Here is a 57,066-nt window from a genome sequence, read left to right on the forward strand (position 1 = left end):
GGCGTCCTCGTCCCTGAGATCTCGGGTGACCCGCGCTGGCCGGCGTGGCGGGCCGCCGCGTCTTCCTCCCGGGTCCGCTCGGCGGCGGCTTCTCCCCCCCCCGGCGCCGAGACCCCGCCTCCCGCGCTCAACCCCTACCCCGGCCGCCGCGACCCGCGCGGCCGCCGAGCTGCGCGACGCCGCGCGTGCGCTCGCGGGTACGGCGGGGGCGTCGGAGCCCGTCGACCTGCCGGTCGGGCGCGTGGTCGACGAGCTCGCGACGGCGGTTGGGCTCGACGGGGTCGCTCGTGCAGCAGCCGAGGTGACCGCCGGGCGGGTCGGCGCTCCGGTGGTGGGCCCCGCGCACGCCGACCGGGTCGCGCGCTCGCGCGAGCGCTGGGTCGAGGACGTCGCCCGTGGCCTGCCGTCGTCCTGGGTCGAGCGCCTCGAGACGGACCTGGCGACCGGCGACGAGCTGCGGGTGGCGATCGACGCGCGGCTCGGTGACGTCCAGCTCCCGCGCGTGCCGACGGGGGCGCGCACGGTGCTGCGCGCGCTCGCGGCCGTCGTGGGGCTCGCCGCGCTCGTGGTGATCGGCGTGTGCGTGGGAGCGGTGGTCGGCGCGGGGCGCTGGACCGACACCGCGACGCTGCTGGCCGGGCTCGCCGCAGGAGGCGGTGCGCTCGCCGCGCTGCTGCTCACGGCCGGGCGGGCCGTCACCCGCCGGCGCGGACGACGGCGCGCGGCCGCGGTGGTCACCGAGGTGCGGTCGCGCCTGACCGAGGTGGTCGAGGCACGTCTCGTGGCACCGTCGCGTGAGGTGCTGGCCGCGCACCGCGCGGTGCGGGAGGTCGCCGCCGACGTCCCTACCGACGACGCCTCCGCCGCCGACACGTCCACGGCCCCCGCCGGCACCTGACCGTCCACAGGCCGGCGGGTCCTCCTCGCCACCCCGTCCGGCTCGTCGTCAGGCTCGGCGCGAGCCGGACGGTCCGGCACGGGGAGGGAACCATGAGCAGGGACGGTCTTCAGGTCACGGTGGTCGGCTGGGCCGCGTCCACGCCGCGCGAGGTCGTGGGGCAGGGGGTCGCGTTCACGAGCTTCCGGGTCGCGACGACGCCGCGGTGGTACGACACCAAGCAGGGCGCGTGGGCCGACGGGCGCACCGAGTGGTTCACGGTCAAGGCGTTCCGCGAGGCCGCGTTCAACATCGCGGCCTCGATCCACAAGGGCCAGCCCGTGATCGTGCACGGACGGCTGCGGACCGAGGAGTGGGTGGGGGAGAACGGTCCGCGCACGGCGTCGGTGATCGACGCCTCGGCCGTGGGGCACGACCTGATGCGCGGCACGGCGAAGTTCGCGCGCCGGATCCACGCGGGCGACGGCGAGGGGTCGGTCGAGCGCGAGGAGAGGGCCCCGGTGGACGACCCGTGGAGCACGTCGCCCGCGCCGTCGGTCGACGGGCCGCCCGAGCCGCCCGGGACCGACGAGGTGGGCGAGCCCGTCGGCCCGACCGGCCTGGCGGACGAGGTGGCGGAGGGCGGACGGGCGGAGGAGCCCCGCCCCGTCGGGACGCCGTAGGCTGGCCGCTGGCCCCGGCGCGCCCCGCGCCTCCCGCACGACCGTTGGAGCAGACCCGATCGTGGCTGAGTTCATCTACACCATGTACAAGGCGCGCAAGGCGCACGGCGACAAGGTGATCCTCGACGACGTCACCATGAGCTTCTACCCAGGGGCCAAGATCGGCGTGGTCGGCCCCAACGGCGCGGGGAAGTCGACGATCCTCAAGATCATGGCCGGCCTCGACCAGCCCTCGAACGGCGAGGCGCGGCTGTCGCCCGGCTACACCGTGGGGATCCTGCTCCAGGAGCCGCCGCTCGACGAGTCGAAGACGGTGCTGGGCAACGTCGAGGACGGCGTGCGCGAGATCAAGGACAAGCTCGACCGGTTCAACCAGATCTCCGAGGAGATGGCGCAGCCGGACGCCGACTACGACGCGCTGCTCGAGGAGATGGGCAAGCTCCAGGAGGAGATCGACGCGGCCAACGCGTGGGACCTGGACTCGCAGCTCGAGCAGGCGATGGACGCGCTGCGCTGCCCGCCGCCGGACGCCGACGTGTCGGTGCTCTCCGGCGGTGAGCGGCGTCGCGTCGCGCTGTGCAAGCTGCTGCTCGAGAAGCCCGACCTCCTGCTCCTCGACGAGCCCACGAACCACCTGGACGCCGAGAGCGTGCTGTGGCTCGAGCAGCACCTGTCGCAGTACGAGGGTGCCGTGCTGGCCGTGACCCACGACCGGTACTTCCTCGACCACGTCGCGCAGTGGATCGCCGAGGTGGACCGCGGACGCCTCTACCCCTACGAGGGCAACTACTCGACGTACCTCGAGAAGAAGCAGGCGCGTCTCGACGTGCAGGGCAAGAAGGACGCCAAGCTCGCCAAGCGCCTCAAGGACGAGCTCGAGTGGGTGCGCTCGTCGGCCAAGGGTCGCCAGACCAAGTCCAAGGCCCGTCTCGCGCGGTACGAGGAGATGGCGGCCGAGGCCGACCGTACGCGCAAGCTGGACTTCGAGGAGATCCAGATCCCGCCGGGCCCGCGCCTGGGCAACGTCGTGATCGAGGCCAAGGACCTGAAGAAGGGCTTCGACGACCGTGTGCTCATCGACGGCCTGTCGTTCACGCTCCCGCGCAACGGCATCGTCGGCGTGATCGGCCCCAACGGCGTCGGCAAGACGACGCTCTTCAAGACGATCGTGGGTCTCGAGCCGCTCGACGGCGGCGAGCTCAAGGTCGGCGAGACGGTCTCGCTCTCCTACGTCGACCAGTCGCGCGGCGGGATCGACCCCAAGAAGACGCTGTGGGAGGTCGTCTCGGACGGTCTCGACTTCATCAAGGTCGGCAACGTCGAGATGCCCTCGCGTGCGTACGTGGCCGCGTTCGGGTTCAAGGGTCCGGACCAGCAGAAGCCCGCGGGCGTGCTCTCGGGCGGTGAGCGGAACCGGCTCAACCTCGCACTCACGCTCAAGCAGGGCGGCAACGTGCTGCTGCTCGACGAGCCCACCAACGACCTCGACGTCGAGACCCTGGGCTCGCTCGAGAACGCGCTGCTCGAGTTCCCGGGCTGCGCCGTGGTCGTCTCGCACGACCGGTGGTTCCTCGACCGGGTCGCGACGCACATCCTCGCCTACGAGGGCACCGAGGAGAACCCGTCCGCCTGGTACTGGTTCGAGGGCAACTTCGAGTCCTACGAGGCGAACAAGGTCGAGCGCCTGGGCGCGGACGCCGCTCGCCCGCACCGCGTGACGTACCGCAAGCTCACGCGCGACTGACCGCGCTGGTCGGGACGCGTCCCGTCCTGCCGTGGGACAGACTGGCGGCAGGACGGGAGGTGGCATGGTCGACGACGGACCTGGGACGGACGACGCGGAGCAGGGGCGCGCGCTGGCAGCCGCCCTCGCGGGCCTGCGCGCCGCGCTCGCCGAGCTCAGGCTCCCGCTCGACCTGCCAGGTGCGGACGACGACCGCGCGGCCGTGCGTCGGCTCACGGCGCACCTGGACGACTACCTGCTCCCGCGCGTGCGGCAGATGGGTGCGCCGCTGCTGGCGGTGGTCGGAGGCTCCACGGGGGCGGGCAAGTCGACGCTCGTGAACAGCCTCCTGGGCACCGCTGTCACCCCTGCGGGTGTGCTGCGGCCCACCACGCGCTCACCCGTGCTGGTCCACCACCCGGACGACACCGTGTGGTTCCGCTCCGACCGGATCCTCCCGACGCTGCCCCGCGTGACCGGCCGCGACGCCGAGGGCCGGGCGCTGCGGCTGGTCGCCGACACCGCCGTGCCGCGCGGCCTCGCGCTGCTCGACGCCCCGGACATCGACTCCGTGGTCGAGGAGAACCGGCAGCTCGGTGCGGAGCTGCTCGCGGCCGCCGACCTGTGGGTGTTCGTCACGACGGCGGCGCGCTACGCCGACGCCGTCCCGTGGGACCTGCTCGCCGCCGCCGCCCGCCGCCGCGCCGTGGTCGCGATGGTGCTCAACCGCGTGGACGAGCCCGCTCGCGAGGCCGTGACAGCCGACCTGGGGCGCATGCTGACCGAGCGCGGCCTCGCGCAGGCGCGGCTGCTCGTGGTCCCGGAGTCCCGCACCGACGACGGTCTGCTGCCCGAACGCGCCGTCGCGCAGCTCGGGACCTGGCTCCGCGACGTCGTCGGCGACCCGACCGCCCGTGCCGAGATGGTGCGCGCGACCGTCGCGGGCGCGGTCGACGACCTGCTCGCCCAGGCGCCAGGCCTCGCGTCGGCGGCCGAGGCGCAGACGGCGCACGTCGAGAGCCTGCGCCGCACCGCACGCGAGGCCCACCGTGCCGCGGCGCGCAGCCTCGACGCCGCGACCTCGGACGGCACGCTGCTGCGCGGGGAGGTGCTCGCGCGCTGGCAGGAGTTCGTGGGCACCGGCGAGCTGCTGCGCGCCGTCGAGCAGCGCGTGAGCCGCTCGCGCGACCGGCTCACGGCGTTCCTACGTGGGCGACCGGCCCCCGAGCCTGTCGCCCAGGCGATCACGAGCGGCCTCGTCGACCTGGTCGTCGACGCCGCCGACACCGCAGCCGAGCGCACGACGTCGGCGTGGCGGGCCGACCCTGCCGGCCGTGCCCTGCTGCACGGACCCGACCTCGGGCGGTCCTCGACGGACCTTCGACCGCGCATCGCCGAGGAGGTCCGTGCGTGGCAGAAGCGCGTGCTCGAGCTCGTCGCGACCGAGGGTGCCGACAAGCGGTTCACGGCGCGCGCGCTCTCGTTCGGCGTGAACGGGCTCGGCGCCGCGCTCATGGTCGCGATCTTCGCGTCCACCGGAGGGCTCACCGCGGCCGAGGTCGGCGTCGCCGGCGGCACCGCGGTGCTCGCGCAGCGCCTGCTCGAGGCGGTGTTCGGCGACGACGCCGTGCGCAGGCTCACCAGGACCGCGCAGCAGGACCTCACGGCCCGTCTCGACGCCCTGCTCGACGTCGAGGTCGCACGGTTCACGACGACCCTCGACGCGCTCGACCTCGCGCCCGACCAGGGCGCCCGGCTGCGAGCCGCCGGCCAGGAGCTGAGCCGCGCGGCGCGCGCCCTCGCCCCCGCGGAGGGTGCCGCGGAGCGCGTCGCACCCGCCCGCGGCGCTGCGCCGTCGTCGGCGGACGATGCGACCGCCGAGCCCGGTGAGGGGCGCGTCGCGCGCTGGTGGAGGCGGCTGTGGCAGGGCTGAGCCTCGGTGAGCGCCTCGACGCGCTCACGCACGCGCTCGCCGCGGGCCGCGACGTCCTCCCCGACGACGTCGTCGCCCGGGCGCGGGAGATCGAGGAACGTGCGGGTCACCGGCTCCGGCTCTCGGACGAGCACACCGTCGTCGCGCTCGCGGGCGCGACCGGCTCGGGCAAGTCGTCCCTGCTCAACGCCCTCGTCGGGAGCCCGCTCGCGACCGTCGACGTGCTCCGGCCGACCACCTCCGAGACGCTCGCGGTGGTGCGCGGCACGGGCGCCGGGGAGCTGCTCGACTGGCTCGGCGTGCGCAGCCGGCACCTGGTCGACGAGGCCGACGCGACGGCCGAGGTTCCCGGTGGCCTCGTGCTGCTCGACCTGCCCGACCACGACTCGGTGCGCACCGAGCACCGGCTCGAGGCTGAACGACTCGTGGCGCTGGTCGACCTGATGGTGTGGGTCGTGGACCCCCAGAAGTACGCCGACGCCGCGATCCACGAGCGGTACCTGCGCGGTCTGGCGCGGCACCGCGACGTGCTCCTCGTCGTGCTCAACCAGACCGACCGCCTCGAACCCGGCGAGCGGAGCGCGGTCGAGCGGGACCTCTCCCGGCTGCTGGCCGACGACGGGCTCGCGGGGGTGCCGGTGCTCGGCCTCTCCGCGCGCACCGGGTCAGGGGTCGGCGAGCTGCGTGACCGGCTGGCCGAGGCGGCGCGCCGCCGCAGGGCCGCGCGTGCGCGGACCGAGGCCGACGTCGCCGACGTCGCCGCGCACGTGCTCGCTGCGTGCGGCGAGACGACGTCGGTCCCCGGACGGGCGCGCACCGAGCTGGTCGCCGCACTCGAACGCGCCGCCGGGCTGCCGGTGGTGGTCGACGCCGTCGGTGCGTCCTGGCGACGTCGCGGTCGTGAGGCGACCGGGTGGCCGCCCACGCGATGGCTCGCCCGGATGCGGCCCGACCCCCTGCGCCGCCTTCACCTCGGCGCATCCGCCGACCCCGAGGTCGCGCGGAGCTCGCTGCCGGCCACGGGTGCCGCCGAGCACGCCCGGGCACGCGGTGCGGTGCGGGCCTACACGCAGGCCGCCGCGGCCGGTCTGCCCGAGGACTGGGCCCTCGCCGTCCACGAGGCGGCCGACACGACACCCCTGCCCGACGCGCTCGACCACGCCGTCGCCTCGACGAGTCTCGGGGTCGAGGGCCGTGCGGGGTGGTGGCGCGGCGTGGACCTGCTCCAGTGGCTGCTCGTGCTCGTGATGCTGGCGGGCCTCGCCTGGTGGGCTGTGCTCGCGGTGGCCGAGCGCCTCGCCGTCCCGCTGCCGGCCCCGCCCACGTGGGGGGAGGTCCCGTGGCCCACCGTCGCGCTGCTCGGTGGGGCGTTGCTGGGGCTGCTCATGGCGGGCGTCGCGAGGCTCGCCGTGGCGGCCGGGGCACGCAGGAGGGCCCGGCGTGCGCACGCGCGGCTGCGCACCGCCGTGGGGGAGGTGGCCGACCGCCTGGTGGTCGAGCCCGTCGACGCCGTGCGTGATCGGCACGCCGCGTGTCGCGAGGCTGCACTGCGCGCGGTGGACGGGCGAGGATGACGTCGGGCCCGCTGAGCTCGCAAACCCGAACGACGACGGTTCACGACGACGCAGGAGGACGTGTGCAGATCGACGCCGAGCAGGTCACCGAGGCCCTCACCTACCACGGGGAGGGGCCCGTGTGGTCGCCGTCGTGGGGCGGCCTGCGCTGGGTCGACATGCTCGCGGGCGACCTGCTCACGTTGCGCGACGGTCAGGTCGAGCGGCTGCACGTGGGTGACGTGGCAGCGTTCGTCCGACCCCGCACGGGGGGCGGGTACGTCGTCGGGCTCGAGCGAGGGCTCGGCCTCGCGGCCGACGTCGACGGCGTGCCCGAGCCCTTCATCGAGCTCGTCGGCGAGGGCGTCCGGATGAACGAGGGCGGCTGCGACCCGTGGGGGAACCTCTACGCGGGGTCGATGCGGTACGACACGGCACCCGGGGGTGGTCGCCTGGTGCGCGTGGACCCGGCCGGCGACGTGCGCGTGGTGCTCGACGACGTGACGATCTCCAACGGCATCGCGTTCAGCCCCGACGGCGCGCTCGCCTACTACGACGACACCCCCACCCGCCGCACCGACGTGTTCGACGTCGTGGACCGTGAGCTCGTGCGGCGCCGGACGTTCCACGCGGGTGCCGAGGGCGATCGCCCCGACGGGCTCACCGTGGACTCGGCGGGCAACGTGTGGGTCGCGCTCAACGGCGCGGGCCTGGTGCGCTGCCACGCCCCCGGGGGCGGCGTGCTGGCCGAGGTGCGTGTGCCGGCCCGGCTCACGACGGCGTGCACCCTGGGCGGTCCGGACCTGCGGGACCTGTTCATCACCACCTCGCGCGAGAACCTCGACGACCCCGAGCCCGAGGCGGGCGCGGTGTTCCGCGCGCGCGTCGAGGTCCCGGGTCTGCCCGTGCTGCCCTACGGTGGCTGAGCCCTGCTGCGCAGCCCGGCCGGTGCGCCGTGACCCGAGGAGGACCCGATGACCCGCCTGCGGGTGCCCGTGCCGCTGCGCTGGGCCGACCTCGACGCCTACGGCCACGTCAACAACGTCGAGGTGCTGCGCCTGCTCGAGGAGGCGCGCATCGCGGCCTTCTGGCGGCACCCCGAGGCGCACGAGGCGTGGCCCACGGCCCTGCTCGACGCCGGCCCCGGGGCGCCGACGCACACGCTCGTCGCGCGTCAGGAGATCGAGTACCTGCTCCCGCTCGGCTACCGCCGCGAGCCCGTCGTGGTCGAGATGTGGATCGGCCACCTGGGTGGCGCGAGCATCGACGTCTGCTACGAGGTGACCGCCACCGCGGACGGCGAGCGGGTGGTGTACGTACGTGCGCAGACCACGCTCGTGCTCGTCGACGCCGCCACGGCTCGGCCGCGCCGGATCGCCGAGGCCGAGCGCACCGCGTGGCGGCCGTACCTGGGCGAGCCCGTCGCGATGCGTCGCCGCCCGGCCGGTTGAGCGGCACGGCGCTGCGTCGCGTCCACGTCAGCTGCCGGGCTCTCCACCCGCCTGCCGCCACGCCTCCCAGGTGACCTCGGTCGCGCCCGCCGCCGCTACCCGCTGCAGGTTGCGGCCCCCGCGCGCGAACGCGGTCACCACCTGGCCGGGCGCCTCGTGCGCCGTCAGCCGTCGCGGCGCCCACACCGTGGCGCGCACGTGCACCAGGTCGAGCGCGAACGCCTCGGGTGAGCCGTCGAACAGCCACGCGCCGGCGAGCCTGCCCACGGCGTAGCCGACCTCGTCGCGCGTCCACACGAAGGCGCCGTCGGGCTCGCGCGCGAACCGGTCGAGCCTGCGAGCGGCGCGGTCGCCGTGCGCCTGCCGCACGGCGAGCACCGCGGCGTCGAGAGACGCCGGTGGCGTGTCGAGGCGTCCGCCGACGCCGCACACCCCGCGCGTGAGGGCGCGACGCACGGCACCCGCGGCGTCGACGTCGTCGAGCCGTGACCGCATCGGGGCCCGCAGCACGGGCAGGTCCGCGGAGCGCACGGACAGCGGTCGGGCGTCGGCGCTCACGTCAGCCGGACGCCTCCTCGCGGGCGAGCCGCTCGGCCTCGGCGCGCATGCCGCGCTGCATCCCGCCGAAGACGACGCCGTGGAACGGTGTCACGGCCCACCAGTAGAGCTGGCCGGCGAGGCCGTGCGGGTGGAAGGTCGCGACCTGGCGCAGCGTGGTGCTGCCGTCGGCCTCGGGGCGCACCGCGAGCTCGAGCCACGCGAGCCCGGGCAGCCGCATCTCGGCGCGCAGCCGCAGCACGCGTTCGTGCTCGACGCGCTCGACACGCCAGAAGTCGACCGCGTCGCCGGCCACGAGGCGGGTCGGGTGGCGGCGTCCACGGCGCAGCCCGGGCCCGCCGCTCAACCGGTCGAGCACCCCGCGCACCTCCCAGGCGAGGGGCCACGAGTACCACCCGCGCTCGCCACCCACCGCCTGGAGCACCTCCCACACGGTCGCGAGCGGGGCGTCGACGCGCGTGCGCCGCTCGTCGCGGTACAGCGAGCCCCCCGCCCAGTCCGGGTCCGAGGGCAGCGGGTCGCTCGGTGCGCCGGGTACCGCGGCCGAGGACCACCGCGTCGCGACGTCGGCGTCCTGGATGCGCTGGAGCGCCCAGCGCACGGCGGTGTCGAACGGCACCAGGCCCTCCGGCGGGTCGGGCACGTGCTCGGCGATGTCGTGCTCGTGGCAGACGACCTCGTGCACCAGGGATTCCACGAGGGGTCGTGCGAGCGGTCCGGGGACGGGTGTCACGAGCGAGACCCACAGGCTCGACAGGCGTGGGGTGAGCAGGCCCACCCCCACGATGACGCGGCGCCGCAGGCCCGCGACGGCGGCGTAGCGGTGCATCATCTCGCGGTACGTGAGCACCTCGGGACCGCCGATGTCGAACGCGCGGTTGACCTCGGGCGGCATGGTCGCGCTGCCCACGAGGTAGCGCAGCACGTCCCGGATCGCGATGGGCTGGATGCGGTTGTCGACCCAGCGCGGGGTGGTCATCGCGGGCAGGCGCTCGGTCAGGTAGCGCATCATCTCGAAGGACGCCGAGCCCGAGCCCAGCACCACGGCGGCGCGCAGCACGGTGGTCGGCACGCCCGAGGCGAGCAGGATCTCGCCCACCTCGGTGCGGCTCTCGAGGTGGGGCGACAGGTCCTCGTCGGGCGGGACGAGGCCGCCGAGGTAGACGATGCGGCGCACGCCCGCCTCGCGCGCGGCACGCGCGAACGTGCGCGCGGTCTCCCGGTCGCGTGCCTCGAAGCGTCGCCCGGAGCCGAGCGCGTGGATCAGGTAGTAGGCGACGTCGACGCCCTCGAGCGCGGCGCGGATCTGGTCGAGCTCGGTGGCGTCGGCCTCGGCGACCTCGACGTCGTCGTACCACGGCCGGCCCTCGAGCCGCTCGGGGTTCCGGGCGACCGCGCGCACCCGGTGCCCGGCCTCGAGGAGCTCGGGGACCAGGCGGCCGCCCACGTACCCGGTGACACCGGTGACCGCGCAGACCAAGGATTCCGACATGGGCCGACCCTAGGCGCGCGCGGGGGTGCGGGCGCGTCGAAGTCGGGGGAAGCGCTTGCCTGGATCCGCTCGGACCCGTTGACGGTCACGCCGCGACGTGACTAGCGTCACGGACGACGGGGGGTTGAAACGGTTCAAGCGAACCGTCCGGCGGCGTCGTGCGTGGCCGGCTCACCCCCTCGGGCCTCACCGACCCGAGCGAAGGATTCAACGATGAGTCTGACCGACCACCGTCGGGCACCGCACCACCGGCAGCCCGGCGCCACACCCGACCACCCCGCCCGCGGGTCCCGCGCGCGGCGCGCCGTGCGGCTCGCCGGGACCGGCACGGCCATCCTCGCCCTGACCGCGGCCGGGATCACGACCGCGCAGGCCGGCCCGCACCACGGCCCGCCACGGGGACCCGACCACCCGCACGGGATCGACGCGCCGCAGCTCGAACGCCTCGACCGGGGTCTGGTCGCCGCGAGCACCGACGCAGGTGTGCACCTGTCGTGGCGGCTGCTCGCGCACGAGGCCACGGGCCACTCGACCACCGGCCTCACGGGCACGGACTTCGCCGTCTACCGGGACGGCGAGCGCCTCGCCACGGTCACCGACAGCACCAACCTGCTCGACCCGGACGGCACCGCCGACTCGACCTACCGCGTGGTCGCCGTCGTCGACGGCGTCGAGGTGGACCGGGGGGCCGAGGCGACGCCCTGGGACCAGGCGTGGTTCGACATCCCCCTCACCCGCCCCGCCGACGGCGTCACGCCCGCCGGCGAGGCGTACACCTACAGCGCGAACGACATGAGCGTGGGTGACGTCGACGGCGACGGCGCGCTCGAGTACGTCGTGAAGTGGGACCCGTCCAACTCCAAGGACGTCTCGCAGAAGGGCTGGACCGGACCCGTCTACGTCGACACCTACGAGGCCGACGGCACCCTTCTCAACCGCATCGACCTGGGTGTCAACGTCCGCGCCGGTGCGCACTACACGCAGTTCCTCGTCTACGACTTCGACGGGGACGGTCGTGCCGAGACGATGCTCAAGACGGCGCCCGGCACGCGCAGCACGACCTACCGCGACGGTGAGGCCGTGCGCACCCGGCACGTCACCATGCCGAAGGAGGACCGGCGGGCGGGCTTCTCGCACGACGACGACTTCCGGCTGAGCGCCGAGGACTACGCCGAGCACCTCGCGGGCGTCTTCGAAGGCTGGCACGAGCACCCCGAGGTTGTTGCCGGGCGCTGGCCGGCCACGATCGAGGAGGCCCTCGGCCTCGAGCCGCGGTACGACTACCCGCTCTCCGAGGCCGACGCCGCGGCGCTCGTCGACCACTTCATCGACGTCTACGCCCCGGCGCGGAGCGGGCGCAACGACCTGCGCACGTTCGAGGGCTTCGTGCTCACCGGACCCGAGTACCTCACGGTCTTCGACGGGCTCACCGGCGCCGAGCTCGACACCGTGCGCTACGAGCCCGGACGCCACGACGACGGGCTCATGTGGGGCGACTACGCGATGTCACGCATCGAGCCCGGCAACCGGGTCGACCGCTTCCTGGCCGGCGTGGCCTATCTCGACGGGACGCACCCGTCGGCGGTCTTCGCACGTGGCTACTACACGCGTTCCACGCTGACGACGTACGACTGGGACGGGAAGCACCTGCACAAGCGGTGGCTCGTCGACTCGGGCTGGACGCCGATGGACAACCCGTTCAACGCCTCGCCGCACGGGGTCGACGGGACGGACCCCGAGTTCGGCTCCCTCACCACGCAGGGGTTCCACTCGCTCAGCGCGGCCGACGTGGACGCGGACGGTCGCCACGAGATCGTGTACGGCGCCGCGACGATCGACGACGACGGCTCGCTCCTGTACTCGTCGACGGCCGAGATGCCCGAGGGCAGCGCGGCGCCCGGTGAGGTGCTGCGCCTGGGCCACGGCGACGCGATGCACGTCACGGACATCGACCCGGACAGGCCCGGGCTCGAGGTCTTCACCGTGCACGAGGGTGGCGCCTGGGCGCCCTACGGCATGGCGATGCGTGCAGCGGAGGACGGCGAGGTCCTGTTCGGCACCTACTCCGGGCGCGACACCGGGCGCGGCATGATCGGCGACGTGCTCCCCGGGTCGCGCGGCATCGAGTCGTGGGCCAGCATGCCCGGCGGCTCGGGCGCGCTGGGTCTGCACAGCCCGACGGGCGAGCTGCTCTCGTCCGAGGTGCCGGGCACCAACCAGTCGATCCGCTGGGCCGCCGACGGCACGACCCAGCTGGTCAACGGCGCGGCGACCGAGACGGTCGTGACGCCCACGATCGACGACGTCACGCGCGGCACGCTCCTCACCGCCGAGGGCACGGCGACCAACAACTGGACCAAGGGCAACCCGTCGCTCGTCGCGGACGTGCTGGGTGACTGGCGCGAGGAGCTGCTCGTACGGACGCTCGACAGCAGCGCGATCCGCGTGTACGTCTCGACCGAGGTCACGGAGCACAAGCTCACGACACTGCTGCACGACCTCCAGTACCGGGCCGAGGTCGCCCGTCAGCAGACGGCGTACAACCAGCCGTCCTACCCAGGGTTCTACCTCGCGTCGGACACCGACTGGTCGCAGGTCCCCCTCGTCGACCACTGGGCGCCCGGCAGCGTCACGGCACTCGCGAAGGTGCTGGGGGAGTACGTCGCGTCGGGGGACGTCAGCGCGCGGCACGGTGCGCGGCTCGCGGCCCACCTGGACCGCGCCCGGAGGCACGTCGAGGGTGAGCGGGCGCGGCCCGCGGTCCGCGCGCTCGAGGCGTTCGAGCGGGAGCTCTCGCCGCGTGGGCACCGGGACCGGGTGAGCGAGGAGGCCGCCGCAGTGCTCAGGCACCACTCGGCGACGGTCCGCGCGATGCTCGACTGAACGCACCCGCCCGCGCGGGTCACCGCCCCGCCCGACCACCACGGCGTCGTCGTCGTTCCGGTGGTGGGGCGGGGCGGCCTCACCTAGCGTCGGCTCCACCGACGAGGGGGGTGCCCGATGAGCGAGGCCAGCACGGGGTCCGGGAGCAGCACGGGGACGGCCGAGCGCTACGACACCGGACGAGCGGTGCTGCTCGCCACGGTCGCCGCGCTGGGCGGGTTCCTGTTCGGCTTCGACACGGCCGTCATCAACGGCGCCGTCGTCGCGATCCGCGAGAAGTTTGGGATGGGTGCGGGCCTTACGGGCTTCGCCGTCTCGTCGGCACTGCTGGGCTGTGCGCTCGGTGCGTGGCTCGCGGGGCGCATCGCGGACAAGCAGGGTCGCATCCGCGTCATGCTCATCGCGGCGGTGCTGTTCACCGCGAGCGCGATCGGCTCGGGCCTCGCCGTCGGGCCGTGGGACCTCATCGCCTGGCGCCTCGTGGGCGGCCTGGGCGTGGGTGCCGCCTCGGTGATCGCACCCGCGTACATCGCGGAGATCTCACCCGCCTCCATCCGCGGGCGGCTCGGCTCGCTCCAGCAGCTCGCGATCGTCACGGGCATCTTCGTCGCGCTGCTGTCGGACTACGCCCTCGCGACGGCGGCGGGCGGCGCGGCCGAGCAGCTCTGGCTGGGCCTCGAGGCATGGCGCTGGATGTTCATGACCGAGGCGATCCCCGCGGTCGCCTACGGGGTCATGGCCCTGCAGATCCCCGAGTCGCCGCGCTACCTCGTGGCCCAGGGGGAGGAGAAGACCGCGCGTCAGGTGCTCGGCCAGGTCCTCAAGTCCGGGATCGACGAGCGGCTCCGCGAGATCCGTCGCACGGCGGCCCGGGAGGCGCGCTCGTCGTTCAGCGACCTGCGGGGGCCTGTGCTCGGGCTGCTGCCCATCGTGTGGGTGGGCATCCTGCTGTCGATGTTCCAGCAGTTCGTGGGCATCAACGTGATCTTCTACTACTCCTCGACGCTGTGGCAGCAGGTCGGCTTCTCGGAGGCGGACTCGCTCCAGCAGACGGTCATCACCTCGGTCACCAACATCGTGGTGACCGTCGTGGCGATCTCTCTGGTGGACAAGGTCGGTCGGCGTCCCCTCCTGCTCGTCGGCTCGGCCGGCATGGTCCTGAGCCTCGGTGTGCTCGCGTTCACCTTCGCGTCCGCGCCGATCGTGGACGGCGAGCCCGCGCTCGAGGGTGCAGCCGGGCCCACGGCGCTGGTCGCCGCGAACCTGTTCGTCGTCTTCTTCGGCGTCTCCTGGGGTCCCGTGGTGTGGGTGCTCCTGGGCGAGATGTTCAACAACCGCATCCGGGCCAGCGCCCTCGGCCTCGCCGCCGCGGTGCAGTGGCTCAGCAACTTCGCGATCTCGACGACGTTCCCCGCGCTCGCCTCGGTGGGCCTCGGCCTTGCCTACGGCCTCTACACCGCCTTCGCGCTGCTCTCGTTCCTGTTCGTGCTGAGGTTCGTCAAGGAGACCAAGGGCCGCCAGCTCGAGGACATGGAGTAGCGCCGGTCGCAGCCTCAGCCGAGCAGCTCGCGGACGGCGCGCTCGGCGCCGGTGCGTGTGCGCCGCCGCCCGATGGTCCTGCCGCGCTCCCACAGGTCGAACAGGCGGGGGTCGATGTAGGACGCCCGGCACACCGCGGGGGTGTTCCCGAGCTCCTCGGAGACCTCGCGGGCCACCTGGGCCAGCACGCGTCGTCGTCCGCGCTCGGACCGCGGGGTGTCGTGGTCCGCGAGGGCCGCCGCCGCGAGCACGGTCGCGTGCCACGTGCGGAAGTCCTTGGGCCGGGCCTCGGGGCCGAGCAGCTCCTTGACCACGTCGGCGACGTCGGTCGCCGTGACGTCGTGCCACGCGCCGTCGTCGTCCTGCCACGCGAGCAGCTCGGGGTGGTCGTCGTCGCGGTCGCGGAGCGTGCGGACGAGCGAGCGGATCGCCGGGTCGTCGACGCGGGACTCGCGTTCCTGGCCGGACTTCGCGGGGTAGCGGAACACCACGCCGTCGCGGTCGAGCTGCACGTGCTCGCGCCGCACGGTCGCCAGGCCGTAGCTGCCGTTGTCGCGCGCGTAGGACTCGCCGCCCGCACGGAAGTAGGCGTCGTCGAGCAGACGGAACGCGAGGGCCAGCACCTTGTCCCGGCCCATGCCCGGCTCGGCGAGCCGCTCGGCCACCTTGCGCCTCGCGCGCGGCAGGCGTCGCGCGACCTCGAGCACGTGCTGGTGCTTGGCGCGGTCGCGGCGGGCACGCCACTGCGGGTGGTAGAGGTACTGGCGGCGGCCGGCGTCGTCCGTGCCCATCGCCTGGATGTGGCCGTTCTCGTCGCGGCAGATCCACACGTCGGCCCATGCCGGCGGGATCACCAGGTCGGTGCAGCGGGCGACGAGCAGCGGGTCGGCGATCCGCTCACCGTTCTCGTCGAGGTAGACCCAGCCCTTGCCGGCCCGACGGCGCGTCCAGCCGGGATCGGTCGAGCGCACCCGGCGCAGACGTGGCATGCGCACAGTGTGCGGTCGCTCGTGCGGCCCGGCACGCCGAACGCGGTGGCCCGCGGGACCTTGTCCGGCCGGACCGTGCCTGCCCCGTGCGCGTCAGTCGTCCGGGAAGCGGACCATGCCCTCCTGGGCGATCGTCGCGACGAGCGCGCCGTCGCGCCGGTAGACGCGCGCCGCGCCCAGGCCCCGCCCGCCGTGGGCGCTCGGCGCGGACTGGACGTAGAGCAGCCACTCGTCGACCCGCACGGGCCGGTGCCACCACATGGCGTGGTCGAGGCTCGCGATGGACAGGCCCGGCGAGGCCCAGCTGCGCCCGTGCCGCCGCAGCACGGGCTCGAGCATCACCTGGTCGCACGCGTACGCGAGGAGCGCCCGGTGCAGCACCTCGTCGTCGGGCAGCGGGCCGTGCGCGCGCATCCAGACGAGCTGACGGTCCGTGGGCTCGGTGCCGGGCGACAGGTAGATGGGCTGCCCGACGTGCCGCAGGTCGAACGCGCTCGCCTGGGTCCAGAACGCAGCGAGGGGGTGGTCGACCCCGGCGAGCACCTCACCCGCGCTCGGCACCGTCTCGGGCTCCGGGACGTCGCTCGGTGGCGTGTCCGCGTGCTCGACCCCGGGCTGCTCCGTCTGGAAGGAGGTGATCATCGACAGGATCGGCGCGCCGTCCTGCAGCGCGTGGGTGCGGCGCGCCGTGAACGAGCGCCCGTCACGCAGGCGCTCGACGGCGAATGTGATGGGCTTGTCCACCGCGCCCGGCCGCAGGAAGTACCCGTGCACGGAGTGCGGGAGGCGGTCGTCGGCGACCGTCCTGGCCGCCGCGAGCAGCGACTGGGCGAGCACCTGCCCGCCGAACACCCGCCCGCCGGGCTTGCGCAGGCTCGTGCCCGTGAACGTGTCGGGCGCCGCGGCGTCGTCGAGCTCGAGCACCTCGAGCACGAGCTCGAGCGGGTCGCGGGGCGGGACGTCGGTCATCTCACTCCTCGAAGGTGTTGACCATGGCGTGGGCCGCGCGCTCGAGGTAGTCCCAGAGCGTCGCGTGCTGCAGAGGAGGCAGGTCGAGCGTGTCGAGTGCCGTGCGCATGTGGGCGAGCCACCGGTCCCTCGCGTCGGGGTTGACCTTGTACGGGTGGTGGCGCATCCGCAGGCGCGGGTGGCCGCGCTGCTCCGAGTACGTCGTCGGGCCGCCCCAGTACTGCTCGAGGAAGGTCCGCAGGCGCTCGGCCGCCGGGCCCAGGTCCTCCTCGGGGTACATCGGTCGCAGCACGTCGTCGCGCGCGACCTCGGCGTAGAACGCGTCGACGAGGCGCCGGAACGTCTCGGAGCCGCCGACCGTCGCGTAGAACGACTCAGGGCTCGCGGGACTCACGCGACTCATCATCCCCCACGCGCCGGGGTGCGTGCGTCGACGGCGTCCTCGCGGGTGACGCCAGCAGCGCGGTGAGTGACTACTGTGCTGTCCATCGCAGGCGGGGTCCCGCACCCGCCGCACACTGGAGGAGAACCGATGAGCAAGGCCGAAGAGATCCTCGCGGCCCTCGGCGGCGAGGCGAACGTCGTCGACCTGGAGCCGTGCATCACCCGCCTGCGGGTCGAGCTCGAGGACCCGGCGCTCGTCGACGAGGCGGCGCTCAAGGCGACGGGGGCGTTCGGCGTCGTCCGGTCGGGCCGTGTGGTCCAGGTCGTCGTCGGTCCCGAGGCCGACACGCTCGCCTCGGACATCGAGGACCTGCGCTGACCTGAGTCGCGCGCGGGCGGCCGCTCCGCCCCGGATGCCGGGCGCGACTCAGCCTGCCTAGGGTGGTCGCGCGTCGGGCTGGTGCCTCGTCCGACGCATCCGGTGCCGCGCGACGGGGAGGGTGATCGGTGCCTCGACGTGGTCGGCCCGTGCTCGACGTGGTCGCGCCGATGGCGGGGACCGCCGGGCCGCTCGCCGATGTCGAGGACCCGGTGTTCGCGGGACGCGTGCTCGGCCCTGGCGTCGCGCTCGCGCCCCTCGAGCCGGAAGAGCCCGAGCGCGTCGTCGTCGTGGCCCCGTGCGCGGGACGCGTCGTGAGCGCCTACCCGCACGCCGTCGTCGTGCAGGCGGACGACGAGCGCTCGGTCCTCGTGCACGTCGGCACGCGCACCGCGCCGCTCGTCGACGACGGCTTCGCGCTCGCGGTGCGCGACGGGGAGTGGGTCGCCGCCGGTCACCCCGTGCTCGCCTGGACGCCGGGGCGCGTGCGGGCCGCCCGGGGCTCGACCCTCACGCCCGTCGTGGCGCTCCAGGCGCGACCCGAGGACGTCGCCGTCGTGGTGGCCGACGGCGACATGGTGGGCGAGGGTCAGCTGCTGCTGCGCTGGTCCTGACCGCTCGTGGCAGCGGTACCCGTGGCGGACCCGGTGACCTCGCGCTCGACCAGCACCTCGCGGCGCGGGAGCGCGAGCGGGACGCCCGCGGCCTCGAACCCGCTGCGGATCCGGGCGCGCAGCTCGCGCTGCACCTCCCACTGCGCGGCAGGGGCGGTCTTGACCATCAGGCGCAGCGTGACCGCCTCGGCCGTGAGGTCCTCGTAGGCCGTGACGGAGGCCTCCTCGAGCAGCAGGTCGCCCAGCCGCTCGTCCGCCGCGAGCTCGTCGACGGCCCCGCGCAGGAGCGCCGTCGCCTGGTCGACGTCGCTTCCGGGCGGCACGAGCACCTCGATGAACGCCTTGGACCAGCCCTGCGTCATGTTGCCCACGCGCAGCACCTCGCCGTTGCGCACGTACCAGAGGGTGCCTGACAGGTCGCGCACCTGGGTCACGCGCAGCCCGATCGCCTCGACCGTGCCCGACGCCTCGCCCAGGTCCACCACGTCGCCGACGCCGTACTGGTCCTCGACGAGCATGAAGAGGCCCGACAGGAAGTCCTTGACGAGCGTCTGCGCGCCGAAGCCGAGCGCGACGCCCACCACGCCGGCCGAGGCCAGCACGGGGCCCAGGTCCCAGTCGTTGATGTTGGCGATCGCCGTGATGACGACGATCCCCACCACGAGACCCGCCGCCGACCGCAGCACCGAGCCCATCGTCTCCGCGCGCTGCACGCGACGTGCGATCGCCAGCGCGTCGGAGCCGCCCACGTCGATGCGCGTGCGCATGAGCAGACGCCGTGCGTGGCTGCGCACCTTGGTGCCGCCCTCGACGACCGAGCGCACGGCACGCGAGATCACCCAGCGGGCGATCGCGAGCGCGACGGCGCCGAGGACCACCGCGACGAGCGACTGGAGCGGGGCGCCGACGAGCCACTCGAAGGCCTCGCCGGACTTGTCGGCGACGTCGTCGAGGCCCGGGCCGGTGGTGGGTTCGGGGGACTGCATCCGCATCCCGGCAGGCTAGCCGCCGTGCGGCGGGGCGTCAGATCCGTCCGCCACGCGCCACCGGTCGCCATCCGCCCCGTGCCCACCCGGCCACCCCTCAGCGGGTGTGGAGCGATTCCGTGCCCGACACGCCGGTCGACCCGTCGGGAACGCTCCGCACGCGTCGGGAACGCTCCACACGGGCCCGGGAAGGCTCCACACGGGCCCGGGACGGCTCCGCACGGGCTCGCGGGGGGGCGTCCGACCAGCCAGGTCGGCGTGCCTCTGGCAGGATCGGTGCGTGGCTGAGAACCCGACCGACGCCCTGCCCGCGCCCCTGCTGGCACTGGCCGCTCGGCACGGTGTCGTGCCCGACTTCTGGGACTTCGCGGGGGGCCACCGCGCCGTGCCCGAGCAGACCCTCGTGGCCGTGCTGGGCGCGTTGGGCGTCGACGCGTCGACCCCGGAGCGGGTCGAGGTCGCGCTGGCCGACGCCGACGACGAGCCGTGGCGGCGCATGCTGCCGCCCGTGGTCGTGCTCCGTGCGGGCCAGCGCCCGCACGTCCCGGTGCACGTGGACCACGGCGACCCGGTCGAGGCCCGCCTCGAGCTCGACCCCGAGGCAGGCGGCGGCGAGCGGCACGTCGAGCAGGTGGACGTCTACGTGCCTCCGCGCACGGTGGACGGACGGCTCGTGGGGCGTGCGACGCTCGAGATCCCGGACGACCTGCCGCTCGGCTGGCACACCCTCGTGGTCGAGAGCGCAGGCACGACGGCGCGCTGCACCGTGGTCGTGACCCCGCAGCGGCTCGAGCTGGGGCCGGGCCTCACCGAGCGCCGCGCCTGGGGCTTCATGACCCAGCTCTACTCAGTGCGGTCGCGGCGCTCGTGGGGCGTCGGGGACCTCGCCGACCTTCGCGACATCGCGTGGCTCGCGGGGCGTCGCTGCGGTGCCGACTTCGTGCTGATCAACCCGTTGCATGCCGCCGAGCCCGTACCGCCGCTGACGCCGTCGCCGTACCTGCCGACCACGCGGCGCTTCATGGACCCGCAGTACATCCGCGTCGAGGACGTCCCCGAGGTCGCGTACCTGCCGGTCGCCGAGCGGTCGCTCATCGAGTGGCAGGCCGAGGTCGCGAGGCCGCTGAGCACCGAGCCGGGCCCGATCGAGCGTGATCCTGCCTGGTCGGCGAAGCGGACTGCGCTCGAGATCGTCTTCGCGGCGCCGCGGGCGGCGGCGCGCGAGGCCGCGTTCCGCTCCTTCCGGGCCGAGCAGGGTCAGGGGCTCGAGGAGTTCGCGACCTGGTGCGCGATCACCGAGCACTTCGGCGACGAGGCGTGGCCCGAGGGTGCGGACGACGTCGGCTCCGACGTGGTGCGGCGGCTGCGTGAGCAGCTCGCCGACCGGGTGACCTTCTACTGCTGGCTGCAGTGGGTCGCCGACGAGCAGCTCGCCACGGCGCAGCGCGCCGCACGCGCCGGCGGGATGCGCATCGGCGTGATGCACGACCTCGCCGTCGGCGTGCACCCCGAGGGTGCCGACGCGTGGGCCATGCGCGACGTGCTCGCACAGCGCGTCTCCGTGGGCGCGCCGCCGGACATGTACAACCAGCAGGGCCAGGACTGGTCGCAGCCGCCCTGGCGTCCCGACGCGCTCGCGCGCGCCGCCTACCGTCCCTACCGCGACATGCTGCGCACCGTGCTGCGGCATGCGGGAGCGATCCGCATCGACCACGTCATCGGCCTGTTCCGCCTGTGGTGGATCCCGCAGGGTACGAGCGCGCGGGACGGGGCCTACGTGCGCTACGACCACGAGGCGCTCGTCGGGATCCTGTGCCTCGAGGCCCACCGCGCAGGCGCGCTGGTGATCGGTGAGGACCTGGGCGTCGTCGAGCCCTGGGCGCGCGACTACCTGAACGAGCGCGGCGTGCTCGGCACGTCGGTGCTGTGGTTCGAGCGCGACGGGGACGCGCCGATGGCGCCCGAGCACTACCGGCGGCTCGCCCTCGCGACCGTCACGACGCACGACCTCCCGCCCACGGCGGGCTACCTCGCGGGTGAGCACGTCGACCTGCGCGACCGTCTCGGCCTCCTGACCGAGCCGGTCGAGGAGGTCCGCGCCGCGGCGCGGCACGAGCGCGCGCAGATGGTGGGCCTGGTGGGTGAGCGCGGCTTCATCGGCGCCGACCCGTCCGAGCGGCAGCTCGTCGAGGCCCTGCACCGGCTCGTGATGGACTCGCCGTCGGTGCTCGTGGGTGTCTCGCTCGCGGACGCGGTGGGGGAGCGTCGTGCGCAGAACCAGCCGGGCACGGACCAGGAGTACCCGAACTGGCGCGTGCCGCTGGCCGACTCCGCCCAGCGCCTCGTGCTCGTCGACGACCTGTTCGACAACCCCCGGCTCGGGTCACTCGTCGCCGTCCTCAACGGCAGGTGACCAGCCCGCGGCGGGCTCGGGTGATGGGCACCTCCGGGGCGGGGAAGACGACCTTCGCGCGTGACCTCGCGGGTCGCCTCGGCGTGCCCCACCTCGAGCTCGACGGGCTCTTCCACCAGCCGGGCTGGCGTCCTGCGGACGACGAGACGTTCGCGGCCGACATCGCGCGGTGGGTCGCGGCGGCGCCGCAGGGCTGGGTGGTCGACGGCAACTACCGCTCGCGCACGGCCGCGATCACTGCGCTCGCGGACACCGTCGTCTGGCTCGACCACCCACGGTGGCTGGTGATGTCCAGGGTGGTGCGCCGCACGCTGGCCCGTGTCCTGCTGCGCCGCGCGCTGTGGAACGGCAACCGCGAGCGGGTGGCCAACCTCCTCACCCGTGAGCCCGCCGAGAACATCGTGCTCTGGTCCTGGCGAACGTACGGACCGAACCGCGAGCAGATGGCCGCGGCGGCCGACGACCGCTGGGTGCGGCTGCGCGGGCGGGCGGCGGCGCGGCGCTGGCTCGACCGGTTCCCGGGGGCGCCGACCCCGTAGGTGGCGCCCCCCGGACGGTGTCAGGCGCGGTCGCGCTCCTGCGCCGCGACCGCCCGGCGCACGCCGTCGCGGTTCTCGACCACGAGGCGCCGCAGCGCCGGGTGCCGGTCGCCGATCTGCTCGAGCCACGCGTCGGTGCGCGCCAGCACGTCGACGCTCTCGGGTCCCGTGAGCCCCGCGAGCAGCGTGGGGTAGAGCCCGACGACGACGTTCTGGGCGATCTCGTTGGTGCGCGTGGTCCACACCTGCTCGAGCGCGTCGAAGTACCTGTCCACGAACGGCAGCAGCAGGGCGCGGTCGTGCACACGTCCGAAGCCCGCGATGGTCGAGGTCTGCAGGGCGTTGGCGAGCGTCCCGTCGTCGACGACGGCGGCCCACGCAGCCGCCTTGGCCTCGGGCGTCGCGATCGCGGCGCGCGCCGCCGCGGCGGCGCGCTCGCCGGTCGCGGTGGGGTCGGCCGCGAGCTGCGCGGCGATCTCCGTCTCTCCCATGCGCCCGCCCGCGACGAGGGACGTGAGCAGCTCCCACCGCAGGTCCGTGTCGATGCTCAGGCCCGCGAGCTCGACCGAGCCGCCGTGGAGCTCCGCGACGGCCTCGAGCTGCGGCGGGGTCGCCGCTCTCGCGGCGAACGCCTTGACGAGCTGGAGCTGCAGGTCGCTCCCGGGCTGAGCGGCACGCGCGAGCGCGAGCAGCGTGTCCGCGGCGCGCGTCGCGGTCTCGGCACGGTGCTCGGGTGCGACGTACAGGTCGAGCGTCGTGGCGAGCTGCCGCAGCAGCACGAGCACCACCGTCGAGTCCGTCTCGTACGCGATGTTCGCGAGCACCAGGTCCACGAAGGTCCGCGCGGCGAGCTCGCCGTCGCGCGCCATGTCCCACGCCGCACCCCACACGAGGGTGCGCGGGAGGGACTCGGTGAACGTGTGCAGGTGCTCGGTCGCGACCGCGAGCGACGCCTCGTCGAGGCGCACCTTGGCGTACGCGAGGTCGTCGTCGTTGACGAGCACCAGGTCGGGGCGCGGGCGTCCCACGAGCTCGGGCACCTCGGTGCGGGCACCGTCCACGTCGAGCTCGACGCGTACCACGCGGGCCAGGCGCGGGCGCCCGTCGGGCCCCTCGACCAGATCGTACCCGCCGACGGCGAGCCGGTGCGGGCGCTGCACCGGGTGCGCGTCGGGCACCTCCTGACGCACCGCGAAGGAGGTGATGACGCCGTCGTCGTCCGTCTCGATCTCGGGACGCAGCAGCGTCACGCCGGCCTGCTGGAGCCAGAGCTCGGACCAGCCCGACAGGTCGCGGCCGCTCTCGCGCTCGAGCTCGCGCAGCAGGTCGACGAGCTCGGTGTTGCCCCAGGCGTGGGCGGCGAAGTAGGCCCGGACGCCCGCCATGAACTCGTCCTTGCCCACCCAGGCCACGAGCTGCTTGAGCACGGACGCGCCCTTGGCGTAGGTGATCCCGTCGAAGTTGACCTCGACGTCCTCGAGGTCGCGGATGTCGGCGACGATCGGGTGGGTGCTGGGCAGCTGGTCCTGCCGGTAGGCCCAGGACTTCTCGAGCGAGGAGAACGTGGTCCACGCCTGGGTCCAGCGGGTCGCCTCGGCGGCGGCGAGCGTCGACGCGTACTCGGCGAACGACTCGTTCAGCCACAGGTCGTCCCACCAGCGCATGGTCACGAGGTCGCCGAACCACATGTGCGCGAGCTCGTGCAGGATCGTCACCGCCCGCCGCTCGACCGTGGCCTCGGGCACCTTCGAGCGGAACACGTAGGCCTCGAGGAACGTCACGGCGCCGGCGTTCTCCATCGCGCCCGCGTTGAACTCAGGGACGAACACCTGGTCGTACTTGGCGAACGGGTACGGCATGCCGAACTGGTCCTCGTAGAACGCGAACCCGGCACGCGTGACGTCGAGGATCTCGTCGGCGTCGAGGTGCTGGGCGAGCGAGGCCCGGCACAGCACCGCGAGCGGGATCGTGCGGCCGTCACGGCTCGTGAGCTCCGACGTCTCGCGGTGGTACGGGCCCGCGATGATCGCGGTGATGTAGCTCGAGATGCGCGGCGTCGGCGCGAACGACCAGCGCGCCGACGCGGCCGTCGGGTCCCCGTCGCCCGCCGAGATCAGCAGCGGCTCGGGCGTGGGGGAGTTCGACACGACCGTCCAGTGGGCCGGCGCGGTCACCGCGAACGCGAAGGTGGCCTTCAGGTCGGGCTGCTCGAAGACCGCGAACACCCGCCGGGAGTCGGCGACCTCGAACTGGGAGTAGAGGTAGACCTCGCCGTCCACGGGGTCGACGAAACGGTGCAGACCCTCACCCGTGTTCATGTACGCGCAGTCCGCGACCACGCGCACCTCGTTCTCCTCGGCGAGGCCGTCGAGGGCGATCCGCGAGTCGGCGACCACCGCGGCGACGTCGAGCGTCCGGCCGTTGAGGACGACCTCGTGCACCTGCGGTGCGATGAGGTCGAGGAACGTCGACGCGCCGTCGGCCGCCGTGAACCGCACCACGGTGGTCGAGGTGAAGGTCTCCGGACCCGTCGTGAGGTCGAGTGCGACGTCGTAGGACTGGACGTCGACGAGCGACGCGCGCTCGCGGGCCTCTGCACGGGTCAGGTTCTCTGCGGGCACGGCACGCTCCTCGGCTGCTCAGCATGTGGACGACGGGCCCGATCCTTTCACGGCGTCGCCGTGGGGCGCGCGTCCGTGCGACGGCGGGGCCCGCGGCGGCGACGTACGGTGCTGGTGCGCCACATCGGCCGCCGGGTCGGTGTGGCGCTCGCACGCCGCAGCGGCGTGCGTCCGCGACCGAAGGAGCCCCGTCCGTGAGCAGCACCCCCGCCCCCCGCCGCACGGCGGAGATGTGGTTCGACCCGATGTGCCCCTGGGCATGGATGACGTCGCGATGGCTGACCGAGGTCGAGCGGGTCCGCCCGGTGGACGTGACGTGGAGCGTGATGAGCCTCGCGGTGCTCAACGAGGGGCGTGACCTCCCCGAGGACTACCGGCGCCTGATGGACGCGGCGTGGGGCCCCGTGCGGGTGCTCATGGCCGCGCGGGCCGCGCACGGCGACCAGGTGCTCAAGCCGCTGTACGACGCGATCGGCACGCGCCTGCACCCGCAGGGCCGCAAGGACCGCGACGTCGTCGTGCGCGAGGCCCTCGTCGAGGTCGGCCTGTCCGTCGAGCTCGCGGATGCGGCGACGAGCGACGCGCACGACGACGAGCTGCGGGCCTCGCACGCCCGCGCGATCGACCTCGTCGGCGACGACGTCGGTACGCCCGTGATCGCGATCGACGGCGGCCAGGCCTTCTTCGGCCCCGTCATGACGCCGGCGCCCGCAGGTGAGGACGCCGGCCGACTCTGGGACGGCTTCGCCCTCGTGACGAGCGTCCCGGGCTTCTACGAGCTCAAGCGCACCCGCACCCAGGGCCCGATCTTCACCTGACCCTCCCCACCGCAACCCAAACGTTCGAATGCGAACGTACGCGCGGAGTGGCCCGGTCCGATCCCGCCCATGCGCACACAGGTGCGCATGGGCCTCCCGCACGACGGCGTGCTGTGCCTGGACGCGGGGATGGCGCACGTGCGAGGGGCTGCAGGGCGCGCCAGCGCCACCCATGCAGGTTCCTACGTTTGCGAGCTCTCGTGCGTATGCGCCTGTTCAGTACCGGCCCATACGTGTACCTGTTCGCCTTCGAACGTTTGGAAGGGGCGGGTGGGGTGGGGGTCGTAGCGTGGGGGGATGGAGGGCACCGTGCGCGCGAGGTACGACGTCGTCGTGGTGGGCGGCGGCCACAACGGGCTCACCGCGGCCGCCTACCTCGCACGAGCGGGGCGGACGGTGCTGCTGCTCGAGGCGGCCGACCACCTGGGCGGGGCGACCGTCTCGGACGAGGTGTTCCCGGGGGTGGACGCGCGGCTCTCGCGCTACTCCTACCTCGTCTCGCTGCTGCCTCGCGCGGTGCGCGACGAGCTCGGCCTGCCGCTCCGGCTCGTGCGGCGACGGGTGCAGTCCTACACGCCGGCACCCAGCGACCCGACGTGCGGCCTCCTCGTCGACTCGGGTGACCCGGCCGCGACCGCGAGATCCTTCGACGCCGTGGGCGCGGCGCGCGACCTCGCGGCCTGGGAGGCCTTCGGTGCGCGCACGGCCGCACTCGCCGGCGCGGTCTTCCCGACCATGACGGGCCCCCTGCCCGGAGCGCGCGAGGTGCGTGCGGCCGTGGGGGAGGAGTGGTGGCGGGACCTCCACGCCCCGCTCGGGGAGCTGGTCGAGCGGACCTTCTCCGCCGACCTGGTGCGCGGCGTCGTCCTGACCGATGCGCTCATCGGCACGTTCGCCGACGCGCACGAGCCGACCCTCGTCCAGAACAGGTGCTTCCTCTACCACGTGATCGGAGGAGGGACCGGCGACTGGGACGTTCCCGTCGGCGGCATGGGGGCCGTCAGCCGCGCGCTCGCGGACACCGCACGCGCGGCAGGCGCCGAGATCCGCACCTCGGCCCGCGTGGACGCGCTCGAGAGCACGCGCGCGGGCGTCACCGTCCACTGGAGCGACGACGACGGCGTGCACCGTGCCACCGAGGGGACGCACGTGCTCGCGGGGTGCAGCCCGCACGAGCTCGAGCGTCTGCTCGGGCGCGACGTCGAGGCACCCGAGGGCTCGCAGCTCAAGGTCAACATGCTGCTCCGTCGTCTGCCTCGCCTGCGTGACCGCGGTGTGGACCCCGCGGCGGCGTTCGCGGGGACCTTCCACGTCAACGAGGGCTACGAGCAGCTCGCCACGGCCCACCGAGAGGCCGCGTCGGGCAGCATCCCGACCGTGCCGCCCGCGGAGATCTACTGCCACACACTGACCGACCCGTCGATCCTGGGCGAGCAGCTGCGGGCGAGCGGGCACCACACCCTCACGCTGTTCGGCCTGCACATGCCCGCGCGGCTGTTCCGGGCCGATCCGGACGGTGCACGCGACGCCGCGCTCGCCGCGACTCTCGCGTCCCTCGACAGCGTGCTGGCCGAGCCGCTCGTGGACTGCCTCGCGTCCGACGGCGAGGGACGGCCGTGCCTCGACGTGCGCACCCCGGTCGACCTCGAGCAGGACGTCCACCTGCCCGGAGGGCACATCTTCCACCGCGACCTGCAGTGGCCGTGGGCCGCGGACGACGAACGTGGGACGGACCCCGCGCGTCGGTGGGGCGTCGCGACGCGCGAGCCCCGCGTGCTGCTGTGCGGCGCCGGAGCCGTGCGCGGTGGCGGGGTGAGCGCTGTGCCCGGGCGGTCGGCCGCGATGGCGCTGCTGGAGGCCTGACGCGCGCCTCGCACCCGCGGTGCGGGTCATGACATGCTTCCGTGGCTGCGTGAAGGAGGAGCGGGATGACGACAACCCCGAGCGGTGCCCGGCCCGGGCGCGGTCGGCGGACCCTCGGCCCCGGCCTCACGGCCTTCCTGGTCGTGGACGTGCTGCTGGTGCTCGCCTTCGTGCTCGTGGCGGTCAACGCCCCGCAGCGCGGCGGCCCGGCGCAGGAGCCGACCACCGAGGCGGCCGAGCCCGAGACCACGCCCGAGGCGAGCGCGCCCGAGGATCCCACCGACGCCGAGGCCCTGACGGCCTTCGTCCTGCCGAGCGGGAACATCCACTGCGCGATGGACGAGACGTCGGCCACGTGCACGATCCTGTCGTTCAGCTACGACGCGCCCGAGGCGCCCGAGGACTGTGCGGGCACCGTCGGCAACGTGCTCCGCGTCGACGCCGAGTCCGAGGAGGTCACGTTCCCGTGCGTCGAGGGCGAGCCGCCCGCCGCACCCAAGGACGCACCCGAGCTCGCCTACGGTGAGGCGAGCTCCGTGGGGGACATGACGTGCCAGAGCTCGCGCAACGGCGCCTTCTGCCGACACAACCCGAGCGGTGCGGGCTTCTCCCTCGCGCGCGCCGGCTACACGATCTTCTGACGACCTGCCGGGACGAGGAGCACGACGGTGACGCCCGGGCCCCCTGAGGCGATGCTCGTGGTGCTGCCCACGGCGGCCGACCTCGGGCGCTTCCCGACGGCGTACGTCGACGGCCTCGCGACGCGCGGTGGCCTCCGCCTGCTCTCGGCACGGGGACGGGCGACGCGCACCGGTGCCCGTGCGCTGATGGCCGCGCACGAGCACCGCGAGGCGTACGTCGCGGAGGTCGTGTCACGACCGTTCGCGGACACGAACGTCCTGCGGCTGACCCTCACCGTGGTGCCGGACGACGGTCCCGGGGCGTGGGTGGTCCGCACCCGGTCGTCCGCGACCTTCCTGCCCGAGGCGGGACACCCGTGCGACCTGTGGCTGTCTCCGCGGGACGCCTCGGCCGTGCTCGTCGCGGCACCGCAGACGCGGTGGTACGCGGACGGGACGCCACCCGGTCCCACCGCGCCCCCGCACGCCCCGGCCGGCTGAGGGACGCCCCCTCACCAGATCCGGACGCGTTCCTCCGGGGCGAGGTACAGGGCGTCGTCGGGCGTGACGTCGAACGCGTCGTGGAACTCGTCGAGGTTGCGCACCACGCCGTTGCAGCGGAACTCGTTGGGCGAGTGCGGATCCGTCGCGAGGCGGCGGATCATCTCCTCGTCGCGGCCCTTCGACTGCCACACCTGCGCCCAGCTGAGCAGCACCCGCTGCACACCCGTGAGCCCGTCGACCACGGGCGCCTCGTCGAGCGGGCGGCCGAGGGCGATCCGGTAGGCGGCGAGGGCGATCGAGAGCCCGCCGAGGTCGCCGATGTTCTCGCCGATGGTGAGCTCACCGTTGACCCGGTGCACGTCGTCGAGCTGCGCCGGGGAGAACTGCGCGTACTGGTCCACCAGCGTCTTCGTCCGCCGCTCGAACTCGGTGCGGTCCTGCGCCGTCCACCAGTCCTCGAGGCGCCCCAGGCCGTCGTACTTCGAGCCCTGGTCGTCGAAGCCGTGCCCGATCTCGTGACCGATCACGGCACCGATCCCGCCGTAGTTGACCGCGTCCTCCGCCTGGGGGTCGAAGAACGGCGGCTGGAGGATCGCCGCGGGGAAGACGATCTCGTTGAGCCCGGGGTTGTAGTAGGCGTTCACGGTCTGCGGAGTCATGAACCACTCGTCGCGATCGACCGGCCTGCCGATCTTGCCGAGCTCGCGGTCCTGCTCGTAGGCGTGCGAGCGACGCACGTTGCCCACCAGGTCGTCGGGCCGGATCTCGAGCCCGGCGTAGGTCTTCCACCGCTCCGGGTAGCCGATCTTGGGCGTGAACGCCTCGAGCTTGGCCAGCGCGCGCTCGCGCGTGGCCGGGGTCATCCACTCGAGGTCGGTGATCGACTCGCGGTACGCGGCCACGAGGTTGTCGACGAGCTCGACCATCCGCTCCTTGTGCGCGGGTGGGAAGTGGCGCTCGACGTAGACCTGCCCCACCGCCTCGCCGAGCGCGCCCTCGACGAGGGAGACGCCGCGCTTCCAGCGGTCGCGGATCTGCGTGGCGCCCGTGAGGGTGCGCCCGTAGAAGTCGAAGTTGGCCTGCACGACGGCGTCGTGCAGGTAGGGCGCGCGTGCGGTCACGAGGTGGTACCGGAACCACGCCTGCCACTGCTCGACGGGAGCCTGCTCCCAGAGCCGCGCGAAGCCCTCGGCGAAGTCGGGCTCGCGTACGACCAGCTGGTCGAGCGCACCCTCCGGGGCGCCGAGGGCGGCGGCCCACCCGTGCCAGTCGAAGCCGGGAGCGCGCGCCGCGAGCTCGGCGAGCGTCATCGGGTTGTAGGTGAGGTCCGCGTCGCGGTCGCGGACCACGTCCCAGTGCACGGCGGCGAGCTGCGTCTCGAGGTCCAGCACGAGGCCGGCCGCCTGCTCGGCGGCGGCCGGGTCGAGCCCGCTGAGCCCGAGCATCCGCGCCAGGTGCGTGCGGTAGCCGTCGCGCACGGGCGCGTACTGCTCCTCGCGGTAGTACGCCTCGTCGGGGAGCCCGAGCCCCGACTGCACGAGGTGCACCACATAGCGCTCCGGGTCCTTGGCGTCGTTGTCGACCCAGAAGCCGACCGCCCCCGCGCCGCCGGTGCGCTGCAGCTCGCCGAGCAGGCGGACCAGGGCCGCGCGGTCGGTGGCCGCGTCGATCGCCCCGAGCTCGTCGGACACCGCACCCAGGCCCAGCGCCTCGACGCGGTCGGTGTCCATGAAGCTCGCGTACAACGCACCCACCTGCGCCGCGGGGCCCGAGGGGTCGGTCGCGGCGTCGTCGGCGACGCGTGCGCCCAGCTCCTCGATGATCGCGCGCACGTGTTCCTCGGCCTCGTCGTGCAGCGCGCGGAACGCGCCGTCCATCGCGCGGTCGCCCGGGATCTCGTGGCTGTCGATCCACCGGCCGTTCACGTGGCGGTAGAGGTCGTCCTGGGGGCGTGCGGCGGGGTCGAGGGCCGTCAGGTCGATGCCGCTGCGCAGCGCGTCGTGCGTCGTCATGGCGCCCAGGCTAACGGCGGATGCGGCCGCCCGACGGACCGACGACCGTGGTCCGGGCGCGGCCCCGCGAGATGGGCCCGGGCTGGCAGGATGGCGGCATGCGCATCCACATCGCCGCCGACCACGCCGGGTTCGAGCTCAAGCAGGCCCTCGTCGAGCACCTGCGTGCCGGTGGGCACGACGTGGTGGACCATGGTGCCGAGACCTACGACGCGCTGGACGACTACCCGCCCGTGTGCTTCGCCGCGGGGGAGGCCGTGGTCGCCGAGCCCGGCAGCCTGGGCATCGTGATCGGCGGTTCGGGGAACGGCGAGCAGATCGCCGCGAACAAGGTCGTCGGCGTGCGGGCCGTCCTCGCCTGGAGCGAGGAGACCGCCCGTCTCGGACGTGCGCACAACGACGCGAACGTCGTCGCGATCGGTGCGCGGCAGCACTCGGTCGACGACGCGACCGGGTTGGTCGAGGCGTTCCTCGCCGAGCCGTTCAGCGGGGACGCGCGCCACCAGCGGCGCATCGACCTGCTCGCGGCGTACGAGCAGACCGACCGCCGCTGAGGGTGGCGGGCGCGTCCCGCTAGAACACCCAGCTGCACACGGGCGCGACGGGCCACCCGAACGCCGTCGACGCCGCCGCCAGGGCCCCCGGTCGCACCTCGGTGACCAGACCGGCGCCGGCGAGGGCGGCCAAGGTCACACCGCCGAGGTAGGCCGAACCGAGCGAGCGCACGTCGAGCCGCAGGTCGGGCTCGGCATCCGTCGGGAGGACCTCGGCGCCGTCGGGTCCACCTGCCACGCGCCAGCGTCCCGCGTTCGCGGGTACCAGGGCGTCGGCGACCTCGAGGACGACGTCCACCGGTGCGCTGTAGCGGCGTGCGGCGAGAGCGCGCGGGACGTCGAGCACTCGCAGCCAGACGTTGTCCGCGACGCGCGGCTCGGCCGCGCGCGGGTCGACGAGCAGGTGGAGCAGCGGGTCGTCGACGGGCATGAGCCACGTCTCGACCTTGGCCATGAGGTCCAGGTCGAGCAGCACGCCCCACAGCGCACGGGCGACGGCCGGCCCGGGCGCCACGACCTCGCGCACCCGCACGACCCCGCGGGGACCAGGGACGTCCCAGTGCGAGCGGCGGCGGAAGATCGCGTAGCCGCGTACCTCGCCGCCGTGCTCGGCGAGCGCGATGCGCAGCGACTCGGCGCCGTCGCGGCCGTGCTCGGGGTCGGACATGAAGGCAGCGCGCAGCTCGGGCGTCTCGCGCGTGGCCCAGCCCGGACGGTCGACGCTCGCGTGCACGCGGTGCAGCACCTCGTCGTGCTCGGGGCCCAGACGCTCGAGCCGCACGCGCACGTCCTCGGCGCCCGGCACGTCGCGAAGGGCCGCACCCCGCGGGACCGTCAGGCGCAGGTCGTTGGCCGCGAGCCCGTAGCCGAAGCGCCCGTAGATCGGCGCCTCGGCCGCGAACAGCGCCGAGAGGGCCTCACCGCGCGCGAGGCTGCGCCGGACGTGCTCGTCGATCATCGCGCGCAGCAGGCCGCGACGCCGGTGGCCCGGGTGCACGCCCACCCAGGTGAGGCCGGACACAGCGGTGCGTGCCCCCGGGACGGGGAAGCCGGCGAACGGGTACGAGGCGTGCACGGCCACGAGCTCGCCGTCGTCCGCCTCGACGCCGCGCGTGCGGTCCCAGCTCAGCGGGGACGGCAGCGCGAGCAGCTGCTCGTCCGACAAGGGCCCCGGGAAGGCCCACGTGTCGACGGTGAGCAGCTCCTCCCTGCGGGCGTGGGTGACCTCGACCGTGCGGTAGCCGTGCGGCAGCGTCGTCATGGGCTCATGGTGCCCCGTCGGCTCGCGGCGTGCTCCCCTCTTTTCGTCCGGGCCTGTCGGTACGCTCGCCGCGTGAGCAGCGGGTCGGCAGGAGCGTCGGCGAGGGCCGCGCCCGGTCAGCGTGCCCGGACGCGCCGCCGCGGTCTCGCGCGCCGCCGTCGGCTGCTCGCCCAGCCCCACGCCCTGCGGCCCGCGTGGCTCGGCTCGCGACAGGTGGTCACCACCGTCGCCCTGGTCGCGATGGCGGCGCTGTGCGCCGTCGGCACCGCCGTGAGCCCCCAGTGGGTGCCGCCCGTCGCACTGCTCGTCACCGTCCTGCTCGGGGTCTTCGTCCTGCGTCTCGCCGGCATGGCCGTCCTCAGCCTCGCCGTCGTGCTCGCGCTCGTGGTGCTGCACGCGGGTGGATGGCTGGTCTTCGTGCCCGGACAGGTGCTCTTCCTGGCCCTCGCGCTCGGTGCCGGCCTCGTCTTCGTCCGCGGACGCGCGCGGCTCGGGCTCCAGGGCGCCGCGAGCGACCTGATGCTCGTCGACCTGCGCGACCGCCTCACCGCCCACGGCCGCATCCCCGACCTCCCTGCGGGCTGGCAGGTCGACAGCCTGGTGCGATCCGCCTATGCCGAGGCGTTCTCGGGCGACTTCGTGGTGGCCTCCCGCAGCCGGCGCCCGGACCTGCTCGAGATCGCGCTCGTCGACGTGTCCGGCAAGGGACAGCAGGCCGGCGTGCGCTCGTTGCTTCTCTCGGGTGCGTTCGGCGGCCTGCTCGGCGCGATGCCGGTGGAGGAGTTCCTGCCGGCCGCGAACCGCTACCTCCTCGGTCAGGACTGGTCCGAGGGGTTCGCGACAGCGCTGCACCTCGCGGTCGACCTGGGCACGGGGGACTACCGCGTGTCGACCGCCGGGCACCCGCCCGCGCTGCACCTGCACGCCGGCTCGGGGCTCATCGAGATCGTCGACACGAGCGGCGGTCCGGCGCTCGGCGTCGTCGAGGAGCCGGCCTTCGGCGTCCACCACGGCGTGCTCGGTCACGGGGACACGCTGATGATCTACACCGACGGCCTCGTCGAGGTGCCGGGCGGCGACGTCGACCTGGGGATCGACAGGCTCATGGGCGAGGCCGAGCGCGTCGTCGCCACCAGGTCCGGCGGTGCCGACGCGCTGCTCGCCGGCGTCGGTGCCGCCGAGAGCGACGACCGCGCGCTCATCCTCGTCCGGCGCACCTGAGGCCCACGTGGACGAGGAGTACCTCGAGGCCGTCCTCGACGTGGTCGCCGCCATCCCGCCGGGGCGGGCGATGACCTACGGCACCGTGGCCGACGTCGTCCACGAGGTGCTGGGCCGGGGCGGCCCGCGTCAGGTGGGGCGCGTCATGGCGCGGGCGGGCGGTGACGTGCCGTGGTGGCGCGTCGTCAACGCGTCGGGCGACCCGCCCGCACGCCTGCGTGACGAGGCCGTGCGACGCCTGCGTGCGGAGGGGTGCCCGCTCACCGACGACGAGCGGGCCGAGCAGCCGCAGCCGCGTGTCGTCCTGCGTCGTGCGCTGTGGTGGCCCGACGAGAAGCCTGACGCGACGGTCAGCGGAGCGCCCGGCGTGAGCTGATCACCCCGGTGTCGAACCCCGCGAGCCGGAGCCCACCGTGGAAGCGGGCGTGCTCGATCTTGACGCACCGGTCCATGACGACGTCGAGGCCCGCGGCCTGGGCCGTGCGGGCGACCTCCTCGTGCCACGAGCCGAGCTGGAGCCACAGCGTCCGTGCCCCGGCGGCCAGGGTCTCCTCGAGCACGCCCGGCAGGTCGTCGTGGCGTCGGAAGACGTCGACGAGGTCGGGCACCACCGGCAGGGCGCTCAGCGACGGGTACACGGGTCGCCCCAGGATCTCCTCTGCACGCGGGTTGACGAAGTACACGTCGTAGGGCGAGGACGAGAGCAGGTACGTGGCCACGAAGTAGCTCGCGCGCGACGGGTTCGGCGAGGCCCCGACGATCGCGATCGAGCGCGTCCGGCGCAGGATCTCGAAGCGAGCGTCCGCGTTCGGGCCCGCCCACGTGCGGGGAGCTGGAGCGCTGGCCACCGCGGTGCCGCTCGTACCGGGCAGCGCGCAGGCCGCTCCGGCCGGGGCCGTGGTCGCGTCGCTCATGCCGTCTCCTCCGCCGTCGCTACGCCGTGCGTACGTGGGGTGCCGGCGGGGCCGACCGCACGCGTGAGTGCCTGGTCGAGGTCCCACCAGATGTCCTCGACGTCCTCGAGCCCGACGCTGATCCGCACCAGGTCCTCGGGGACGCCCGCGGCGACCAGCTGCTCGCCCGACAGCTGCTGGTGCGTGGTCGACGCGGGGTGGATCACGAGGGTGCGGGCGTCGCCGATGTTCGCGAGGTGGCTCGCGAGCTGGAGCGACTCGATGAACGTGCGACCGGCGGCGCGCGCGGGCACGGCGTCGCTCCCGCGCAGACCGAACGCGAACACCGCCCCAGGACCCTGCGGCAGGTAGTGCGCGGCGCGGGCGTGGTGGGGGTGCGAGGGGAGGCCGGCCCAGTTGACGTAGGCCACGCGCGGGTCGGCCTCGAGCCGCTCGGCGATCACGCGGGCGTTGGCGAGGTGCGCGTCGACGCGCTGCGGGAGCGTCTCGACGCCCTGGAGCAGCTGGAAGGCCGACTGCGCGGGCAGCGCGGGGCCGATGTCGCGCAGCTGCTCCGAGCGCAGCTTGGTCAGGAACCCGTACTCCCCGAAGTTCTCCCACCACGAGACGCCGCCGTACGCGGGCACCGGCTCGGTCATCTGCGGGAACCGCCCGTTGCCCCAGTCGAAGCGACCGCTCTCGACGACGACGCCGCCCAGGGTGGTGCCGTGGCCGCCGAGGAACTTGGTGACCGAGTGGATCACCACGTCGGCGCCGTGCTCGATCGGCCGGCACAGGTACGGGGTCGCGAGCGTCGCGTCGACCACGAGCGGGACTCCCGCGGCGTGCGCGACCTCGGCGAGCCCCGCGAGGTCGGCCACCTCGCCGGACGGGTTCGAGACGACCTCGGTGTAGACGACCTTCGTCTCGGGCCGGATCGCCGCGGCGTAGTCGGCCGGGTCCGTGCCGACGACGAACGTGGTCTCGACGCCGAAGCGGCGAAGCGTCACGTCGAGCTGGGTGACCGTGCCGCCGTAGAGGCCCGCGGAGGCGACCACGTGGTCACCCGCGCCGCACAGCGCGGCGAAGGTGAGGAACTCGGCCGACATGCCCGAGGCGGTCGCGACGGCCCCGATGCCGCCGTCGAGCGAGGCGAGGCGTTCCTCGAGCGCGGCGACCGTGGGGTTCCCGATGCGCGAGTAGATGTTCCCGTACTTCTGCAGCGCGAAGAGGTTCGCGGCGTCCGCGGTGTCCTCGAAGACGAAGCTCGTCGTCTGGTAGATGGGCACGGCGCGGGCGCCCGTCGTGGCGTCGGGCACGCCACCGGCGTGCAGCGCACGGGTCCGGAACCCCCAGCGGCGGTCGCCGTCGGGCGTGGTCCCGGAGGCGACCGCCTCGGTCGTCTCGTCCGTGGTCATCCTGCGGTCTCCTTCACGGCCAGGGGCGGGCCCTCGGGGCCGGGACGGGTGTGCCGGCGGCGGTGCGCCGCGAGCACACGGGCGATCCGGTCGACGACGGCGTCGTCCTGCAGCGAGGTCACGTCGCCCAGCGTGCCTCCCGAGAGCAGGTCGCCGAGCAGGCGTCTCATGATCTTCCCCGAGCGGGTCTTGGGCAGGTCGGGCACCACGAGGACGTGCCGGGGCTTGGCGACCGGCCCGATCTCGCGGGCCACGTGGGAACGGAGCTCCTCGGTGAGGGCCAGCGCGTGGTCCACCCAGGCGTCGTCGTCGTGCGCGTGCTCAGGTCGCCGGGCCGGGATCACGAAGGCCGCGACGGCCTGGCCCGTGGTGGGGTCGCTCACGCCGGTCACGCCGGCCTCGCCGACGGCGGGGTGCGCGACCAGGGCCGACTCGATCTCGATGGTCGACAGGCGGTGCCCCGACACGTTCACCACGTCGTCGACGCGGCCGAGGAGCCACACGTCGCCGTCGGCGTCACGCCGGGCGCCGTCGCCCGCGAGGAACCAGCCCTGGGCGGCGAACCGCGACCAGTAGGCGTCGCGGTACCGCTCGGGGTCACCCCACACCGTGCGCGCCATGCCTGGCCAGGTACGGTCGACGACGAGCAGGCCGCCCGCGCCCGGGGGCACGTCGTCGCCGTGCTCGTCGACCACGCGGGCCGAGATGCCCGGCAGGGGTCGTGCGGCCGACCCGGGCCGCAGGGTCGTGACGCCGGGCAACGGGGCGATCATCGCCGCCCCCGTCTCGGACTGCCACCACGTGTCGACGACAGGGGCGTGGCCGCCGCCGATCTGCTCGCGGAACCACACCCACGCCTCGGGGTTGATCGACTCACCGACGGTGCCGAGCAGGCGGATGCTGCGCAGGTCCCACGTGTCCGGCACGCCGTCCGGGAACCAGGTCATGAGCGTGCGTACGAGGGTGGGGGCCGTGTAGTAGACGGTCACGCCGTAGCGTTCGATGATCTCGAGGTGGCGGCCGGTGTGCGGGCTCGCGGGGGTCCCCTCGTAGATGACCTGCGTCGCCCCGTTGCTCAGGGGTCCGTAGATCTCGTACGTGTGGGCCGTGACCCACGCGAGGTCGGCGGTGCACCAGTAGACGTCGTCGTCGCGGTGGTCGAAGAGCGCCCAGTGCGTCCACGACGCGTGCGTCAGGTAGCCGCCGGTCGTGTGGACGAGGCCCTTGGGCCGACCCGTGGTGCCCGACGTGTAGATGATGAACAGGGGGTGCTCGGCGTCGAAGGCCTCGGCCTCGTGCACGTCCGCGGCCGCGTCGACGGCGTCGTGCCACCAGACGTCCCGGCCCTCGGTCCACGGCACGTCGTCACCCGTGCGTCGCACCACGAGCACGTGCTCGACGGCGAGGCCCGCGACGGCGTCGTCCGCGGTCGGCTTGGTCGGGACGGCGACCCCGCGACGGAACTGCCCGTCGGAGGTGATCAGCACCTTCGCGCCGGTGTCGGCGAGCCGGAAGCGCAGCGCCTCGGCCGAGAAACCGCCGAAGACGAGCGAGTGGACCGCCCCGATGCGGGCCACCGCGAGGGTCGCGACGACGGTCTCGACGAGCACGGGCAGGTACAGGACCACCCGGTCGCCGGGCCGGACGCCGAGCGCGAGGAGCGCGTTCGCGGCGCGCGAGACCTCGCGCTGGAGGTCGGCGTAGGTCACCGTGCGCCGGTCGCCCGGCTCACCCTCGAAGTGCAGGGCCACCTTCTCGCCCAGACCCGCGTCGACGTGGCGGTCGACGCAGTTCACCGCGGCGTTGAGCCGCCCGCCCGCGAACCACTCGGCCCGGGGCGCCGTCAGGCGCTCGGGGTCCTGCGGGTCCGGTGCGGCCGGGGCCCACGTGTGGGCCGTGTGCCACGGCTCGGCCCACGTGAGCCGCCGGGCGAGGCGCTCCCAGAAGGCGACGTGGTCGGCGTCGGCCTCCGCCGTGAGCCGGGCGTGGTCGGACGGCCCCACGTTCCACGAGCCGTCGGGGGCGGGGTAGGAGCGCTGCTCGTCGAGCAGGTGCGAGATCGTCACCATCGGCGCAGCAGCCTCCGCTCGGCCACACCGACCAGGGCGTCGGTCGTCTTGCCGAGGACGGCGAGCAGCACGATCGCGAGCAGGATCCGGTCGATCCGGCCGCTGTACTGCGAGTCGTTGAGGAGGAACCCGAGGCCCATCGAGGACGCGATGAGCTCGGCAGCGACCAGGAAGAGCCAGGCCTGCGCGAGCGCGAGGCGCAGACCGGCCACGACGGCGGGAGTCGCGGCGGGCAGCTGGACCCGGGTCAGCAGACGGACCCCGCGCAGGCCGTAGGCCCGGCCGGCCTCGACGAGCTGCGGGTCGACGTGCCGCAGCGCCGAGGCGACGGTCGTGTACACGGGGAAGAAGGCGCCGATGGCGATGAGGGTGACCTTCGAGTCCTCGCCGATCTTGAGCCAGATGATCAGCAGCGGGACCCACGCGAGCGAGGGCACGGCGCGCAGCGCACCGAGGGTGCCCGACAGGAGCACGTCGCCCAGGCGGGAGAGGCCGACGACGGCACCGAGCGCGAGCCCCACGAGCGAACCGATGGTGAAGCCGAGCAGCACGCGCTGGGTCGAGATCTGGATGTGCGTCCAGAGCTCTCCGCGCTGCGCGAGGTCGACCCCCGCCTCCCACACGGCCCCGGGCGCGGGCAGCTGGTGCGCCGGCACCGCGCCGGTCACGGCGGTGGCCAGGTGCCAGGCGAGCAGGACGAGGGCGGGGACCACGAGGGTGAGGGCGAGGCGGAGCGGTCGCCGGGCGAGCGGGTCGCGGCGTGCACGCTCCACGGCCGGCGTGCCGTACGACGAGACGGCGACCTGCGTCGCGCCGTCCTGGTGCGGTACCCGGCCCTGCGCGTAGGTGCTCTCGGGGCGCTCGTCGTCGACGGTGGCCGTCGCCGTGGAGCCCTTGGTGCTGGTCATGTCCTCGTCCTTCCGCCCGTGCGGTGCGGTGGGTCTGCGGGTGCGGTCGTGCGGTCGTGCGGTCCGCGGTGCCGGGGCCCGGCGTGTGACCGGGCCCCGGCGAGGGCGTCAGTCGCCGACGTTCGCGGCGTCGGCGTCCTCGGCGAAGCTCGGCTCGAAGAGCGTGTCCAGGGCGGCGTCGATGTCCTCCTGCGACCGGACGTCGCCCGACTCCACGAAGATCGGTCCGACGACCTCGAGCACGGCGCGCTGCGCGTCGCCCGGGGCCGGGTCGAGGTCGATCACCGTGCGCTCCTTGATGACCTTCTCGGCGATCGCGAGGTCGATGCCCGCGACGTCGGCGAGGATCTGCGCGGTCTCGTCGGGGTTCTCGAGCGCCCACGCACGGGCCTTCTCGTACGCGTCGAGCACGAGCTGCGCCACGTCGGGCGACTCCTCGAGGAACTGCTCACGCGCGTTCAGGAAGCCGTAGGTGTTGAAGTCGATGTTGCGGTAGATCAGCTGCGCACCGTTGTTGACCTCGGTGTCGGCCATGATCGGGTCGAGACCCGCCCACGCGTCCACGCTGCCGTTGTCGAGCGCGACGCGACCGTCGGCGTGCTGGAGGTTCTGGACCTCGACGTCGTCGAGCGTGAGGCCGTGCTCCTCGAGCGTCTGCAGCAGGAAGAAGTACGGGTCCGTGCCCTTGGTCGCGGCGATCGACCGGCCCGCGAGGTCGTCGACCGACGTGATGTCGGAGTCGGCCGGGACGACGATCGCGGACCACTCGGGCTGGGTGTAGATGCCGACGGTCGAGATGGGCGAGCCGTTGGCCTTGGCGAGGAGTGCGGCCGATCCGGCCGTCGAGCCGAAGTCGACGGCGTCCGAGCGGAGGGCCTCGTTCGCCTTGTTCGACCCGGCCGACTGCACCCAGGTGACCTCGACGTCGTCGCCGAGCTCCGCCTCGAGCCAGCCCTGGTCCTTGATGATCAGGCTCAGCGGGTTGTACGTCGCGAAGTCGATGTTGAGGGTGTCCGTGCTCCACTCGCCGTCGGTGGTCGCACCGGGCGCGGGGTCGTTCTCGACGGCGGCGTCCTCACCGGCTGCGCAGCCGCTGAGCATCAGCGCCGCGGCGGCGGTCGCGGCGGTGACGTGCAGTGCTGTGCGGATCTTCATGGTGTCTTCCTTCGGTGGCCGGGTGCCGGGTGGCAGCGGTCGGTGGGTGGTCGGTGGACGAGGGGACTCAGTCCGTGAGAGCGGTCGAGTGGTGGGTGGGGACACCGAGCCCGTCGAGCAGCTCGGCACGGAGGTGGGCGAGGTCGGCGTCGCCGCGGTCGCGGGGCCGTGCGCCCGGCACGGTCACGACGGACCGCACGGTGCTGGGCGTGCCCTTCGGGCTGCCCTGCGGACGTCCGAGCAGGACGACGCGGTCGGCGAGGTAGAGGGCCTCGTCGACGTCGTGCGTGACGAGGAGGACCGTGGCCGGTTCGGCCGCGTGGACCTCGAGCAGGAGGTCCTGCATGCGCAGGCGGGTCAGCGCGTCGAGCGCGCCGAACGGCTCGTCGAGCACCAGCACACCCGGGTTGCGGGCGAGGGCGCGGGCGAGCGAGGTGCGCTGGGCCATGCCGCCCGAGACCTGACGCGGCCGCAGGTGGGTGCACTCGCCGAGGCCGACCAGCTCGAGCAGCTCGCGCACGCGCCGCTCACCGGTCGTCCGGTCGGTGCCCCGCGGGAGCCCGACGGCGACGTTCTGGGCGAGCGTGCGCCACGGGAGCAGCCGGGGCTCCTGGAAGGCCACGGCGCACCGGGCGTCGACGCCGTCCACCGCGCTGCCGTCGATGAGGATGCGGCCCTCCGTCGGGACGTCGAGACCGCTCACCTGCCGCAGGAGGGTCGACTTGCCGCAGCCCGACGCGCCGAGGAGCGCGACGATCTCCCCGGTGGCGATCTCGAGGTCGACGTCGGCGAGCACGGGGGTCGCGGTGTGGCGACCGTCGCGGGCGGGGAAGGTGCGCCCCACGCCCTGCACCGAGACGGGGTGGGCGGGGTGGTGCCTGACGGTCGTGGGGGTGGTGATGGCCATGGGGGTCCTCGGGGCTGCGGGCGCGGGGGCGCGCCGGTCCGGTCGGTCGGCGTTCCGGTGGGTCGGCACTCCCGCGGACGTGCACGGGGGCCGGGCTCGCGCGGGGCTCGCAGGGCCTCGAGGGGCAGCGACGCGTGGGCGACGAGCGGGCTGGGGTTCCGCCGACACCTGGGTCCGTCATCGGACCGCGGACGCCCGCCCGTGGGGCGGCGTCAGGCGCCGGCGCGTGGCATGCAGCCACACATGGAGGCCATCATCGGCAGCGCCATCGTCATGTCACGGTGACAGAGCATCGGCGCTACCTCCCCTCCACGTCAGGTCTCGGGTCGTCTTGACATCCGAGACTGCAGTCCGGCCCTTGGGACCGACTCGGCGAAGGTAGCGTCCGGTGGCGTCGTCGCACAAGGCTCTCGGCTCGACGGGTCACATCGCGAGACGGGGGAGGGGGCCGGGGCTACGCTTCCGCCGTGACCGAGAGCGCCCACGGACCCGAGCCCGTCCCCGCGAGCCGGGGCAGCCGCTGATGCCCGGGGGTCTCGCTGCTCTGCTGGACGACATCGCGGCCCTCGCGAAGCTCGCCGCCGCGTCGGTCGACGACATCGGCGCCGCCGCGGGGCGTGCGAGCGCGAAGGCTGCGGGCGTCGTGATCGACGACACCGCCGTGACCCCGCGCTACGTCCACGGGTTCGCCGCCGACCGCGAGCTCCCGCTCATCAAGCGCATCGCGGTGGGCTCGCTGCGCAACAAGCTGCTGTTCATCCTGCCGGCGGCCCTGCTGCTGAGCCAGTTCCTGCCGTGGTTGCTGACGCCGATCCTCATGGTCGGCGGCACGTACCTCGCCTTCGAGGGCGCCGAGAAGATCTGGGAGCTCGCCAGCGGGCACGCGAAGGAGAAGCCCGCACCCGCCGTCGTGCAGGGCGAGGACCAGGAGAAGCAGATGGCCAGCGGGGCCATCCGGACGGACTTCATCCTGTCCGCCGAGATCATGGTGATCGCGCTCAACGAGGTGGCCGACGAGCCGTTCGTGTCGCGCGCGATCATCCTGGTGGTGGTGGCGCTCGGGATCACCGCGCTCGTGTACGGCGTCGTCGCCCTGATCGTGAAGATGGACGACATCGGTCTGCGGCTCGCCGAGACGCGCGACGGAGCCGTCGCGGCGTTCGGTCGCTTCCTCGTGCGGGCGATGCCGCGCGTCCTCGCGGTGCTCTCGACCGTGGGGATCGTCGCGATGCTCTGGGTCGGCGGTCACATCCTGCTCGTCGGGGTCGACGAGCTCGGCTGGCACGCGCCCTACGAGCTGGTGCACCACGCTGAGGAGTGGGTCCACGAGGCCGCCGGCGCCCTCGGAGGCTTCCTCGCGTGGCTCACCAACACCCTCGCGTCGGCCGCCGTCGGCCTCCTCGTGGGCGCGGTGGTGGTGACCGTCATGCACCTGGTCCCGCGACGCGGAGGACGAGCCGCGGCCGCGCACTGACCTCGCGGCGCCCAGGCCCCGGTCGGACGTGCGGCGGGCGTGCGCCACGGCGTGCCGTCGCGGGCGCTCAGATGTAGATCGCGGGGTCCACGTCCGGGTCCGGGGCCGGGGTGGTCCGCGACCGCTCGCGCACGACGGCGGGCACGCCGACGGCGGTCGCGAGGGCGGGGACGTCCTTGACGACGACGGCGTTCGCGCCCACCCGCGCTCCGTCGCCCACCCACACGGGGCCGAGGATCTTCGCCCCGGCCCCCACCACGACACCGTCGCCGAGCGTCGGATGACGCTTGCCGTGCCGCATCGACGTCCCGCCCAGGGTCGCGCCGTGGAAGAGCACGACGTCGTCGCCGACGAGCGAGGTCTCGCCGATCACCACACCCATGCCGTGGTCGATGAAGAGGCGCCGGCCGAGCTGGGCGCCGGGGTGGATCTCGATACCCGTGGCCGCACGCACGGCCTGCGACAGCAGCCGCGCCGGCAGGCGGAGGCCGGGCTCGCGCCACATGCGGTGCGCGACCCGGTAGCCCCACACCGCGTGGACGCCCGGGTAGCCCAGCGCGACCTCGAGCGAGCTGCGCGCCGCCGGGTCACGGCGGCGCGCAGCCTCGAGGTCCTCGCGCAGGACGGCGAGGAAGCGACGCACACGGTCCACGCGTCAGTCCAGCAGGTCGGCGTAGAGGATCGAGGTGAGGTAGCGCTCACCGAACGAGGGGATGATCACGACGATCAGCTTGCCCGCGTTCTCGGGGCGCCGGGCGACCTCGGTGGCCGCGTGGATCGCGGCGCCCGACGAGATGCCCACGAGGAGGCCCTCGCGCGCGGCGGCGTCGCGGGCGACCCGCACGGCCGTGCCGGCGTCGACGTCGATCACCTCGTCGTAGACCGTGGTGTCCAGGATCTCCGGGACGAAGTTCGCCCCGATGCCCTGGATCTTGTGCGGGCCGGGCTGGCCGCCGTTGAGGATCGGCGACTCGGCGGGCTCGACGGCGATCACCTGCAGGCCGGGCTTGCGCTCCTTGAGCACCTGACCGACCCCGGTGATGGTGCCGCCGGTGCCGATGCCGGCGACCACGATGTCCACCTCGCCGTCGGTGTCGGCCCAGATCTCCTCGGCCGTCGTGGCGCGGTGGATCGCCGGGTTGGCCTCGTTGGCGAACTGTCGCGCGAGCACCGCCCCGGGCCGCTCGGCCGCGATCTGCTCGGCACGGCTCACGGCACCCTTCATCCCCTCGGACCCGGGGGTGAGGACCAGCTCGGCGCCGAACGCGCGCAGCAGGGCGCGCCGCTCCTTGGACATCGTCTCGGGCATCGTCAGCACGACCTCGTAGCCGCGCGCGGCGCCCACCATCGCCAGGGCGATGCCGGTGTTGCCGCTCGTCGCCTCGACGATCGTGCCGCCCGCGGGCAGCTCGCCCGACGCCTCGGCGGCGTCGACGATCGCGACGCCGATGCGGTCCTTGACCGAGCTGGCCGGGTTGTAGAACTCGAGCTTGGCGGCGACGGTGGCGCCGGCGCCCTCGGTGAGCCGGTTGAGGCGGACCAGGGGGGTGTTGCCGATGAGCTGGGTGACGTCCTGTGCGATGCGGGCCATGGTTCCTCGTCTTCGGGGGGCCGCCGGAGCGGCGGGGCGGGAGCGCGGGGCGCTACGGGGACAACTGCACGGGTCCGGAGGTTGTTCCGGTGGCCGGCCGCGGCGGTACGGGACGCGCCCGTGGTCGTCGCACGGGCGCAGGTCCACGACGCGCGGGGCGTCCGGCCCGGAGCGAGCGCTGGCGGAGTCCGTCGGGACGACCGCGCGGCGCCGGGGCGTCGCGCGGGTGCCAGCGCTCTAGCGACAGCAGCAGGCGGTGCGGCGGGACAGGGGGAGGAGGCGGTGCGCGGACGGCACGGCAGGCGCTGCGGCCGTGCGGTGCATCGCGTCCTCCTCGGTCCCGTGCGGTGGGGCCGACGCTATCGGCTGGCCCCACGGGCGGCAACGTGCGAGCGGGCGACGGGAATCGAACCCGCGTAGCCAGTTTGGAAGACTGGGGCTCTACCATTGAGCTACGCCCGCGCGCTCCCCATCAAGGGAAGGCGCCCCCAGGGTAGCCGGTTCTCGGCGAGGGCCCGGCAGCGCCCCGCGGCTGCGTGAGTGTCGGTCGACCAACCAGTAGGCTCGGCCCGCACGGGATGTGGCGCAGGTTGGTAGCGCGTCCGCTTTGGGAGCGGAAGGTCGCAGGTTCAAATCCTGTCATCCCGACCCTGCCTCCCGGCGCCGTTCGTCGTGCGTGGCCCCGGTCCCGTAGGATCGATCGGTCGCGCCCGCCCCGTGTCCCCGCCGACGTCGTCGGCGTCCTCGACAGCGCGGTGCGTCGGCCAGGGTCCACCGGGCCCGGCCCCCTGCCCCCGGCCCCGCCCGGGGGACCGCCTGCGAACCGTTGGAGACCACTGCTGTGAAGAGCGCCGTCGAGACCATCGATGCCACCACGGTCAAGCTGACCGTCGAGGTGTCCCACGACGAGCTGAAGCCGAGCATCGACCACGCGTACGAGCACATCGGCTCGCAGGTCCAGATCCCCGGCTTCCGCAAGGGCAAGGTCCCGGCCCGGATCCTCGACCAGCGCGTGGGTCGTCCCGCGGTGATCGAGCACGCCGTCAACGACGGGATGGCCGGCTTCTACCGCCAGGCCGTCAACGAGGCCGACCTGCGCCCGCTCGGCCAGCCCGAGATCGAGGTCACCGCGATCCCGGCGCTCACCGAGGCCGAGGGTGGCCTCACCTTCACGGCGCAGGTCGAGGTGCGGCCGGTGCTCGAGCTGCCCGAGCTCGAGAGCCTGACGCTCACGGTCGACGACGTCGAGGTCACGGACGCCGACGTGGACGAGCGCCTCGACGGGCTGCGGGAGCGCTTCGGCACCCTCGTCGGCGTGGACCGCCCGGCGGCCGAGGGTGACTTCGTCGTCCTGGACCTGCGCGCGACGATCGACGACGAGGAGATCGACTCGGTCAGTGGCATCTCCTACCAGATCGGCTCGGGCAACATGCTCGAGGGGCTCGACGAGGCCCTGACCGGGCTCTCGGCGGGCGAGACCACGACGTTCGAGACCGCGCTCGCCGGCGGCGAGCGCGCGGGTGAGAACGCGACGGTGACCGTGACCGCGACGACGGTCAAGGAGCGCGAGCTGCCGGCCGCCGACGACGAGTTCGCGCAGATGGCGAGCGAGTTCGACACGATCGCCGAGCTCCGCGACGACCTGCGCGGCCAGGCCGCGCGCGCGAAGGGCTCGCAGCAGGCGGTCCAGGCGCGCGACCTGCTGCTCGAGAAGCTCAAGGACGGCCTCGAGATCCCGATCCCGAACGGTGTGGTCGAGGCCGAGGTGCACCGCCACCTCGAGTCCGAGGGTCGCCTCGAGGACGACACCCACCGCGCCGAGGTCACCGAGGAGGCCCGTACCGCGCTCGCCGACCAGATCCTGCTCGACACGCTCGCCGAGCGGCTCGAGGTCAAGGTCGGGCAGAACGAGCTCCTCGACTACCTCGTGAACGCCTCGCGTCAGTACGGCATGGACCCGAACACGTTCATCAAGACCGTGGACGAGCAGGGGCAGATCCCGGCGATGATCGCCGAGGTCGGCCGCTCCAAGGCGGTCGCCGTGGCCCTGCGCCGCGTCAGCGTGGTGGACGGCGGCGGCGCGGCCGTCGACCTCACCGAGTACATCGGCAGCGACGAGGACGACACGGCCGAGGCCGACGACGCCGCGGACGACACCGCCGAGAGCACCTCGCAGGACTGAGCGGAGCGCGTTCCGCGCGTCCGTCCACGAGGCCCCGCACCCCCGCCGGTGCGGGGCCTCGTGGCGTTCGCGGGCGTGCGCGTGCGCCGTCAGCGAAAACGGCCCGCGCCGGGACGAGACGCGTGGTGCCCGGGCGTTAGGGTCGCAACGGACGTGAGCAGGACCGGACGAAGGAGAGTCGTGAACGACACCAGCCAGGCATCCACGGTCGCCTCGGGCGCGGTCCCGCGTGACGCACGCGGTGAGGGCCCGAGCTTCGGCCTCAACGACCACATCTTCAACCGGCTGCTGCGCGAGCGGATCATCTGGCTGGGGTCCGAGGTCCGCGACGAGAACGCCAACGCGATCTGCGCGCAGATGATGCTCCTCGCCGCGGAGGACCCGGACAAGGACATCTACCTCTACATCAACTCGCCCGGCGGCTCGATCACGGCCGGCATGGCGATCTACGACACCATGCAGTACATCCAGCCCGACGTCGCCACCGTCGCGATGGGCATGGCCGCGTCGATGGGGCAGTTCCTGCTGTCGTCGGGTGCCAAGGGCAAGCGCTACGCGACCCCGCACGCGCGGGTCATGATGCACCAGCCCTCGGGCGGGATCGGCGGCACGGCCACCGACGTGCGCATCAACGCCGAGCTCATCCTCCACATGAAGAAGGTGCTCGCGGAGCTCATCGCCGAGCAGACCGGCAAGTCCGTCGAGCAGATCAACACCGACTCCGACCGCGACCGGTGGTTCACCGCCGCCGAGGCGCTCGAGTACGGGTTCATCGACCACGTCGTGACCCACTCGGGCTCGGTCAGCGGGGGCGGCGGCACCACGGGCGCATGAGCCCGACGCCGCACGTGCCCGACCCCCTCGCCGTCACCCACACCACCAGGAGCACCACGTGAGCACCGAGTCGCAGTTCATCTCCCGCGCGTCCGCCCTGTCCGGCGGGTTCGCGACCGCGGGCAGCCGCGGCATCGCCCCGGCCTCGCCGTCGGCGCGGTACGTCCTGCCTCAGTTCGAGGAGCGCACCGCCTACGGCTTCAAGCGTCAGGACCCGTACACGAAGCTGTTCGAGGACCGGATCATCTTCCTCGGGGTCCAGGTCGACGACGCCTCGGCGGACGACATCATGGCCCAGCTGCTCGTCCTCGAGAGCCAGGACCCGGACCGCGACATCATCCTGTACGTCAACTCGCCCGGTGGCTCGTTCACGGCCATGACGGCGATCTACGACACCATGCAGTACATCAAGCCGCAGATCCAGACGGTCTGCCTCGGCCAGGCCGCGTCGGCCGCGGCCGTGCTCCTCGCGGCCGGGACGCCGGGCAAGCGCCTCGCGCTGCCGAACGCACGCGTCCTCATCCACCAGCCCGCGATGGAGGGCGGCGGCTACGCGCAGGCGTCCGACATCGAGATCCACGCCAACGAGCTGATCCGCATGCGCGAGTGGCTCGAGGAGACCATCGCGCGGCACACCGGCCGGCCGGTGGACCAGGTGCGCCAGGACATCGAGCGCGACAAGATCCTCTCGGCCGAGCAGGCCAAGGCGTACGGACTCGTCGACCAGGTCCTGGAGAGCCGCAAGGCCGCTGTCGTACCCTCCTGACAGGCTCGGGACACCCGGTGCCGGCCGGTCGAGCCGGCCGCACCGGGTGGTCCTGCGGGTGAAGGACACGCCGTCCGGGGGCGCTGCGGCTGACATCGCGCCACACGTGGTGTGCAATGGTTCGTGACGAGGGGCCCGCCGGGCTCTCCGGAGGAGGAGTGATCGGTGGCACGCATCGGGGACGGCGCGGACCTGCTCAAGTGCTCCTTCTGCGGGAAGAGCCAGAAGCAGGTCAAGAAGCTGATCGCCGGACCGGGCGTCTACATCTGCGACGAGTGCATCGACCTCTGCAACGAGATCATCGAGGAGGAGCTCGCCGAGGCCACGGAGACGGGCCTGGTCGAGCTGTCGAAGCCCCGCGAGATCTTCGACTTCCTCGAGCAGTACATCGTGGGCCAGGAGCAGGCCAAGCGTTCGCTCGCGGTGGCGGTCTACAACCACTACAAGCGCATCCAGGCCGGTGAGACGGGTCGCTCCGACGACGACGTCGAGATCGCCAAGTCGAACATCCTCCTCATCGGCCCCACCGGCACGGGCAAGACCTACCTCGCCCAGACCCTCGCGAAGATGCTCAACGTGCCCTTCGCGATCGCCGACGCGACGGCGCTCACCGAGGCGGGCTACGTGGGTGAGGACGTCGAGAACATCCTCCTCAAGCTCATCCAGGCCGCCGACTTCGACGTGAAGAAGGCCGAGACCGGGATCATCTACATCGACGAGGTCGACAAGATCGCACGCAAGAGCGAGAACCCGTCGATCACGCGCGACGTCTCCGGTGAGGGCGTGCAGCAGGCCCTGCTGAAGATCATCGAGGGCACCACGGCGTCGGTGCCGCCCCAGGGCGGGCGCAAGCACCCGCACCAGGAGTTCATCCAGATCGACACGACGAACGTGCTCTTCATCGTCGCGGGAGCGTTCGCGGGTCTGGACGAGATCATCGCCACCCGGGCGCGTCGACGCGGCATCGGGTTCGGTGCCCCCATGGCGTCGGGCGAGGACGAGGACCTGTTCTCGGAGGTCCGCCCGGAGGACCTGGTGAAGTACGGCCTCATCCCCGAGTTCATCGGGCGCCTGCCCGTCGTCGCGAGCGTCTCGAAGCTCGACCAGGCGGCTCTGGTGCGGATCCTCACCGAGCCGCGCAACGCTCTCGTCAAGCAGTACCAGCGGATGTTCGAGATCGACGGGGTCGAGCTCGAGTTCGCGACGGACGCGCTCGAGGCGATCGCGGACCAGGCCCTGCTGCGGGGGACGGGCGCCCGAGGGCTGCGCGCCATCCTCGAAGAGGTGCTGCGACAGGTCATGTTCGACGTCCCCAGCCGCGACGACGTCGCGCGTGTGGTCGTCACGGCCGAGACCGTCCTCGAGAACGTCAACCCCACGATCGTGCCGCGCGAGCAGCCCAAGCGGACACCGCGCGAGAAGTCCGCCTGAGCCGTCGCAGGGCCCGCTCCGGGAGCCTGCGCGACGTGCGTGGACGCAGCGTCGCATGATCCCCGTCCGGGGTGGCGCGTCGTCGCGACCGGGGCCAGGGTGGAGGGCATGACATCGGCGTCGCTCGAGCGATGCCGGGGACGCCCGACCGAGAGGTGCTTCATGAAGCTCGACTCGCTCAAGCCGCTGCTCGACCACGAGGGTCCGCTCACCACGGTGAGCCTCGACGTCACTCGCGCCGACGAGGCCGGTGACCGCGAGATCCGCAGCCGCTGGGGCGGGCTGCGGCGCACGCTCGAGCAGCAGGGCGCGCCCGCACGCACGCTCGACACGCTCGCAGACGTCGTGCTGCGCCCCACGCACGTGCCCGGGCCGCACGGCAGGTTCGTCGTCGCTGCGGGCGACCAGGTGCTCTTCGACCGTGTGCTCGCGGGGCCGCCGCAGCGCGACGAGGCCTTCCACGACGGGGTGCCCGCCCTCATGCCCGCCGCACAGGCCGCCGACGAGGCCGTGCGCTACCTCCTCGTCGAGGTCGACCGCTCGGGTGCCGACCTGTCGTGGTCGGGTACCGCGAGCGACCGTGCGGACGAGGCGATGGACTCCGTCGACGGCGGTCACGACGTGCTGCACAAGGTGCGCTCGGGAGGGTGGTCCCACCGGCGGATGCAGTCACGGGTCGAGGACAGCTGGGAGCGCAACGCCGAGGCCGTCGCCGCCGAGCTCGACCGCGCAGTGGTCGAGCACCGGCCCGAGCTCGTGATGATCACCGGCGACGTGCGGGCCGTCGCCATGATCCGGGACGCGGTCACCCGTCCGACCGCCGAGCTGCTCGTCGAGGTGCCGGGTGGCTCGCGAGCCGACGGGGTCAAGGAGGACGTCTTCGCCCAGAACGTCCACGAGGTGCTCGAGACTTTCCGTGCCCGGCGCCGCGAGGCGGTCGCCGACCGGCTGCGCGAGGGGCTCGGACGCGGGGACCAGGCGGTCACCGATCTGGGTGACGTGGTCGAGGTGCTGCGCCGGGGGCAGGTCGCCGAGCTCGTGCTGGTCCAGGACGCCGCGGGCGCGCCGACGGGTCTCGGCGAGCGCACCCTGTGGGCGGGCGCGGACGCCCTCCAGATCGCGTTGCGCCGCAGCGAGCTCGACGCCCTCGGTGGGGCACCCGAGGACGCACGCGAGCTGCGTGCCGACGTCGCGCTGCTGCGGGCGGCGATCGCGCAGGACGCCGGCGTGACGTTCGTGCTCGACGGCAGCGTGGACCTCGTCGACGGGATCGGCGCGCTGCTGCGCTGGAGCGACCCCGCCACCCCGCACGAGACGGCGCCGAGCTACACCGCCGACACCCACCGTCGGCACCGCTGAGCCACGGCGCGCCCCCTCGCGCTGAGCCCGGGCGCCCGCACGGTGCCCGGGCTCAGCGGTAGATCGCGTCGATCTGCTCGGCGAAGTCCGAGAGCACCATCGCGCGCTTCACCTTGAGCGAGGGCGTGAGGTAGCCGTTCGCCTCGGTGAAGTCGGTGGTGAGCACGTGGACCTTGCGGATCGACTCCGCCCGTGACACCGCCTCGTTGGTGCGCTCGACCGCCCGGTCGATCGCGGCGAGGACCGCATGGCTGCGCGCGGCCGCGGCCACGTCCATCTCCGGTAGGCCGTGGCTCGCGAGCCAGCCCGGCAGCATCTCGGCGTCGAGGGTCACCAGGGCGGCGATGAACGGCCGACCGTCGCCCACGACGACGACCTGGCTCACGAGGGGGTGGCCGCGCAGGCGGTCCTCGAGAACCGCGGGTGCGACGTTCTTGCCGCCCGCGGTGACGATGATCTCCTTCTTGCGTCCCGTGATCGTCAGGAACCCGTCCTCGTCGAGCGTGCCCAGGTCGCCCGTGCGGAACCAGCCGTCGTCGAGGGCGTCGCGCGTGGCCTCGGGGTTCGCGTGGTATCCGCGGAACACGTGCGCTCCCGCGACCTCGATCTCGCCGTCGTCCGCGATGCGAATCGAGGCGCCCGGGAAGGGCGGGCCCACGGTGCCGATCTTGGTCCGTTCCGGCAGGTTCACGGCCGTGGGCGCGGTGGTCTCGGTGAGCCCGTACCCCTCGAGCACCCGCAGGCCCAGCCCCCGGTAGAAGTGTCCGAGGCGCTCACCGAGCGGTGCACCGCCCGAGACCGCGTACTCGGCTGCTCCGCCGAGGGCGGCGCGCAGGCGGTGCAGCACCAGGCGGTCCGCGAGGGCGTGCTGCGCGCGCAGGGCCGCGGGCACGCCGTCGGCCGCGTCGAGCGCGCGCGAGTACGCGATCGCGGTGCGGGCGGCCCACCGGAAGAGCCGGAGCCGCACGCGGCTCGCCGACGCCTTCTGCTCGGCCGAGTTGTAGACCTTCTCGAAGACCCGCGGGACGCTCAGGATGAACGTCGGCCGGAAGGTGCCCAGGTCCGCCAGCAGGTTCTTCGTGTCGGGCGTGTGGCCCATCACGGCGCCCGAGGCGACGCACATCACCTGGATGTAGCGCGCGAAGACGTGGGCGAGCGGCATGAACAGCAGGGTGCGGGACCGCGGCTGGGCGACGACCTCGGCGAGACCCGCGACGCCCTCGAGGCTCAGCGACACGAAGTTCCCGTGCGTGAGCTCGACGCCCTTCGGGTTCCCCGTGGTGCCCGAGGTGTAGATGATCGTCGCCAGGTCCTCGGCCGACGCGAGGGCGCTGCGCCGCTCGATCTCCTCGTCCGGGACGTCGGAGCCCTCGGCGAGGAGCGTGTCGAGCCCGCCCTCGTCGATCACCAGCAGACCCGTGAGCTCGGGCAGGTCCGGTCGCGCGGCTCCCGTGACGGTCGCGTGGGCGCCCGTCTCGACGACCGCGAGCCGCACCCCCGCGTCGCGCAGGATCCAGCGCACCTGGTCGGTCGACGACGTCTCGTAGACCGGCACCGGCACCGCGCCGGCGGACCACACCGCGAAGTCCAGGAGGGTCCACTCGTAGCGGGTCCGGCTCATGATCGACACGCGGTCGCCCGGCTCGATGCCGCGTGCGACCAGGCCCTTGGCCAGCCCGCGCACCTGATCGACGAAGCTGCGCGTCGAGATCGCCGTCCACGTGCCGCCCAGCTCGGCCTTGCGCTCGATGAACGTGCCCTCGGGCGAGCGCTTCAGCCGGGCCGCGAGCAGGCCGGGGACGGTCAGCGACGGGTCCGGGGTGATCAGGCTCGGTGAGGTGTGCTCACGCATCGGGGCTCCAGGTGGTGGGGCTGACGGTGCCTCGACCCTAGTGCGGGTCGGAACCGTGCGCGGACGTCCGGGGGACCCACCGCGGTCCGTCATCGCCAGGGGTCGAAGACGGCCGCCGCGGCGGCGTCGTCGGCGGCGCCCGGCCGGACCAGCCCCGGGATGGCGTCCGCGATCGCAGCGGCCAGCCTCGCGCCCGCGGTGCGGTCACCGGCGATCGCGTCGGGGACCGCGGACGCGGGTGCCGCGAAGACGACCTCGGCGATCCCGGCGGACCACGCCGTCGTCCGGCACATGGGGCACGGCTCGCAGCTCGACACGACGACGGCTCCCGTCAGGTCGGCCGTCCCCGTGCGCCGCGCCGCGTCGCGGATCGCGGCCACCTCCGCGTGAGCGGTCGGGTCCACGGTGGCCGACTGCGCGTTCACCCCGGTGCCGATGACGACGCCGTCGCGCACCACGAGGGCCGCGAACGGCTCCTGCCCGGTCCGGCCGTTCGCCGCGGCGAGCTCGACGGCGAGGGCGAGCACACCTGCCTCGCCGCCCAGCTCGTCCACGGTTGCGCCCACGTGGTCCGCACGCTCGAGCCCACCGAGCTCGGTGAACAGCGTGAGGTGCGCGTCCGCGGTCGCGACCACCCGGGAGTTCAGCGACTCCCACGGCGTCCGGACGGGGCGTGCCAGCACGGTCGCACCGGCGGCGGCCAGCGCGTCGGTCGCCGCGGTGGCGTCGTCGACCTCGACCGCCAGGCGCACCGCGGTCGAGGCGACGCCGTCGGTCTCGACCTGCGCGATGAAGCGTGACTGCGCCGGGTTGGCGAGCTCGAGCGTGGCGCGTCCGGCGTCCAGGATCACCACGCGTGCCCCGTCGGGACCTGAGAACGCCGCCTGCTCGCGCATGCCGAGCACGTCGCGGAACCAGTGCAGGGTCCGGGTGAGCTCGTCGTCGTCGCGGACGTTCAGGACGGTGCGCAGCTGGTGGGTCATGCCCTCACGCTAGGGCGTGCCCGCGCCTCAGCGCCGCGGCTTGGGCTCCGCGGGCACCAGCTCGGCCCCGCGCACCTGGAGCGCCTGCTCCTCACCCTCGTCGAGCGACGGGTCGGCCTCGAGGCGGAGGTCGTACGCGCGTCCGGCCGAGCGCACGTCCGCCGCCGTGGCCTCCACGAGGGGCAGGAGCGCGGTCGGGACGGCGAGCGTCGCCGAGGTGATCTCGGTCCGCATCGACACCTTGGCCTCGGACTTCACCTTGCGCAGCGTCGCGAGCGCGCGACCGGCGGCGGCGAGGTGCGCCGGGTCTGCGTCGCCTGCGGCGGCCCGCAGCGGGGCGGCCTCGGGCCACGGCGCGCGGTGCACCGAGCCCTCCTTCCACCACGACCACACCTCTTCCGTCGCGAACGGCAGCACGGGGGCGAGCAGGCGCAGGAGGGTGTCGAGGGCGAGGGCGAGCGCGGTGCGGGCCGAGACCGTGTCGGCGGACGGTGCCGCGTCCGCGGAGCCGTAGGCGCGGTCCTTGACGAGCTCGAGGTAGTCGTCGCAGAACGTCCAGAAGTAGGTCTCCGTCAGCTCGAGCGCCCGCGTGTGGTCGTAGGCCTCGAGCGCCTCGGTCGCGCGGTCGACGACGTCCGCCAGGCCCGCGAGCATCGCGCGGTCCAGCACCACGGTCACGGCGGCCGGGTCCGGGGTCGTGGCGTCGCCGGCGCCGAAGCCGAGCGCAAACTTGCTCGCGTTGAGCACCTTGATCGCGAGACGGCGGCCGATCTTCATCTGGCCCACCTCGAAGGCTGCGTCCGTACCGAGGCGCGCGGACGCGGCCCAGTAGCGGACGGCGTCCGACCCGTGCTCCTCGAGCAGGCCCATCGGCGTCACGACGTTGCCCTTGGACTTCGACATCTTCTTGCGGTCGGGGTCCAGGATCCAGCCGCTGATCGCCGCGTGGCGCCAGGGCAGGCTGTCGTGCTCGAGGTGCGAGCGCACCACGGTCGAGAACAGCCACGTGCGGATGATGTCCTGGCCCTGCGGGCGCAGGTCCATGGGGAAGACGCGCGCGAAGAGGTCGTCGTCCCAGCCCCACCCACCCGCGATCTGCGGCGTGAGCGACGACGTCGCCCACGTGTCCATCACGTCCGCCTCACCCACGAACCCGCCGGGCACGCCGCGCTGGTCCTCGGTGTAGCCCGCGGGCACGTCGCTGCTCGGGTCGACCGGCAGCATCGCCTCGTCGGGCACGATCGGGTGGTCGTGGTCCACCTCGCCGTCCACCGTGACGGGGTACCACAGCGGGATGGACACCCCGAAGAAGCGCTGACGCGAGATGAGCCAGTCCCCGTTGAGCCCGTTCACCCAGTTCTCGTAGCGCACGCGCATGAAGTCGGGGTGGAAGCCGAGCTCCTGGCCGCGTGCGAGCAGCTCGGCGCGCAGGTCACGGCCGTCCCAGTCGCGGCCGCCGTTGCGGATGTACCACTGGCGCGAGGTGACGATCTCGAGCGGCTTGTCGCCCTTCTCGAAGAAGTTCGCCTTGCGCTGCGTGGGCGTGGGCTCGCCGTCCAGGTCGCCCGACTCCCGCAGCGCGTCGACGACGGCGGCGCGGGCCGAGAACGTCGTCTTGCCCGCGAGCTCGGCGTACCGCGTGCGGCCGGCCTCGGTGGTGAGCCACTCCGGCGTCTCGCGCAGCAGGCGGCCGTCGCGCTGGACCACCGAGCGGGTGGGCAGCTGCAGCTCACGCCACCACTGCACGTCCGTGAGGTCGCCGAACGTGCAGCACATCGCGATGCCGGCGCCCTTGTCGGGCTCGGCCGCGGTGTGCGCGAGCACGGGCACCTCGACGTCGAACAGCGGCGAGCGCACCGTGGTCCCGAACAGGTGCTGGTAGCGCTCGTCGTCCGGATGGGCGATCAGCGCGACGCACGCGGGGATGAGCTCGGGGCGTGTGGTCTCGATGTGGACCGGCCCGTCGGTGCCGTGGAAGGCGACGCGGTGGAAGTGCCCGGGGTAGTCGCGCGCCTCGAGCTCGGCCTGCGCGACGGCGGTCTGGAAGGTCACGTCCCACAGGCCCGGCGCCTCGGCCTGGTAGGCCTCGCCGCGCTCGAGGTTGCGCAGGAACGCCCGCTGGGCGACGGCGCGGGCGCGGGCGTCGATGGTCTGGTAGCCGTGCGACCAGTCGACCGAGAGGCCGAGCCGGCGCCACAGGGCCTCGAACTGCCGCTCGTCCTCGACCGTGAGGCGCTCGCAGAGCTCGACGAAGTTGCGCCGGCTGATCGGCAGCTGGTCGGCCGCCTTGATGCTCTTGCCGTCGCCGCCCTCGTGCGGCGGGGTGAAGCCCGGCTCGTAGGGGAGCGAGGGGTCGCAGCGCACCCCGTAGTAGTTCTGCACGCGCCGCTCGGTCGGCAGGCCGTTGTCGTCCCAGCCCATCGGGTAGAACACCTCGGCACCGCGCATGCGACGGAACCGCGCGACGACGTCGGTGTGGGTGTAGGAGAACACGTGGCCCACGTGCAGCGAGCCCGAGACGGTGGGCGGCGGCGTGTCGATCGAGTAGACCTCGTCGCGTCCGCGGCTGCGGTCGAACGCGTAGGTCCGCTGCTCGGCCCATGCGGCGTCCCAGCGGTCCTCGAGGCCGTCGAGGCTCACCTTGTCCGGTACCCGCGACGACGGCGTGGTCGTCGGGGTGCTGGCCGTGGTGGGGTGCTGGTCGCTCATGGGGAGCGATTGTTCCAGACGTCGCGGGGCCCCATGTCCTGTCGTCGGCGCCGCCGAGCGAGGACACTGAGGTCGGGCCCTGACCGCCCTCAGGGTGTGCACGCCTGCCGCCCGGGGTCGGACCAGGGGAGTCCCCGATGCCCCGGCCCGCGGCTGTCACGCCAGGATCGGAGCACCACCTCACAGGACGGACGGACATGCGTGCACTCGGGCAGGACGACGCCGGGCGGATCGCCGCGGCGCGCGATCTGGTGAAGGTCTACGGCCGGGGCGAGGCGCAGGTGCGCGCGCTCGACGGGCTCAGCGTGGACCTCGCGCGCGGTGAGCTCACCGCGATCATGGGTCCCTCGGGCTCGGGCAAGTCGACGCTCATGCACTGCATGGCCGGGCTGGACACGCCCACGTCGGGCACCGTCGTCGTCGACGGCGAGGACGTCGGCCGGATGAACCAGCGCCGCCTCACGCGGCTGCGGCGCACCCGGCTCGGGTTCGTGTTCCAGGCCTTCAACCTGATCCCGACGCTCACCGCCGAGGAGAACATCACGCTGCCGCTCGACATCGCGCGGACGCCGGTGGACCGCGCGTGGTTCGACACGGTCGTCGACGCCGTCGGGCTGCGCGACCGCCTCGACCACCGGCCGAGCGAGCTGTCGGGCGGGCAGCAGCAGCGTGTTGCCTGTGCACGCGCCCTCGTCGCCCGACCCGCCGTCGTGTTCGCCGACGAGCCGACCGGCAACCTCGACTCGCGCTCGTCGGGTGAGGTGCTGGGGTTCCTGCGCCGCTCGGTCGACGAGCTCGGCCAGTCGGTGGTGATGGTCACGCACGACCCGACGGCGGCGTCCTACGCGCACCGTGTGCTGTTCCTCGCGGACGGGCGGCTCGTGGGCGAGCTCGAGGAGCCGACGGCCGAGGGCGTGCTCGACGCGCTGCGCGAGTTGGGTGCGGGGCGTCGGCCCGCGGACGAGCCCACGGCGCACGGCCACGCGGACGGCCGCCACGCCGTCGTCCGGCCGTGAGGCGCGTCGCGCTGCGGGGGATCCGCAGCCACCTCGGCCGCTTCGCGCTCTCGGTCCTTGCGGTGCTGCTCGGCGTCGCC

Annotated in this window: 48 protein-coding genes and 2 tRNA genes (1 of these 50 only partly in view); 29 read left to right on the top strand and 21 right to left on the bottom strand. The window is 73.7% G+C overall.

All coding sequences use genetic code 11. The features are described 5' to 3' along the window. The first annotated feature begins 241 nt into the window (after positions 1-241). The 7 genes from GXB85_RS12180 to GXB85_RS12210 all read left to right on the top strand — a co-directional run bounded on the left by GXB85_RS12180 (position 242) and on the right by GXB85_RS12210 (position 8,220). Positions 242-898, top strand: a complete 657-nt coding sequence (locus tag GXB85_RS12180; RefSeq protein WP_161917931.1) for a hypothetical protein — start codon at positions 242-244, stop codon at positions 896-898. Between the two features lie 92 nt (positions 899-990). Continuing rightward, a complete protein-coding gene (locus GXB85_RS12185) occupies positions 991-1,560 on the top strand; it encodes a single-stranded DNA-binding protein (protein ID WP_161917932.1) in 570 nt (189 codons plus the stop codon). Between the two features lie 61 nt (positions 1,561-1,621). Next, complete coding sequence (gene ettA, locus GXB85_RS12190) at positions 1,622-3,304, top strand: energy-dependent translational throttle protein EttA (protein ID WP_161917933.1); 1,683 nt, start codon at positions 1,622-1,624, stop codon at positions 3,302-3,304. Between the two features lie 64 nt (positions 3,305-3,368). Then, on the top strand, positions 3,369-5,216 hold the full coding sequence (locus tag GXB85_RS12195; protein WP_161917934.1) for a dynamin family protein: 1,848 nt from the start codon (positions 3,369-3,371) through the stop codon (positions 5,214-5,216). Beyond that, complete coding sequence (locus GXB85_RS12200) at positions 5,204-6,790, top strand: GTPase (protein ID WP_161917935.1); 1,587 nt, start codon at positions 5,204-5,206, stop codon at positions 6,788-6,790. The genes GXB85_RS12195 and GXB85_RS12200 overlap by 13 nt, the downstream gene beginning before the upstream one ends. 68 nt (positions 6,791-6,858) lie before the next feature. Continuing rightward, the gene (locus GXB85_RS12205; RefSeq protein WP_370524215.1) at positions 6,859-7,695 is read left to right on the top strand and encodes an SMP-30/gluconolactonase/LRE family protein; all 837 of its coding nucleotides are present in this window, start codon (positions 6,859-6,861) and stop codon (positions 7,693-7,695) included. A 48-nt stretch (positions 7,696-7,743) separates the two neighbouring features. After that, positions 7,744-8,220, top strand: coding sequence for a thioesterase family protein (locus GXB85_RS12210; protein WP_161917937.1), 477 nt, complete (start codon positions 7,744-7,746; stop codon positions 8,218-8,220). A gap of 27 nt (positions 8,221-8,247) precedes the next feature. On the opposite strand, the gene GXB85_RS12215 is transcribed toward GXB85_RS12210, so the two are convergent. Together GXB85_RS12215 and GXB85_RS12220 are read right to left on the bottom strand one after the other, a co-directional pair. Further along, positions 8,248-8,778 carry a GAF domain-containing protein gene (locus tag GXB85_RS12215; RefSeq protein ID WP_202627923.1) on the bottom strand — a complete coding sequence of 177 codons (531 nt, stop codon included), beginning with the start codon at positions 8,776-8,778 and terminating at the stop codon, positions 8,248-8,250. 1 nt (position 8,779) lies between these two features. Continuing rightward, entirely contained in the window at positions 8,780-10,270 is a 1,491-nt protein-coding gene (locus GXB85_RS12220) for an SDR family oxidoreductase (RefSeq protein ID WP_161917938.1), read from the bottom strand. Positions 10,271-10,483: 213 nt separating this feature from the next. Between GXB85_RS12220 and GXB85_RS12225 the strand changes: the two genes are divergently transcribed. Next, on the top strand, positions 10,484-13,153 hold the full coding sequence (locus tag GXB85_RS12225) for a rhamnogalacturonan lyase (RefSeq protein WP_161917939.1): 2,670 nt from the start codon (positions 10,484-10,486) through the stop codon (positions 13,151-13,153). Positions 13,154-13,270: 117 nt separating this feature from the next. Beyond that, entirely contained in the window at positions 13,271-14,692 is a 1,422-nt protein-coding gene (locus GXB85_RS12230) for a sugar porter family MFS transporter (RefSeq protein ID WP_161917940.1), read from the top strand. Between the two features lie 14 nt (positions 14,693-14,706). On the opposite strand, the gene GXB85_RS12235 is transcribed toward GXB85_RS12230, so the two are convergent. The 3 genes from GXB85_RS12235 to GXB85_RS12245 all read right to left on the bottom strand — a co-directional run bounded on the left by GXB85_RS12235 (position 14,707) and on the right by GXB85_RS12245 (position 17,053). Then, positions 14,707-15,681 carry a DNA topoisomerase IB gene (locus GXB85_RS12235; RefSeq protein ID WP_161917941.1) on the bottom strand — a complete coding sequence of 325 codons (975 nt, stop codon included), beginning with the start codon at positions 15,679-15,681 and terminating at the stop codon, positions 14,707-14,709. Positions 15,682-15,774: 93 nt separating this feature from the next. Continuing rightward, positions 15,775-16,650 carry an acyl-CoA thioesterase II gene (locus GXB85_RS12240; protein ID WP_161917942.1) on the bottom strand — a complete coding sequence of 292 codons (876 nt, stop codon included), beginning with the start codon at positions 16,648-16,650 and terminating at the stop codon, positions 15,775-15,777. Between the two features lies 1 nt (position 16,651). After that, entirely contained in the window at positions 16,652-17,053 is a 402-nt protein-coding gene (locus GXB85_RS12245) for a globin (protein ID WP_161917943.1), read from the bottom strand. Between the two features lie 129 nt (positions 17,054-17,182). On the opposite strand from GXB85_RS12245, the gene GXB85_RS12250 reads away from it, so the two are divergent. Together GXB85_RS12250 and GXB85_RS12255 are read left to right on the top strand one after the other, a co-directional pair. Continuing rightward, positions 17,183-17,413: a glucose PTS transporter subunit EIIB gene (locus tag GXB85_RS12250; protein ID WP_161917944.1), complete on the top strand. Its 231-nt coding sequence runs from the start codon at positions 17,183-17,185 to the stop codon at positions 17,411-17,413. Between the two features lie 128 nt (positions 17,414-17,541). Beyond that, entirely contained in the window at positions 17,542-18,027 is a 486-nt protein-coding gene (locus tag GXB85_RS12255) for a PTS glucose transporter subunit IIA (protein WP_161917945.1), read from the top strand. Here GXB85_RS12255 and GXB85_RS12260 read toward each other — a convergent pair. Further along, positions 18,003-19,019: a mechanosensitive ion channel family protein gene (locus GXB85_RS12260; protein ID WP_161917946.1), complete on the bottom strand. Its 1,017-nt coding sequence runs from the start codon at positions 19,017-19,019 to the stop codon at positions 18,003-18,005. The two genes, GXB85_RS12255 and GXB85_RS12260, sit on opposite strands and share 25 nt — an antisense overlap. A gap of 274 nt (positions 19,020-19,293) precedes the next feature. Here GXB85_RS12260 and malQ point away from each other — a divergent pair, with 274 nt between their 5' ends. Together malQ and GXB85_RS12270 are read left to right on the top strand one after the other, a co-directional pair. Then, entirely contained in the window at positions 19,294-21,426 is a 2,133-nt protein-coding gene (gene malQ / locus GXB85_RS12265; protein WP_161917947.1) for a 4-alpha-glucanotransferase, read from the top strand. 23 nt (positions 21,427-21,449) lie between these two features. After that, positions 21,450-21,965 carry a toxin gene (locus GXB85_RS12270; protein WP_161917948.1) on the top strand — a complete coding sequence of 172 codons (516 nt, stop codon included), beginning with the start codon at positions 21,450-21,452 and terminating at the stop codon, positions 21,963-21,965. Positions 21,966-21,985: 20 nt separating this feature from the next. Here the strand turns inward: GXB85_RS12270 and pepN are convergent, their stop codons facing one another. Continuing rightward, positions 21,986-24,586 (bottom strand): aminopeptidase N, encoded by a 2,601-nt coding sequence (pepN, locus tag GXB85_RS12275; protein ID WP_161917949.1) that lies wholly within the window; start codon positions 24,584-24,586, stop codon positions 21,986-21,988. Positions 24,587-24,816: 230 nt separating this feature from the next. Here pepN and GXB85_RS12280 point away from each other — a divergent pair, with 230 nt between their 5' ends. The 4 genes from GXB85_RS12280 (at position 24,817) to GXB85_RS12295 (ending at position 28,388) form a co-directional block, all read left to right on the top strand. Next, entirely contained in the window at positions 24,817-25,404 is a 588-nt protein-coding gene (locus tag GXB85_RS12280; RefSeq protein WP_161918001.1) for a DsbA family protein, read from the top strand. 297 nt (positions 25,405-25,701) lie between these two features. Next, complete coding sequence (locus GXB85_RS12285) at positions 25,702-27,267, top strand: NAD(P)/FAD-dependent oxidoreductase (protein WP_161917950.1); 1,566 nt, start codon at positions 25,702-25,704, stop codon at positions 27,265-27,267. A 65-nt stretch (positions 27,268-27,332) separates the two neighbouring features. Then, positions 27,333-27,908, top strand: coding sequence for a hypothetical protein (locus tag GXB85_RS12290; protein WP_161917951.1), 576 nt, complete (start codon positions 27,333-27,335; stop codon positions 27,906-27,908). A gap of 27 nt (positions 27,909-27,935) precedes the next feature. Further along, on the top strand, positions 27,936-28,388 hold the full coding sequence (locus GXB85_RS12295; protein WP_161917952.1) for a hypothetical protein: 453 nt from the start codon (positions 27,936-27,938) through the stop codon (positions 28,386-28,388). 11 nt (positions 28,389-28,399) lie between these two features. Here the strand turns inward: GXB85_RS12295 and GXB85_RS12300 are convergent, their stop codons facing one another. Next, positions 28,400-30,403 (bottom strand): M13 family metallopeptidase, encoded by a 2,004-nt coding sequence (locus tag GXB85_RS12300; RefSeq protein ID WP_161917953.1) that lies wholly within the window; start codon positions 30,401-30,403, stop codon positions 28,400-28,402. Between the two features lie 98 nt (positions 30,404-30,501). On the opposite strand from GXB85_RS12300, the gene GXB85_RS12305 reads away from it, so the two are divergent. Next, positions 30,502-30,957, top strand: a complete 456-nt coding sequence (locus tag GXB85_RS12305) for a ribose-5-phosphate isomerase (RefSeq protein ID WP_161917954.1) — start codon at positions 30,502-30,504, stop codon at positions 30,955-30,957. A 19-nt stretch (positions 30,958-30,976) separates the two neighbouring features. Here GXB85_RS12305 and GXB85_RS12310 read toward each other — a convergent pair whose 3' ends face one another. Beyond that, on the bottom strand, positions 30,977-32,218 hold the full coding sequence (locus GXB85_RS12310) for a GNAT family N-acetyltransferase (protein ID WP_161917955.1): 1,242 nt from the start codon (positions 32,216-32,218) through the stop codon (positions 30,977-30,979). A 72-nt stretch (positions 32,219-32,290) separates the two neighbouring features. On the opposite strand from GXB85_RS12310, the gene GXB85_RS18870 reads away from it, so the two are divergent. After that, positions 32,291-33,439: a PP2C family protein-serine/threonine phosphatase gene (locus GXB85_RS18870; protein ID WP_370524211.1), complete on the top strand. Its 1,149-nt coding sequence runs from the start codon at positions 32,291-32,293 to the stop codon at positions 33,437-33,439. 7 nt (positions 33,440-33,446) lie between these two features. After that, the gene (locus GXB85_RS12320; RefSeq protein ID WP_161917956.1) at positions 33,447-33,815 is read left to right on the top strand and encodes an MGMT family protein; all 369 of its coding nucleotides are present in this window, start codon (positions 33,447-33,449) and stop codon (positions 33,813-33,815) included. Here the strand turns inward: GXB85_RS12320 and GXB85_RS12325 are convergent. The 6 genes from GXB85_RS12325 to GXB85_RS12350 all read right to left on the bottom strand — a co-directional run bounded on the left by GXB85_RS12325 (position 33,790) and on the right by GXB85_RS12350 (position 40,789). Further along, complete coding sequence (locus GXB85_RS12325) at positions 33,790-34,353, bottom strand: CoA-binding protein (protein ID WP_161917957.1); 564 nt, start codon at positions 34,351-34,353, stop codon at positions 33,790-33,792. The two genes, GXB85_RS12320 and GXB85_RS12325, sit on opposite strands and share 26 nt — an antisense overlap. Continuing rightward, positions 34,350-35,750 (bottom strand): O-acetylhomoserine aminocarboxypropyltransferase/cysteine synthase family protein, encoded by a 1,401-nt coding sequence (locus GXB85_RS12330; RefSeq protein ID WP_161917958.1) that lies wholly within the window; start codon positions 35,748-35,750, stop codon positions 34,350-34,352. The genes GXB85_RS12325 and GXB85_RS12330 overlap by 4 nt, the downstream gene beginning before the upstream one ends. Continuing rightward, the gene (gene acs / locus GXB85_RS12335) at positions 35,747-37,819 is read right to left on the bottom strand and encodes an acetate--CoA ligase (RefSeq protein WP_161917959.1); all 2,073 of its coding nucleotides are present in this window, start codon (positions 37,817-37,819) and stop codon (positions 35,747-35,749) included. The genes GXB85_RS12330 and acs overlap by 4 nt, the downstream gene beginning before the upstream one ends. After that, positions 37,813-38,727 (bottom strand): ABC transporter permease, encoded by a 915-nt coding sequence (locus tag GXB85_RS12340; RefSeq protein WP_161917960.1) that lies wholly within the window; start codon positions 38,725-38,727, stop codon positions 37,813-37,815. Before GXB85_RS12340 ends, acs begins: the two co-directional genes overlap by 7 nt. Positions 38,728-38,835: 108 nt before the next feature. Beyond that, entirely contained in the window at positions 38,836-39,882 is a 1,047-nt protein-coding gene (locus GXB85_RS12345; RefSeq protein ID WP_161917961.1) for an aliphatic sulfonate ABC transporter substrate-binding protein, read from the bottom strand. 67 nt (positions 39,883-39,949) lie between these two features. Then, complete coding sequence (locus GXB85_RS12350) at positions 39,950-40,789, bottom strand: ABC transporter ATP-binding protein (protein ID WP_161917962.1); 840 nt, start codon at positions 40,787-40,789, stop codon at positions 39,950-39,952. Between the two features lie 523 nt (positions 40,790-41,312). On the opposite strand from GXB85_RS12350, the gene GXB85_RS12355 reads away from it, so the two are divergent. Then, positions 41,313-42,263, top strand: a complete 951-nt coding sequence (locus tag GXB85_RS12355) for a DUF808 domain-containing protein (protein ID WP_161917963.1) — start codon at positions 41,313-41,315, stop codon at positions 42,261-42,263. A gap of 67 nt (positions 42,264-42,330) precedes the next feature. On the opposite strand, the gene epsC is transcribed toward GXB85_RS12355, so the two are convergent. The 3 genes from epsC to GXB85_RS12370 all read right to left on the bottom strand — a co-directional run bounded on the left by epsC (position 42,331) and on the right by GXB85_RS12370 (position 44,316). After that, positions 42,331-42,915, bottom strand: coding sequence for a serine O-acetyltransferase EpsC (gene epsC / locus GXB85_RS12360; protein ID WP_161917964.1), 585 nt, complete (start codon positions 42,913-42,915; stop codon positions 42,331-42,333). 3 nt (positions 42,916-42,918) lie between these two features. Continuing rightward, entirely contained in the window at positions 42,919-43,854 is a 936-nt protein-coding gene (cysK, locus tag GXB85_RS12365) for a cysteine synthase A (RefSeq protein ID WP_161917965.1), read from the bottom strand. 391 nt (positions 43,855-44,245) lie between these two features. Beyond that, positions 44,246-44,316, bottom strand: a tRNA-Gly gene (locus tag GXB85_RS12370). A gap of 112 nt (positions 44,317-44,428) precedes the next feature. Between GXB85_RS12370 and GXB85_RS12375 the strand changes: the two genes are divergently transcribed. The 6 genes from GXB85_RS12375 to GXB85_RS12400 all read left to right on the top strand — a co-directional run bounded on the left by GXB85_RS12375 (position 44,429) and on the right by GXB85_RS12400 (position 50,426). After that, a tRNA-Pro gene (locus tag GXB85_RS12375) sits at positions 44,429-44,502 on the top strand. 193 nt (positions 44,503-44,695) lie between these two features. Beyond that, positions 44,696-46,036, top strand: a complete 1,341-nt coding sequence (tig, locus tag GXB85_RS12380) for a trigger factor (protein WP_161917966.1) — start codon at positions 44,696-44,698, stop codon at positions 46,034-46,036. Between the two features lie 180 nt (positions 46,037-46,216). Beyond that, positions 46,217-46,870, top strand: a complete 654-nt coding sequence (locus tag GXB85_RS12385; protein WP_161917967.1) for an ATP-dependent Clp protease proteolytic subunit — start codon at positions 46,217-46,219, stop codon at positions 46,868-46,870. A 58-nt stretch (positions 46,871-46,928) separates the two neighbouring features. Then, on the top strand, positions 46,929-47,636 hold the full coding sequence (locus tag GXB85_RS12390) for an ATP-dependent Clp protease proteolytic subunit (protein WP_161917968.1): 708 nt from the start codon (positions 46,929-46,931) through the stop codon (positions 47,634-47,636). A gap of 165 nt (positions 47,637-47,801) precedes the next feature. Further along, the gene (clpX, locus tag GXB85_RS12395) at positions 47,802-49,067 is read left to right on the top strand and encodes an ATP-dependent Clp protease ATP-binding subunit ClpX (protein WP_161917969.1); all 1,266 of its coding nucleotides are present in this window, start codon (positions 47,802-47,804) and stop codon (positions 49,065-49,067) included. Between the two features lie 162 nt (positions 49,068-49,229). Next, complete coding sequence (locus GXB85_RS12400; RefSeq protein WP_161917970.1) at positions 49,230-50,426, top strand: Vms1/Ankzf1 family peptidyl-tRNA hydrolase; 1,197 nt, start codon at positions 49,230-49,232, stop codon at positions 50,424-50,426. Positions 50,427-50,478: 52 nt separating this feature from the next. Here the strand turns inward: GXB85_RS12400 and GXB85_RS12405 are convergent, their stop codons facing one another. The 3 genes from GXB85_RS12405 to valS all read right to left on the bottom strand — a co-directional run bounded on the left by GXB85_RS12405 (position 50,479) and on the right by valS (position 55,970). Then, entirely contained in the window at positions 50,479-52,278 is a 1,800-nt protein-coding gene (locus tag GXB85_RS12405) for a long-chain fatty acid--CoA ligase (RefSeq protein ID WP_161917971.1), read from the bottom strand. 89 nt (positions 52,279-52,367) lie between these two features. Next, positions 52,368-53,261 (bottom strand): nucleoside deaminase, encoded by an 894-nt coding sequence (locus GXB85_RS18300; protein ID WP_237728232.1) that lies wholly within the window; start codon positions 53,259-53,261, stop codon positions 52,368-52,370. Positions 53,262-53,288: 27 nt separating this feature from the next. Then, the gene (gene valS, locus GXB85_RS12420; RefSeq protein ID WP_161917972.1) at positions 53,289-55,970 is read right to left on the bottom strand and encodes a valine--tRNA ligase; all 2,682 of its coding nucleotides are present in this window, start codon (positions 55,968-55,970) and stop codon (positions 53,289-53,291) included. Between the two features lie 197 nt (positions 55,971-56,167). On the opposite strand from valS, the gene GXB85_RS12425 reads away from it, so the two are divergent. Together GXB85_RS12425 and GXB85_RS12430 are read left to right on the top strand one after the other, a co-directional pair. Continuing rightward, positions 56,168-56,986: an ABC transporter ATP-binding protein gene (locus tag GXB85_RS12425; protein WP_202627925.1), complete on the top strand. Its 819-nt coding sequence runs from the start codon at positions 56,168-56,170 to the stop codon at positions 56,984-56,986. After that, positions 56,983-57,066, top strand: the start of a protein-coding gene (locus GXB85_RS12430; RefSeq protein ID WP_161917974.1) for an FtsX-like permease family protein. The gene runs 2,484 nt beyond the window's last position; only the first 84 of its 2,568 coding nucleotides appear in the window; the start codon lies at positions 56,983-56,985; the stop codon falls past the right edge of the window. The genes GXB85_RS12425 and GXB85_RS12430 overlap by 4 nt, the downstream gene beginning before the upstream one ends.

It is taken from the genome of Cellulomonas sp. APG4 (assembly GCF_009996735.1).
In the GTDB taxonomy this organism is placed as follows: Bacteria; Actinomycetota; Actinomycetes; order Actinomycetales; family Cellulomonadaceae; genus Actinotalea.

Excerpts from the sequence above, each read along its gene's own strand:
- GXB85_RS12355 (WP_161917963.1), top strand. The coding sequence starts at position 41,313 with ATGCCCGGGGGTCTCGCTGCTCTGCTGGACGACATCGCGGCCCTCGCG.
- cysK (WP_161917965.1), bottom strand. The coding sequence starts at position 43,854 with ATGGCCCGCATCGCACAGGACGTCACCCAGCTCATCGGCAACACCCCC.
- GXB85_RS12300 (WP_161917953.1), bottom strand. The coding sequence starts at position 30,403 with ATGACGACGCACGACGCGCTGCGCAGCGGCATCGACCTGACGGCCCTC.
- GXB85_RS12185 (WP_161917932.1), top strand. The coding sequence starts at position 991 with ATGAGCAGGGACGGTCTTCAGGTCACGGTGGTCGGCTGGGCCGCGTCC.
- GXB85_RS18300 (WP_237728232.1), bottom strand. The coding sequence starts at position 53,261 with ATGACCCACCAGCTGCGCACCGTCCTGAACGTCCGCGACGACGACGAG.
- GXB85_RS12235 (WP_161917941.1), bottom strand. The coding sequence starts at position 15,681 with ATGCCACGTCTGCGCCGGGTGCGCTCGACCGATCCCGGCTGGACGCGC.
- GXB85_RS12340 (WP_161917960.1), bottom strand. The coding sequence starts at position 38,727 with ATGACCAGCACCAAGGGCTCCACGGCGACGGCCACCGTCGACGACGAG.
- GXB85_RS12330 (WP_161917958.1), bottom strand. The coding sequence starts at position 35,750 with ATGACCACGGACGAGACGACCGAGGCGGTCGCCTCCGGGACCACGCCC.
- GXB85_RS12285 (WP_161917950.1), top strand. The coding sequence starts at position 25,702 with ATGGAGGGCACCGTGCGCGCGAGGTACGACGTCGTCGTGGTGGGCGGC.
- GXB85_RS12405 (WP_161917971.1), bottom strand. The coding sequence starts at position 52,278 with ATGCGTGAGCACACCTCACCGAGCCTGATCACCCCGGACCCGTCGCTG.
- GXB85_RS12325 (WP_161917957.1), bottom strand. The coding sequence starts at position 34,353 with ATGAGCGACGCGACCACGGCCCCGGCCGGAGCGGCCTGCGCGCTGCCC.
- GXB85_RS12210 (WP_161917937.1), top strand. The coding sequence starts at position 7,744 with ATGACCCGCCTGCGGGTGCCCGTGCCGCTGCGCTGGGCCGACCTCGAC.
- GXB85_RS12280 (WP_161918001.1), top strand. The coding sequence starts at position 24,817 with ATGTGGTTCGACCCGATGTGCCCCTGGGCATGGATGACGTCGCGATGG.
- GXB85_RS12270 (WP_161917948.1), top strand. The coding sequence starts at position 21,450 with ATGGGCACCTCCGGGGCGGGGAAGACGACCTTCGCGCGTGACCTCGCG.
- GXB85_RS12290 (WP_161917951.1), top strand. The coding sequence starts at position 27,333 with ATGACGACAACCCCGAGCGGTGCCCGGCCCGGGCGCGGTCGGCGGACC.
- GXB85_RS12425 (WP_202627925.1), top strand. The coding sequence starts at position 56,168 with ATGCGTGCACTCGGGCAGGACGACGCCGGGCGGATCGCCGCGGCGCGC.
- GXB85_RS12220 (WP_161917938.1), bottom strand. The coding sequence starts at position 10,270 with ATGTCGGAATCCTTGGTCTGCGCGGTCACCGGTGTCACCGGGTACGTG.
- GXB85_RS12240 (WP_161917942.1), bottom strand. The coding sequence starts at position 16,650 with ATGACCGACGTCCCGCCCCGCGACCCGCTCGAGCTCGTGCTCGAGGTG.
- GXB85_RS12310 (WP_161917955.1), bottom strand. The coding sequence starts at position 32,218 with ATGACGACGCTGCCGCACGGCTACCGCACGGTCGAGGTCACCCACGCC.
- GXB85_RS12305 (WP_161917954.1), top strand. The coding sequence starts at position 30,502 with ATGCGCATCCACATCGCCGCCGACCACGCCGGGTTCGAGCTCAAGCAG.
- GXB85_RS12225 (WP_161917939.1), top strand. The coding sequence starts at position 10,484 with ATGAGTCTGACCGACCACCGTCGGGCACCGCACCACCGGCAGCCCGGC.
- GXB85_RS12260 (WP_161917946.1), bottom strand. The coding sequence starts at position 19,019 with ATGCGGATGCAGTCCCCCGAACCCACCACCGGCCCGGGCCTCGACGAC.
- GXB85_RS12350 (WP_161917962.1), bottom strand. The coding sequence starts at position 40,789 with ATGGCCATCACCACCCCCACGACCGTCAGGCACCACCCCGCCCACCCC.
- GXB85_RS12195 (WP_161917934.1), top strand. The coding sequence starts at position 3,369 with ATGGTCGACGACGGACCTGGGACGGACGACGCGGAGCAGGGGCGCGCG.
- GXB85_RS12245 (WP_161917943.1), bottom strand. The coding sequence starts at position 17,053 with ATGAGTCGCGTGAGTCCCGCGAGCCCTGAGTCGTTCTACGCGACGGTC.
- GXB85_RS12250 (WP_161917944.1), top strand. The coding sequence starts at position 17,183 with ATGAGCAAGGCCGAAGAGATCCTCGCGGCCCTCGGCGGCGAGGCGAAC.
- GXB85_RS12345 (WP_161917961.1), bottom strand. The coding sequence starts at position 39,882 with ATGAAGATCCGCACAGCACTGCACGTCACCGCCGCGACCGCCGCCGCG.
- valS (WP_161917972.1), bottom strand. The coding sequence starts at position 55,970 with ATGAGCGACCAGCACCCCACCACGGCCAGCACCCCGACGACCACGCCG.
- GXB85_RS12400 (WP_161917970.1), top strand. The coding sequence starts at position 49,230 with ATGAAGCTCGACTCGCTCAAGCCGCTGCTCGACCACGAGGGTCCGCTC.
- acs (WP_161917959.1), bottom strand. The coding sequence starts at position 37,819 with ATGGTGACGATCTCGCACCTGCTCGACGAGCAGCGCTCCTACCCCGCC.
- GXB85_RS12230 (WP_161917940.1), top strand. The coding sequence starts at position 13,271 with ATGAGCGAGGCCAGCACGGGGTCCGGGAGCAGCACGGGGACGGCCGAG.